A 57,671-nucleotide genomic window follows, 5' to 3' on the forward strand; every position below is an offset into this window, starting at 1 on the left:
CCCGAGGTCGACAGGCGCATGGCGTGCGGCACGTCCTTGATGTCGTACTCACCGCCGAAACCGACCGTGTCACCGTTCATGCGGGTCACCTTGAGCTTCTCGCTGATGACCATCTGGCCGTTGTACGTGGTCGTGGACGGGGCGCCCGCGGAGATCGGGATGTCCTTGATCTGCTTGCCGTCGCGGACCACCTTCATCCGGTGCGAGCTCGCGTCGACGGTGGAGACCTGGCTGCGGCCGATGGTGAACTTCACGGTCTTCGCCTGCTTGCCGTAGACCCCCGGCCGTCCCTCGACACCGTCGAGGTCGAGGCGCACGGTCACCTTCGTGCCCGCCGCCCAGTACTCCTCGGGGCGGAAGTCCAGCCGGTCGTTGCCGAACCAGTGGGGCTCGACCGGCACGGCCGGCTCCGCCGTCACCGTGATGGCCTTCTCCACGGCCTCCGGGGCGGTGATGCCCCGGGTGAAGTGGATCGACACGGGCATTCCGACGCCGACGGTCGAACCGTCCTCCGGCGTGTACTGCCCGATGAAGGTGTTCTGCGGGACGAGCGTCGTGAACGTGGTGTCCTTGGCCGACTGACGGCCCTTCGCGTCCTTGGCGACCGCGTGCACCGTGTACTTGGTCGCGGCGGCCAGGTGCCGGTCCGGCGCCCAGCTCAGGCCGTCCGCCGCGATCTTTCCCGTGACCTCGTTGCCCTTGGGGTCGGCGACCTTCACCGTGCTCAGCTTGCCCTGGGAGGCCGAGACCTTCAACGCCCCACTGGTCGCCACGTCGTCGGCGCCGTCCTTGGGTACGACGCTCACCACGGCCTGGGAGGCGCTGGTGTCATCGACCTTCGCGCCCGCGCCCTTGTCGCCCTCGCCGTCCTCGGCGGTGCCGCTCCCGCCGCACGCCGTCACCAGCAACAGCAGCGCACCCAGTACCAGTGCGAGAAGTCCGGGGGCTCCGCGCCCGCGCCGTTCCCTGCTCGCCCCGGCCGATGCCCCCGATATCGGCTGCCCGTTCAATGTGGTCGTCTCCCCTCGCACGGCCTGGCCCCGCCATGGCCCGCACCCCCGCGCGCTGTACACACGCTCGGCGCAAGATAATCACACCGCACGTGGGGAGAACTCCCCCGGATTGTCACTGTTCCGTTCCAAGTGGCCCACCGCCACCGCCCGCCGGTCCCGGAGACGCGGCCCCCGGGACCCGTGCAGGTCGGGCCTGGGGTCAGTGCAACGCGGAACCCGCCTTCCACGCGGCCCAGCCGAGGTTCCAGCCGCCGAGGCCGTTGTCGGGGGCGACGGTCTTGTCGGCGGAGTGGACGACCTCCACCACATCGCCCACGAGGGTCCGTTCGAAGAACCAGCCGGCAGGGGTGTCCGAACTGCCGCCCTTCACGTCACGCAGTCCGATGCAGCCGTGACTGGTGTTGTCCGTCCCGAAGATGTCCGGGGACTCCCAGTAGTTGCCGTGCAGGAAGGTGCCCGACCTGGTCAGGCGGATGGCGTGGGGGACGTCCGCGATGTCGTACTCGCCGCCGAAGCCGACGGTACGCCCGTCCATCCGCGTCACCTCGTGCCGCTCGGAGACCACCATCTTCCCGTTGTACGTGGTCGTGCTCTCGGCACCCGCCGAGATGGGCACCGTGGTGACGAGCTCACCGTCGCGGCGCACCTCCATGGTGTGCGCGCGGGCGTCGACGACGGACGTCTGGGACCGGCCCACCCGGAAGGTGATCCTCTTTCGCTGGCTGCCGTAGACCCCGGGGGCGCCCTCCACGTCACGCAGCCCCACGTCGACGGTGACCTGGGTGCCCGGTTCCCAGTACGCGGCCGGGCGGAAGTCGAGCCGGTCCTTGCCGAACCAGTGGCCCACCACCTCGACCTCGGGTTTCGCGGTGATCCTGATGGCCTTCTCCACCGCGGCCCGGTTCTTCACCGGCCTGTTGAAGTCGAAGGAGACGATCATGCCGGTGCCCACGGTGGACCGGTTCTCCGGCTTGAAGTAGCCGATGAAGCGGTCCTTGGGCACCACTGTGGTGAAGGTGGTGTTGCGGGCCTCGCGGTGGCCGTCGCCGTCGACGGCCACCGCCTCGACGCTGTACTTGCCGGCGAGCCCGAGCCGGTACCCCTTGTCCTCGGGGGCCCATGACCGGCCGTCTCCTGCGATACGGCCCGGCACCTCCTCGTCCTCCGCGTCCTCGGTCCGTGTCACCTTCACCCGTTCGAGCCGTCCCTCGGGGACGGTGACCTCGATCCGGCTGTCCGCGCCGACGTTCTCGGCACCGTCCTTGGGGACGATACGGATGACCTCCCCGGGTGCGCGGTCGTCCCCGAAGAACGACGCCGGCCCGGTGCAGCCCGTCAGTACGGCCAGCACGGTGAACAGTCCTGCCCATGTCAGCACGGCGGCCGAACCCGCCCGTGCTCTCTTCGCTACGTGGTTCACGCTCCCCCCAACGACAGGAGCCGCCCGGGGGAAACGTGAGTGCGGGCCCCGCCGTGGGCAGAACAGAGGGGAGGACCACGCCAGGAAGGCCGCGGCCGGGACGCCGCGCGCTCTTTCGCCGGGTGCCGGTCCGACGAGCCGCAGGAGGCCGAGAGGTGTCGAGCACAGCGGAGCAGGAGGAAGCGCCGAAGACGACCGGGAGGGTGGTGGCGAGGGGACCTGCCGTACGGGGCGAGCCGGAAGGACCACCCGTATGGCCGGGTGCGCCGACGCCGCTCGGGGCCCGATTCCGGGTCGGTCCCGACGGTGTGGCGGGCACGAACTTCGCCCTGTGGGCGGGTGGGGCGGAGGCGGTCGAGCTCTGCCTCTTCGACGGGCAGGGCCGGGAGACACGGCTCCCGCTGACCGAACTCACCCATGAGATCTGGCACGGCTTCGTCCCCGGCGTACGGGCGGGGCAGCGGTACGGCTACCGGGTGCACGGCCGCTGGGACCCCTGGACCGGAGCCCGCTGGAACGCGGCCAAACTGCTCCTGGACCCGTACGCCCGAGCGGTTGACGGCACGTTCACCCTTCCGCCCGAGGTGTACGGCCATGTGAGGGACTGGCCGCAGCAGCACGTCGCCGACACCGTGCGCGACGACCGCGATTCGGCGCCGTACGTCCCCAAGGGCGTCGTCGTCCATGACGACGACGACTGGGCGGACGACCGCAGGCCCAAGACCCCGTGGGCGGACTCGGTCATCTACGAACTGCACGTCCGCGGCTTCACCGCGCGCCACCCCGGCATCCCCCCGGAACTGCGGGGCACCTACGCCGGGCTCGCCCATCCCGCCGCCATCGGCCACCTCACGCGCCTCGGCGTGACGGCCGTGGAACTTCTCCCCGTGCACCAGTTCGCCCACGAGGACCACCTGCTCCGACGCGGACTGCACAACTACTGGGGCTACAACTCCATCGGCTACTTCGCCCCGCACGCCGACTACGCGGCGAGCGGCACGGCGGGAGGCCAGGTCGGCGAGTTCAAGCAGATGGTGCGCGCACTGCACGACGCGGGCATCGAGGTGATCCTCGACGTGGTCTACAACCACACTGCGGAGGCCGGCGAACTCGGCCCCATGCTCTCCCTGCGCGGCATCGACAACCGTGGCTACTACCGCCTCCAGCCGGACGCCCGCCGCTACGCGGACTACACCGGCTGCGGCAACACCCTGCACGTGGTGCAGCCGCAGGTCCTGCGGCTGATCACGGACTCGCTGCGCTACTGGGTGACCGAGATGGGGGTCGACGGCTTCCGCTTCGACCTCGCCGCCGCCCTGGCCCGCTCGATGCACGACGTCGACATGCTCTCCCCGTTCCTCGCGGTCATCGCCCAGGACCCGGTGCTGCGCCGGGTCAAACTGATCGCCGAGCCCTGGGACGTCGGCAGCGGCGGCTACCAGGTGGGCGCCTTCCCGCCCCTGTGGACCGAGTGGAACGACCACTACCGGGACACCGTCCGGGACTTCTGGCGCGGCGCCCTGCCCGACGTACGGGACATCGGCTACCGGCTCACCGGATCGAGCGATCTGTACGCCTGGGGCGGCAGGCGCCCGTACGCCTCCGTCAACTTCGTCACCGCACACGACGGCTTCACCCTGCGCGACCTCGTCAGCTACTCCCACAAACACAACGAGGCCAACGGCGAGGGCAACCGCGACGGCACCGACGACAACCGCTCCTGGAACTGCGGTGCCGAGGGCGAGACCGACGACCCGGACGTGGGCGCCCTGCGCCTGCGCCAGCTGCGCAACCTGCTCACCACGCTGCTCCTGTCCACCGGGGTGCCGATGCTCGTCGCGGGCGACGAGATGGGCCGTACGCAGGGCGGCAACAACAACGCCTACTGCCAGGACAACGAGGTCAGCTGGCTGGACTGGTCGCTCCTGGGACAACCCCGGTGGCGGGGGCTGACCGACCTGACCGCCCGCGTGCTGGCGCTGCGCCACAACCACCCGGTGCTGCGCCGACGGGCGTTCTTCGCGGGTACGCCGCAGGCTCCGGACGGGCTGCGGGACCTGGCGTGGTTCACCCCGCAGGGGTCGGAGATGACGGAGGACGACTGGTACGCCCCGGCCGCGACGCTCGCGCTCTACCTCTCCGGGCGGGACATCCCCGGGCGGGACGCCCGCGGCGAGCAGATCACCGACGACAGCTTCCTGGCGGTCCTGCACACGGCGCACACCCCGTGCGACTTCAGTCTGCCGGGCGCCCCGTGGGCCGGAACGTACGAGCTGGTCCTGGACACCTCGCGGGAGGACCAGTCGGCCGCGCCGGGCACGGTCCACCGGGGCGGAACGACGCTGAGCGTGCCGGGACGGTCGGTCCTGCTGTTCCGGGTCACCGGGTGACGGGGCCGGGGGCGGCGGTGCCTGGAGCCGGAACCTGGGGCGGGGCCGGTCACCCGAGGACGCCCCGCTCGTAGGCGACGGCGACGGCCGCGGCGCGGTCCCTGGCGCCCAACTTGGCGAAGACATGGGCGAGATGGGTCTTCACGGTCGCCTCGCTGATGAACAGCTCGGCGGCGATCTCCCGGTTCGAGGTGCCCCTGGCCACGAGTCCGAGCACCTCACGCTCGCGCGTGGAGAGCGACTCGTGACCGGGTGCCGCCGGGGCGCGCACCAGCGAGACGAGCCGGGAGGCTACGGCCGGTGACAGGACCGTGCGCCCGTCGGCGGCGGCACGGACGGCGGTGAACAGCTCGTCACGGGGCGCGTCCTTGAGCAGGTAACCGGTCGCGCCCGCCTCGATCGCGGGCAGCGTGTCGGAGTCGGTGTCGTACGTGGTGAGGACGAGCACCCGGGACCGGACGCCGAGCCGGGTCAGTTCGGTGATGGCCGCCACTCCCCACCGCCCGGCATCCGCAGGTCCATCAGCACGACGTCGGGGTCGAGACGGAGCGCAGGATGCCACGTTCGCGGTAGCCGGTGAGGACGGGCGGCATGGCCTGGAGACCGGCCATGATCATGGCCAGCAGCACGGCCACCGGTACGTAGAGGTCGATGACGGCGCGACCGCCGAGGGCGTCGTCGTCCTCCCGGAACGACGGGATAAGGCCGAGGACCGTCAGCAGGGCGGCCGGGAAGACGAGGATCCAGAACAGGCTGCCCGGTTCCCGCAGGAAGAGACGGGTCTCCGTCCTGAGGACGGCGGCGAGCGGGCCGGCGGCCCGCGCGGGCCGGGCCGTGTCGGGGGCTGGGATGGTCATCTCAGGCGTCCTGCTCCGTGAGGTCGAGGAACGCGTCGTCCAGGCTTGTCCCCAGGACGCGCAGGTGGCGGGCGGTGATGCGGTGGCGGGCCAGCAGGGAGATCACCGCGTCGGCGGTGTCGTCGCCACCGTGGACGACGACCCGGCCGTCGGACTCCCCGACCGAGACGGACACGGCCCCGGGGAGCCCGGTGAGTTCACCGGCGTCCGGCAGGGGCTTCGACGGAGTGAAGGAGATGACGGTGGAACCGGCCGCCCGGCCGGTCAGCCCCGCAGGGGTGTCGAGGGCGACGACCCGGCCCTTGTCGATCACCGCCACCCGGTCGCAGAGCCGCTGGGCCTCCTCCATGAAGTGGGTGTCCAGCAGGACCGTCACCCCGCTGTCGCGGATCTCCTCGATGAGCCCCCAGGTGTCCCGGCGGGCACGGGGGTCGAGGCCGGTGGTCAGCTCGTCGAGGACCACCACGCGGGGACTGCCGATGAGCGCGAGCGCGATGGACAGCCGTTGCTTCTGGCCGCCCGAGAGCTTGGCGAAGCGACGGGTGAGGTGGGTGTCCAGCCCGAGCCGTTCGGCGAGCGGCCGCCAGTCGGCGGGCCGCGGGTAGAAGGCGCTGTAGAGCTCCAGCGCCTCCCGCACCGTCAGCTTGGGCTGCAGTTCGCTCTCCTGCAGCTGGGCGCCGAGCAGGAGTGTCACCCGGTCACGGTCGGCGACGGGGTCGAGCCCGGCGACCCGGACCGTGCCCGCGTCGGGGATCCGCAGGCCTTCGACGCATTCGACGGTGGTGGTCTTGCCCGCGCCGTTGGGCCCGAGGATCCCGAAGATCTCCCCCTCCTGCACGCGGAAGCCGACTCCGTCGACGACCGTGCGCCCCCCGTAGGCCTTGCGTACCCCGTCCACTTCGATGATCGGCATGCCCGCAAGCATTCCGCCGGGCGACGGCTGGCGGCATCCGCCGATCCGCTCGAAACGGCATCGGCCGATCGGCTGATGCGGCCGTACGACCCGCACCCGGTGACCGGAAAACCACATGAGCGATGACAGTGGTGAACCTTAGGCTCGCTCCTGATGCCCGAAAAACCTGCAGAGCCCACGGACCGGTCCGCCGTGCGCTCCCTCCTGCGTCTGTGGCCCTATGTCCGACCCGTCAGGACGCGCTGGTTCTGCGCCGCGTTCGTGGCGGTCCTGGCGTCGTGTCTCGCCCTGGTGATCCCCCTCGTCCTGAAGTGGATGGTGGACGGCCCCGTCGCGGACCGTGATCCGGGCGGGGTGTGGCTCGGGGCGTTCTACCTGCTGCTCCTCGGGATCGCCGAGGCCGGGCTGTTCGGTCTCCGGCGCTGGCTGGTCGCACGGCCGCTGGCAGGGGTCGAGGCCGCGCTGCGCGCGGACCTCTACCGGCATCTGCAGCGGCTTCCCGTGGCGTTCCACGACCGCTGGCCCTCGGGGCAACTGCTTTCTCGCGGGACCACCGACCTGATGCTGCTGCGCATGTTCCTGGCCTTCCCGCTGACCTTCCTGCTGGTCAACGCCACGACCCTCCTGGTCGGTTTCGTCATCCTGTTCGCCCAGGAGTGGTCGCTCGGGCTGGTGCTGCTGGCACCGGCGGTTCCGTTGGTGATCCTCTGCTCCGTCTTCGAGACGAAGTACTCCCTGGTGGCGCGGAAGGCGCAGGACCAGGTCGGCGACCTGACGACCGTCGTCGAGGAGAGCGTGCTGGGCATCCGCATCGTCAAGGGGTTCGGCCGGCACCGCAGCCAGGCGCAGGCCTTCCGCGCGCTCGCACAGCGCCTGCGTGGCACGGAACTGGGCAAGGCCCGTCTCCTGGCGGGGATCTGGGCCCTCATCACCGCCATCCCCGAGCTGGCGATCGGCGCCGCACTGGTGCTCGGCACGATCGAGGTGGCCGACGGCGGTCTGTCGGCGGGGACGCTCGTCGCCTTCCTGTCGACGGCGCTGGCGCTGCGCTGGCCGGTCGAGTCGATCGGCTTCCTGCTGGCGATGAGCCAGGAGTCCGCGACGGCCGCCGACCGCTATTTCGAGGTCATGGACGTGGCGGAGGAGGCCGTGGAGAGCGCCGGCGTCACGGCCGGTAAGGCGGATCCCGGAATTGTCTTCGAAGGGGTGGAGTTCCGCTACCCGGACGCCGCACCCGGCTCCCGGCCCGTGCTCGCCGGGATCGATCTGCGGGTCCGCCCCGGGGAGACGATGGCCCTGGTGGGGGCCACGGGCTCGGGCAAGACGACGCTGACCGCGCTCGTCCCCCGGCTGCACGAGATCACCGGGGGCCGGATCCTGCTGGACGGCGAGGACATCGCGGGCATGGAGCGGTCCCGGCTGCGGGAGCTGGTGTCCGTGGCCTTCGAGGAGCCGACCCTCTTCTCGGCGACCGTCGGGGAGAACGTGCTGATGGGCGCGGAGGGCGCGGGTGAGGAGGCGCTGCGCCGCGCCCTGTCGGTCGCGCAGGCCGACTTCGTGTACGACCTTCCGCAGGGCGTCGACACCCAGGTGGGCGAGCAGGGACTGAGCCTGTCCGGCGGCCAGCGCCAGCGCCTGGCGCTGGCCCGGGCCGTCGTCGGCGAGCCCCGCTTCCTGGTGCTCGACGACCCGCTCTCCGCGCTGGACGTGCACACGGAGGCACTGGTCGAGGCGGCCCTGCGGCGCGTCCTGGAGCGGACGACGGCCGTGGTCGTCGCCCACCGGCCGTCCACCGTGATGCTGGCCGATCGGGTGGCACTGCTGTCCGGGGGCCGGATCAGCGCGGTCGGCACCCATCAGGAACTCCTGCGCGGCAACGCCGAATACGCCTGGCTGATGTCGGGCGCCGAGGGCACCGGGGACGCGGGGAGCCCGGTGGACGCCGGGGCCCGCGCCGGTGCACCCACTGCCGAGGAGGGCAGCATCCGATGACCGGTACCACCACCGAGGGGCGGGCCACCGCCGACGAGGACCTGCCGGGAGAGGCGTCCGGACCGCCGCCCGCGGGGGACGTGTTCGACCAGGACGCCCTGCCCGCACCCCGCGGTGCGACCTGGGCACTGCTGGCCTCGCTGCTGGGTCCGTTGCGGGCCCGGGTGGTCGTGGCCGCCGTCCTCCTCGTGATCCAGCAGGCCGCTGTGCAGGCGGGCCCGCTGCTCGTCGCGTACGCCATCGACAGCGGCGTCCCGGCGTTCCGGGACCACGACTACGGGCCGCTGATCGCCGTGGGCGCCGGGTACGCCGTGTGCTCGGTCGCCGCAGGGCTGATGCAGTACGCGTTCATCCGGGCCGCCGCGCGGATCAACCAGGACGTGCTGCTCGATCTGCGCGGCCGGATCTTCGGCCATGCGCAGGCGCTGAGCGTGGACTTCCACGAGCGCTACACCTCGGGCCGGCTCATCTCACGCTCGACCACGGACGTGGAGTCGTTGCGCGAGCTGCTGAGCGAGGGGCTGCAGGAGCTCATCGGCGTGGTGCTGTCGTTCGTGTCGATCTGCCTCATGCTGCTGTGGCTGGATCTCGGCATCGGCGCGATCGCCGTCGCGTCGTTCGCCCCTCTGTACCTGCTGGTGCGCGCCTACCGGCGCCGGGCGTCCAAGGCGTACTCGGCACGCTCCTCGGCGATCGCCGCGGTCATCGTGAAGTTCGCGGAGACGATGAACGGGATCCGTCCCGTGCAGGCCTTCCGGAGGGAGGGCGTCAACGACGCGGACTTCGCGGTGCTCAACCGCCGTCACGAGCGCAGGAACGGCGACGCGCTGCTGGAGATGGCGCGTTACGTGGTCGGCTCACGGCTCGTCGCCAACACCGCGGTGGCCGCGATGGTCCTGTGGGGCGCCTACCGGGTGGCGTCGGGGACGCTGGCGCTCGGGGTGCTGGCCGCGGCGGTGCTGTATCTGCGGCGGCTGTACGACCCGATCGACCGGCTCGCGATGTTTCTCAACTCCTACCAGTCCGCGGCCGCTTCGCTGGAGAAGATCGCGGGTCTGCTGGCGCAGGCACCGGCGGTTCCCGAGCCGGCCGCGCCGAAGGAACTGCCGGCCCGGGCAGGTGAACAGCCGGGCCGGCAGGTCGTCTTCGACGGGGTGCGGTTCGCGTACCGGACGGGGGGCGAGGTGCTGCCCCGCTTCGCCCTGACGATCCCGGCGGGCCAGACCGTCGCCCTGGTCGGCTCGACGGGCGCGGGGAAGTCGACGCTCGCCAAGCTGCTGGCGCGTTTCTACGACCCGACCGAGGGCCGGGTCCTGCTGGACGGCACGGATCTGCGCGACCTGGCGACGGCGGAGCTGCGCCGGGGCGTGGTGATGGTGACCCAGGAGGCGTTCCTGTTCTCCGGCACGATCGCCGAGAACATCGCGATCGGCCGCCCGGAGGCGACGCCCGAGGAGATCGAGCACGCGGCCAAGGCCATCGGCGCCCATGACTTCATCAGCGGCCTGCCCGACGGGTACGACACCGACGTCCGCAAGCGCGGCGGCCGGATCTCCGCGGGTCAGCGCCAACTGGTGGCCTTCGCCCGGGCGCTGCTCGCGGATCCGGCGGTACTGATCCTCGACGAGGCCACGAGCTCGCTGGACGTCCCGGGCGAGCGGGCGGTGCAGCGGGCGATGGACACCGTGCTGCACGGCCGGACGGCGGTGGTGATCGCACACCGGCTGTCCACCGTGGAGATCGCGGACCGCGTGCTGGTGATGGAGCAGGGCCGGATCATCGAGGACGGTTCCCCGGCCGAGCTCGTCGCCGGTACGGGCACGTTCGCCGGGCTGCACCGCGCCTGGCGGGAGAGCCTGGCCTGACGCGGTACCGGCGAGTAGAAAGCCGCGCGCCGGGCGACGGCGCGGAACCGGCCACTGTTCCGCGCCGTCTCACCAGGTGGCCATCGTCCACTTGTCGCCCGGCCGTTCGAACATCGCATATTCGAACGCAATCTCAACGCACCCTGCGCGTTCAGGCCGCACGTCACTCCGGAGTCTCCCTTACGCCACAGAGGTGACACAGGAGGAAACGTCCGCTTAACGAACATGACCATTCCGGCAACGGACGAATTTTGGCCAATGTGTTGACGCGGTCCTGACACGCGGCGCCTTCTGCTGACACTCTTCCCCCGTTCCGCGCACCGCCTGCTCTGCCCGGCCGGCTCACCCGGCGGGTCGGGACCCCCCTCGCAGAAGGAGTCCGCGTGAGATCCACGCCCAGCCGTCGTGCCACCGCGACCGGCGCTCTGATAGCCGCAGCAGCCCTCCTCACCGTCGGAGTCCAGAGCGGTGCCACCGCCGCCCCGGCCGACAACGCCAGTGCCGCCCCCGCCGCCGCCGTCAAGGGCGCCGACCCGGGCGCGCTCCCCGCGAAGCTCTCCCCCGCCCAGCGGGCCGAACTGCTCCGCGAGGCCAACTCCACCAAGGCGGCCACCGCCAAGGAGCTCGGCCTCGGTTCCACGGAGAAGCTCGTCGTCCGCGATGTCGTCAAGGACGTCGACGGCACCACGCACACACGCTACGAGCGCACCCTCGACGGCCTCCCGGTCCTCGGCGGCGACCTGGTCGTGGCCGAGTCGAAGGCCGGAGCGACCGAAGGCGTCACCAAGGCGTCCAAGGCGACCGGAGCGCAGCTGAAGGCGGTCGGCACCACCGCGGACGTCGCACCGGCCACCGCCGAGAAGCAGGCGCTCACCGCGGCCCGGGCCGACGGCTCGAAGAGCGCCGAGGCGAGCAAGGCCCCGCGCAAGGTCGTCTGGGCGGCGAACGGCACCCCGCAGCTGGCGTACGAGACCGTGGTCGGCGGGCTGCAGCACGACGGCACCCCGAACGAGCTGCACGTCATCACCGACGCCTCGTCCGGCGCCAAGCTGTACGAGTGGCAGGCCATCGAGACCGGCACCGGCAACACCCAGTACAGCGGCCAGGTCACGCTGGGCACCTCCGGGTCCTCGGGCTCGTACAACCTGACCGACGCCGCGCGCGGCAGCCACAAGACGTACAACCTGAACCGCGGCACCTCGGGCACCGGGACGCTGTTCTCCGGCGCGGACGACATCTGGGGCAACGGCAGCGCGTCGAACACCGAGACGGCCGCCGCCGACGCGCACTACGGGGCCGCGGAGACCTGGGACTTCTACAAGAACGTCATGGGCCGCACCGGCATCAAGGGCAACGGCGTCGGCGCGTACTCCCGCGTCCACTACGGCAACAGCTACGTCAACGCCTTCTGGTCCGACAGCTGCTTCTGCATGACCTACGGCGACGGCAGCGGCAACCTCGCGCCCCTGACCTCGCTGGACGTGGCGGCCCACGAGATGACGCACGGCGTCACCTCCAACACCGCCGGTCTCAACTACAGCGGCGAGTCCGGTGGCCTCAACGAGGCCACCTCGGACATCTTCGCGGCGGGCGTGGAGTTCTACTCCAACACCGCCACGGACCCGGGCGACTACCTCGTCGGCGAGAAGATCGACATCAACGGTGACGGCACGCCGCTGCGTTACATGGACAAGCCGAGCAAGGACGGCGCGTCCAAGGACTCCTGGTACTCGGGCCTCGGCTCGGTCGACGTCCACTACTCCTCGGGCCCGGCGAACCACTTCTTCTACCTGCTCTCCGAGGGCAGCGGTGCCAAGACCGTCAACGGGGTGTCCTACAACTCCCCGACGTCGGACGGCCTTCCGGTGACCGGCATCGGCCGGGACAAGGCGCTGCAGATCTGGTTCAAGGCGCTCACCACGAAGTTCACCTCCACCACGAACTACGCCGCGGCCCGCACCGGCACGCTGGCCGTTGCCGGTGAGCTGTACGGCACCACGAGCGCCGAGTACACCGCGGTCGCCAACGCCTGGGCCGGCATCGCCGTGGGCTCACGCCCCGGTGGCGGCACCGACCCGGGTGGCACGGTCTTCCAGAACACGACCGTCAAGGCACTCGCCGACCTGAGCACCACCAACATCCCGGTCGTCGTCAGCGGCGTCACCGGCAACGCGCCCAGCAACCTCTCGGTGGCGGTCAACATCACGCACACCTACCGCGGTGACCTCGTCCTCGACCTGGTCGCCCCGGACGGGACGGCGTACCGCCTGAAGAACTCCTCGTCGAGCGACTCCGCGGACAACGTGGTGGCGACCTACACGGTCAACGCCTCCTCCGAGGTGGCCAACGGCACCTGGAACCTCAGGGTCCAGGACGCCTACTCCGGCGACACCGGCACCTTCAACAGCGTGAAGCTGACCTTCTGATCGCCTGCCCCGCAGGCTGAGCAGGCGGTGCGCAGGAACACCGGCTGCCCCGCAGGACCGAACGGCCCGGGAGAGGCACACCCCTCCCGGGCCGTTCCCCCATGGCAAGGAGGACCGGTCGATCTCCGGCCTAGGACGGGATGTTCTGCTCGGCCCAGACGACCTTGCCGGTCGCCGTGCGGCACGAACCCCACCGGCGGCACAGCAGGTTGATGAGCTGCAGCCCCCGGCCGCCCTCGTCGCTCACGTCGGCGTGCTGGATCTGCGGCAGGTCGGGCCCGGTGTCCGCGACCTCGACCAGCAGCCGCTCGTCACGCAGCAGCCGTAGCCGGCCGGGGCCGCCGCCGTACCGCATGGCGTTGCCGACCAGCTCGCTGACGACCAGTTCGGTGACGTCGGCGATATCGGCCAGGCCCCACCGGGTGAGCTGCTCGGTGACCAGCCTGCGGGCGGTGGAGGCCGGGTTGCCCTCCTCCGGCAGGTCCCACACCCGCAGGCCGGCCTCGGCCGGCAGCTCGCTCCCCCCGGCCACCACCAGCACCGCCTCGTCGAAGCGGCCTTCGGCCTGCCGCAGCAGGGTGAGGAGCCCTCCGTCGTCGAGGTCCGCCGGCACCATCGCGGCCACGGCCGCGCGCAGCCCTTCCAGCTGGACGTCCACGTCGTCGACGCGCGTCTTGACCAGGCCGTCGGTGTAGAGCACCAGCCGGCTGCCCGCCCGGGCGCGCAACCGCAGCGGGTCGTAGGGGATGACTCCCGCTCCCAGCGGCGCGCCGACCGGGACGTCGAGGAACCGGGTGGTGCCGTCGTCCTCCACCAGCAGCGGCGGCGGATGGCCCGCGCTCGCGATCGTGTAGCCGCCGTCCGCCGGGTCGTAGACCGCGCAGAGACAGGTGGCGACCTGGTCGTCCTCCAGGTCGCGGGTGGCCAGGTCCAGCCGGGCGAGCACCCGGTCCGGCGCGATGTCCAGCGTCATGAGGGTACGGGCCACGGTGCGCAGCCGTCCCATCGTCGCGGCGGCCGCCACCCCGTGGCCGGTGACGTCGCCGACGACCAGCGCCGTACGCCCGCCGGGCAGCGCCACCACGTCGTACCAGTCGCCGCCCACCCCGTGCGCGTCGGCGGCCGGCGCGTAGTGCGCGCGCACCCGCAGGCCGGGGGTGCGGGGGGTGGCGCGCGGGAGCAGGCTGCGCTGGAGGGAGAGGACGTGCTGGCGCTCGCGCCCGTAGAGGCGGGCGTTGTCCATGAAGACGGCTGCCATGGCGCCGAGCTGGACGGCCACGTCGGCGTCGGCCCGGTTGAAGGGCGGGCTGTCCCCGGCGCGTACGAAGTCGGCCGAGCCCAGCAGGACACCACGGGCGATCAGCGGTACGGCGAGGTAGCTGTGGACGCCCTGGCGCCGCATGGCCGCCGCGGCGCTGTCCGTCGGGGCGACGCGCCGGTAGTCCTCCTCGGTCATCCTGCTGACCAGTACGGACTCGCCGCGGCGCAGGCAGTGCGTGGTCAGCAGGGTCTCCCGGCGCTCCCGCCGGTCGACGACCTCGCCGACCGGGGAGGGTTCCAGTCCGGAGAGCGCCTCGACGGCCCGCACCGCCATGGCCCGGGTGGCGGGTACGGCGCTCCCGGTGACGCGCTCGCCCTCCTCGCCGCGCAGCACGGATTCCAGCAGGTCGACGGCGGCGCCGTCCGCCAGCCTGGGCACGCTGTAGGCAGCCAGCTCCTGGGCCGTACGCTCCAGGTCCAGCGTCGTACCGATCCGGGTGCTCGCCGCGTGGAGCCAGCGCATCCGGGCGGCTGTGGTGAAGCGGTCGGCCCGCAGGGCGCCGGTGTTCTCCGGGCGGCGGATGTGCAGCAGCCGGGACGTGCCGCCCTGGGCGGCCAGCCGACGGGTCAGGCGTCTCGCTCGGCCTCCGCCGCCGTTCACCGTGCTGACCTCCACTCGCGCCCGGGGACGCATCGCTGTCGCGCCGGTGGCCTACGAGCCACTGAGGCACCGGCAGTCATGGTAGCGAGATCACCGGCTAATCACCCCTGCCGTATCCGCCGTGATTGCGGGTGGGGCGGAAGCGGGGACGGTTGTGGGCCCGTCGCCGCGGCCGGCGACGGGCCCACGCGCGGACGTCAGCGCAGGAGCACCCCGCCGTCCTCACCCGCCGAAGCGGTCGGCACGGCGACCAGGCCCAGCTCCGCACCGGAGGCGAGCAGCGGATGGGAGGGCAGGACCCGCACCGTGTAGCCGTACGGTCCCGTGCGGTCGAGCGCGAGCGGGCCCTCGTACAGCCAGCGGTCCTCCAGGTCGTGACCGCCCGCCGGCTTCAGCGGGAAGGCCTGGGCCTCGGCGATCGCGTCACCGGAGTCGACCCGGCCGGCGACCACCTGCACCTCGACGTCGTCCGGATCCAGGCCGCCCAGCGCGATCCGCACCCGGAGCGCGAGGGTGGAGCCCAGCTCGGCCGACCCGCCCACCACGGTGTCGGCCGAGGCCTCCACGTGGTCGACGGCCACCTGGGGCCACGCCGCGCGGACCCTGGCCTTCCAGGCCGCCAGCTCCTGTGCCACTGCCGGCTGCAGGGCCCGGCGGGCCGCCGCCGCAGGGGCGTAGAGCCGCTCGACGTACTCGCGCACCATGCGGCCCGCCAGAACCTTGGGTCCCAGGGTGACCAGGGTGCGGCGGACCATCTCGATCCACCGCTCCGGCAGGTCCTCGGCGTTCCGGTCGTAGAAGCGGGGGGCGACCCGCTCCTCGATCAGCGAGTAGAGGGCGCCCGCCTCCAGCTCGTCGCGCCGCTCCTCGTCGGTGGCGGAACCGTCGGCGGTGGGGATCGCCCAGCCGAAGTCCGGTTCGTACCACTCGTCCCACCAGCCGTCGCGCACCGACAGGTTGAGGCAGCCGTTGAGCGCGGCCTTCATCCCGCTGGTGCCACAGGCCTCCAGCGGGCGCAGCGGGTTGTTGAGCCAGACGTCGCAGCCCGGGTAGAGCTTCTGCGCCATCCCCATGCCGTAGTCCGGCAGGAAGACGATGCGGTGGCGCACCCTGGGGTCGTCCGCGAACTTCACCAGCTCCTGGACGAGGCGCTTCCCCCCGTCGTCGGCGGGGTGGGCCTTGCCGGCGACGACGATCTGGATGGGGTGCGTCGGGTGGAGCAGGAGCGCCCGCAGCCGGTCGCGGTCGTGCAGCATGAGCGTCAGGCGCTTGTAGGAGGGGACGCGGCGGGCGAATCCGATGGTCAGGACGTCGGGATCGAGCACGTCGTCGATCCAGCCCAGCTCGGCGGTGCCGGCGCCGCGCCTGCGCCAGGAGGCGTAGAGCCGCTTGCGGACCTCGGTGACGAGCTGCTCGCGCAGCCCGCGGCGGAGGTCCCAGATCTCCCGGTCCGGGACGGCTGTCACGGCGTTCCAGCGTCTGGGGGTGCCGGCCTGCTCGCTCCCGGCACTGTCGTCCTGGCTGACCTCGGCGCCCGCGAGGGCGTTCTCCGCACGGTCGGTGCCGAACTTCCTGGCGCCGAGGCGGAGTACCTCGGGGGCGACCCACGTCGGCGCGTGCACCCCGTTGGTCACGGAGGTGATCGGCACCTCCGTGGGGTCGAAGCCCGGCCACAGGCCGGAGAACATCTCCCGGCTGACGGCTCCGTGCAGCGTGGAGACGCCGTTGGCGCGCTGCGCGAGCCGCAGGCCCATCACCGCCATGTTGAAGAGGTTCGGCTCCCCACCGGGATACGTTTCCATGCCGAGGCGCAGGATCCGGTCCACGGGCACGCCCCGCAGTTCGCCGTCGTCACCGAAGTGGCGGGCGACCAGCTGGCGCTCGAACCGGTCTATGCCGGCGGGGACCGGGGTGTGGGTGGTGAACACCGCCCCGGCCCGCACCGTCTCCAGGGCCGCGTCGAAGTCCAGGCCGGTCTCGGAGAGTTCCCGGATGCGCTCCAGGCCGAGGAATCCGGCGTGTCCCTCGTTGGTGTGGAACACCTCGGGGTCCGCGTGCCCGGTCAGCCGGCAGTAGGTCCGCACCGCCCGGACCCCGCCGATGCCGAGCAGCATCTCCTGCAGCAGGCGGTGGTCGCTGCCGCCGCCGTAGAGCCGGTCGGTGACGTCGCGCTCGCCGGGTGCGTTCTCCTCGACGTCGGAGTCGAGCAGCAGCAGCGGGACGCGGCCCACGTGGGCCTGCCAGATCGAGGCGTACAGCGAACGCCCGCCGGGCAGGGCGAGCACCACCCGGCTGGGGGTGCCGTCCGCCTCGCGTACGAGGGTGAGCGGCAACTCGTTGGGATCCAGGACCGGATAGTGCTCCTGCTGCCAGCCGTCACGGGACAGGCTCTGGCGGAAGTAGCCGTGCCGGTAGAGCAGGCCGACCCCGATGAGGGGCACGCCCAGGTCGCTGGCGGCCTTCAGGTGGTCCCCGGCCAGGATGCCGAGTCCGCCGGAGTACTGGGGCAGGGCCGCGGTGACCCCGAATTCGGGTGAGAAGTAGGCGATGGCGGCGGGGAGCTCCGCACCCTGGCCGAGCTGGTCCTGGTACCACCTCGGTCCTTCGAGGTACTCCCGGAGGTTCTCGGACACCTCGGTGAGCCGGCGCAGGAAGTGCTGGTCCCCGGCCAGTTCGGTCAGGCGGCCGGCGGAGACCGCGCCGAGCAGGCGCACGGGGTCGGCGTCCGCGGGGCGCCAGCCCTCCGGGTCGGCCGCCTGGAAGAGCTGTTGGGTCTCGGTGTGCCAGGACCAGCGCAGGTTGCGGGCGAGGTCGCTGAGCGGTTGCAGGGGTTCGGGGAGGACGGGACGCACGGTGAATCGACGAATGGCCTTCACGTATCCCACCTTTACAGGGGACGTACGGATCCGAGGGGACGCACGACGGTGTGCGTCCTCTCCGTCACCCTCGACGGTAGCGGCGTGCCGCCGTACGCGGCCACGGCGCGCGACCGGCTCAGTGGGTCCGGCGGCGCCCGGCCCGCCCGCCCCCGGCCCGGTCGTCGCACCGTGCGCGCCCTCCCACGCCCCTCCCGTTGCGCCCCCGTCCCGCGTGTCCCGTACACACCATCGGCCCCCATGACCCCATGGGCCAGATGCGCACACATGCGTCACGGGCGATATGGCCGATTTCCCCTCCTCACGCGACCTTGTAACGCGTCGCACCACAGGGAAGGCTGCGGTTTGTGCGTAACGCGCCGGCCGGGGGAACGGCACGCCGCGTACACAGCGCGTGCGCCGAGTGCACCCAGGAGTTAACACGCCGTCGGGTTGGCCGCCCGGAAGCGGTGGGAAGGCTCCCCGGTACCCACCCGCGCAGCGCAGCCCAGGTGCCCCGATCCGAGCTCGGAACCCTCGCGCACCTGCCATTCGAGTGCCATTCGAGTGAACGCGGACAGGAGCGGCCATGCCCACAGCCCGCCAGCCGACGACTGAGCGGCTACAAAGGACGCAACCCCACCATCGCGGCGCGCGCGGTCAGCCCCTCACACCCACTCCGCGCTCCGTGCATGCCGAGCTCCAGCCCTCAGGTGATTCCATGATCGGTCGCATTCCCGTCCTGGACGTCCGTCCGCTCGTCGACTGCGGCAGACGGCCGGCCAAAGCCGTCGCAGGTGAGACCTTCCAGGTCAGCGCCACCGTCTTCCGTGAAGGCCATGACGCGGTGGCCGCCAATGTCGTCCTGTGCGATCCGAGCGGACGGCCCGGCCCCTGGACGCCGATGCGCGAACTCGCTCCGGGTACGGACCGCTGGGGCTGCGACGTCACCCCTACGGCGGAGGGGCACTGGACCTACACCGTCGAGGCGTGGAGCGATCCGGTCGCCACCTGGCGCAACCACGCACAGATCAAGATCCCCGCCGGAATCGACACCGCGCTGGTCCTCGCGGAGGGCGCCGAACTGTACGAACGGGCCGCCACCGGCGTGCCGAAGCGCGACGGGCGCGAGGCGGTTCTCGCCGCCGTCGACGCACTGCGCGACACCGGCCGCACGGCGGCCGCCCGGCTGGACGCCGCGCTCGCGCCCGAGGTGGGCGAGGCTCTCGGCCGGCACCCCCTGCGCGAACTGGTCACGGCGTCCCGCCCGATGCCCCTGGTCGTCGAGCGCCCACGCGCCCTCTACGGTTCCTGGTACGAGCTGTTCCCGCGCTCCGAGGGAGCACGCCCGGAGCCGGTCGCGCCCGTGAAGCCGGCCCGGAAACCGCGCGCCACCAAGGCGACGAAGGCCGCGACGGGCGCGCAGAGGGGCCCTGAGGCCGGGGCGCGGCTTCCCGCCCCGTCCACCAGGATCGTCAGCGGCACCTTCCGTACCGCCGCCGAGCGGCTTCCGGCCGTCGCAGCGATGGGGTTCGACGTCGTCTACCTGCCACCCATCCACCCCATCGGCACCACGCACCGCAAGGGTCCCAACAACAGCCTCTCTCCCGCCCCCGACGACCCGGGGGTGCCCTGGGCGATCGGTTCGGCCGAGGGCGGCCACGACGCCGTCCACCCCGATCTCGGCACGCTCGAGGACTTCGACCACTTCGTCGGCACGGCCCGCACGCTGCGGATGGAGGTCGCGCTGGACTTCGCGCTCCAGTGCTCGCCGGACCACCCGTGGGTGACCGAACACCCCGAGTGGTTCCACCACCGGCCCGACGGGTCCATCGCCTACGCGGAGAACCCGCCGAAGAAGTACCAGGACATCTACCCGATCGCCTTCGACAAGGACATGCCCGGGATCGTCGCCGAGACCGTTCGCCTCCTGCGGTTCTGGATGGACCGCGGCGTACGCATCTTCCGTGTCGACAATCCGCACACCAAGCCGGTGGTCTTCTGGGAGAAGGTGATCGCCGACATCAACCGCACCGACCCGGACGTGATCTTCCTGGCCGAGGCGTTCACCCGGCCCGCGATGATGCGCACGCTGGCAGCGGTCGGCTTCCAGCAGTCCTACACGTACTTCACCTGGCGTAACACGAAGCAGGAACTCACCGAGTACGCCCTGGAGCTCTCGGGCGAGTCCGCCTCGTACATGAGGCCCAACTTCTTCGTGAACACGCCCGACATCCTTCCCGGTTACCTCCAGGACGGCGGCCGTCCGGCCTTCGAGGCGCGGGCCGTGCTCGCCGCCACCCTGTCCCCCTCCTGGGGCGTGTACGCGGGCTTCGAGCTGTGCGAGAACACCCCGGTGCATCCCGGGAGCGAGGAGTACCAGGACTCGGAGAAGTACCAACTCAGGCCCAGGGACTGGGAGGCGGCGGAACGTGAGGGCCGCTCGCTGGCACCCCTGATCACCTCGCTCAACCGGATCCGGCGTCGCCACCCCGCGCTCCAGCAACTGCGCGACGTCCACTTCCACTCCGTCGACAACGAGGCGCTGATCGCCTACAGCAAGCGCTCCGGTTCGAACATCGTTCTGGTGGTCGTCAACCTCGACCCTCACCACACCCAGGAGGCCACGGTCTCGTTGGACATGCCGCGCCTCGGCCTCGACCGGCACGAGAGCGTGCCGGTGCGCGACGAGCTCACCGGCGACACCTATCACTGGGGCAGGACTTTCTATGTGCGTCTGGAGCCGGGTGTGACACCCGCGCACGTCGTCGTCCTGCGACCGTCCCCGCCGACCGGAGGGTCACCCACACCATGATCGTCAATGAGCCCGTTCACGACCTGTTCGAGGACACGCCCGCCAAGGACCGTGATCCCGACTGGTTCAAGCGTGCCGTCTTCTACGAGGTACTCGTCCGGTCCTTCCAGGACTCCAACGGCGACGGCGTCGGCGACCTCAAGGGCCTCACCGCCAAGCTCGACTACCTGCAATGGCTCGGTGTCGACTGCCTCTGGCTGCCGCCCTTCTTCAAGTCGCCGCTGCGTGACGGCGGTTACGACGTCTCCGACTACACCGCCGTGCTGCCCGAGTTCGGCGACCTGGCCGATTTCGTGGAGTTCGTCGACGCCGCCCATCAGCGCGGCATGCGGGTGATCATCGACTTCGTCATGAATCACACGAGCGACCAGCACGACTGGTTCCAGCAGTCCCGCACCGACCCGCACGGGCCGTACGGCGACTACTACGTCTGGGCCGACGACGACAAGCAGTTCCCGGACGCGCGGATCATCTTCGTCGACACGGAGACGTCCAACTGGACGTTCGACCCGGTGCGCAAGCAGTACTACTGGCACCGGTTCTTCTCGCACCAGCCCGATCTCAACTACGAGAACCCGGCCGTGCAGGAGGAGATCATCTCCGCCCTGCGCTTCTGGCTGGACCTCGGCATCGACGGTTTCCGGGTCGACGCCGTGCCGTACCTCTACCAGCGCGAGGGCACCAACTGCGAGAACCTCCCCGAGACCCACAACTTCCTCAAGCGGGTCCGCAAGGAGATCGACGCCAACTATCCCGACACCGTGCTGCTGGCCGAGGCCAACCAGTGGCCGGAGGACGTCGTCGACTACTTCGGCGACTTCCCGGCCGGCGGCGACGAGTGCCACATGGCGTTCCACTTCCCGGTCATGCCGCGCATCTTCATGGCCGTACGCCGGGAGAGCCGCTACCCGGTCTCGGAAATCCTGGCGAAGACCCCGGAGATCCCCTCCGGCTGCCAGTGGGGCATCTTCCTCCGCAACCACGACGAGCTCACCCTCGAAATGGTCACGGACGAAGAGCGCGACTACATGTACGCGGAGTACGCCAAGGACCCGCGGATGCGTGCCAACATCGGCATCCGCCGCCGCCTCGCACCCCTCCTGGACAACGACCGCAACCAGATCGAGCTGTTCACCGCGCTGCTGCTCTCCCTGCCCGGGTCACCGATCCTCTACTACGGGGACGAGATCGGGATGGGCGACAACATCTGGCTCGGCGACCGCGACGCCGTGCGCACCCCCATGCAGTGGACCCCGGACCGCAACGCGGGCTTCTCCTCCAGCGATCCGGGGCGGCTCTACCTCCCCACGATCATGGACCCGGTCTACGGCTACCAGGTCACCAACGTCGAGGCGTCCATGGCCTCGCCGTCGTCGCTGCTCCACTGGACGCGGCGGATGATCGAGATCCGCAAGCAGAATCCGGCGTTCGGCCTCGGCTCGTACAGCGAACTGCCGTCGTCGAACCCCGCGGTGATCGCGTTCACCCGCGAGTACAAGGACGACCTCGTGCTGTGCGTCCACAACTTCTCGCGTTTCGCGCAACCGACGGAGCTCGATCTGCGCGCCTTCAACGGGCGTCATCCGGTGGAGCTGATCGGCGGGGTGCGCTTCCCCGCCGTCGGTCAGTGGCCCTACCTGCTGACACTGGCGGGGCACGGTTTCTACTGGTTCCGGCTGCGGAAGGATGCTCCGGTCAGCTGACCGCCGGTGACGGTCAGCTGACGGCGCCTCACCTCAGGGGCGCCACTCGCGGGGCGGTTTCCGCCGCCCCGCACGGGGCACTCTCCCCCATATCGAGCTCTTCCGGGCTCCATCGGGCGCTTCACGGCCTCTCGATCGAGTCCGTACGGACTTTCCTCACCCGACACGTCCCGCACAGCCGGACAGCCATTGCCGCAATCCGGGACACTCTTCGCATCCTGTGGTGTGCCCGGGGAAAGGACGCGATGCCATGTCGGAGGCTGCATCCACTCGAGTCGCCCTGGCGAAGAACACAACAACGAGAAAGACGGCGAGACGGAGTCCCGGGAGCAGCGCGGGCACGACGGCACTGCTGACGTCGCTCACCCCTCTGCTCCACGAGTGGCTCCCCCGGCAGCGGTGGTTCGCGGGCAAGGGGCAGCCGGTCACCGGCTTCTCCCTCGTCGCGGCCACCGAGATACTGCCGCTGGACGCCTCCACGACAGGCCCCGGCCTGTTGCACCTGCTCGTCCGCGCCCATCAGCCGAGCCGCACCCCCCAATCACACGACGACTGCTACCAGCTCCTGCTCGGGGTGCGCACCACGCTGCCGCCCCGCCTGGCCGGTGCCCTGATCGGCCAGGTGGCGGACGGCCCGCTGGCCGGCCGCACCCTGTACGAGGGACTGCACGACCCCCGCGTCGCCGACCTGTTGCTGGAACGATTCCGTAACCCGGGATCGCTCGGCCACCTCCGCTTCGAGCGGGCAGCCCCGATCCCTCCGGGACTGGCCCCACGCGTCCTGGACACCGAGCAGTCCAATTCCTCGCTCGTCTACGGCGACGCCTACATCCTGAAGATCTTCCGCCGGGTCTTCCCCGGTATCAACCCCGATCTGGAACTGCCGCTCGCGCTCGCCCGGGAGGGCTGCGGGCGGGTGCCCGCCCCGGTCGCCTGGTTCGAGGCGGAGACTCCGGAGCCGCTCACCCTCGGAGTCCTGCAGCCGTTCCTGCGCGGCGCCCAGGACGGCTGGCGGCTCGCGCTGGCAGCACTCGCGAAGGGAGACGACTTCGTCCCCGAGGCGCACGCCCTGGGCCGGGCCACGGCCGAGGTCCACACGGCGCTCGCCACGGCCCTGCCGACGCCCACCCTTGCCCGGGAGCGGACCGGCCACCTGGTGGCCGGGATGATCGAGCGGCTGGAGTGTGCCGCGCAGGCGGTCCCGGCCCTGGTCCCGTACGTACCGGGGCTGCGTGCCGCCTTCGACGCCGTCGCCGCGCTGGGCCGTACCGGCAAGGGCTGGGCCGCGCAGCGGGTCCACGGCGACCTGCACCTGGGCCAGACCCTGCGCGGGGAGGACGGCTTCTGGTCGCTGATCGACTTCGAGGGCGAACCGGCCCGGCCCCTGCCCGAGCGCCGCAGCCCGCAGCCGACGGTGCGCGACGTCGCGGGGATGCTCAGGTCCTTCGACTACGCGGCCCGCTCGCATCAGCCGTGGAACCCCGAGTGGGCGGCACGCTGCCGTGCCGCGTACTGCGAGGGCTACGCCCGGGCTGCGGGCACCGACCCGCGCGGCGAACCGGAGCTGCTGCGCGCCCACGAGACCGACAAAGCGGTGTACGAGGTGCTGTACGAGGCCCGGCACCGCCCCGACTGGCTGCCCGTGCCGATGGCCGCCATCCACCGTCTGGCCAGCACGACCGCGTGACCCGCCCCTCCCATCCCTCACCCTCCGAGGAGGCAGTCCCTGTGACCGCCCGCAAGCCGTCCCGCAAGTCACCCGAGCCCGCTCCCGAGCCCCTCGAGGTCCCGCCCGCGGCGCAGCCTGTGACCACCGAGGTCACCGCGTCGGCCTCCGAACCCCCGCCGCCCGCCAAGCGCAGGACGAAGCGGGCCACCACCGCCAAGACCCCGACAGGAACCAGGACCACGACCGCCAGGACGACCGGGGCCAAGGCCGCGGGTACGAGGGCCGCCGGTGCCGAGGCCGCGGATACGGGGCCCACCGGCGCCGAGGCCCCGTTGGCGGAGTCCGTCCCCGCCGGCGCCCCGGTCACGGAACCCGTCGCCGCCGGCGCCCCGGCCGGCAGTGCCACGCCGGCGACGGAGCCGGCCGCCGCCCCCACCACCGGCGCACCACCCCGCCCCCGGCGCGGCGGCGGGAGCAAGGACGCACTGCCGGCCACGGCACTGTCCGAAGCCGACCGGGGACGACTGCTCGCCGGTGAGCACCACGCTCCCCATGACGTCCTGGGCGCGCACGCGACCCGGGGCGGGGTGGTCGTCCGGGTCCTGCGCCCCTTCGCCCGCACGGTGACCGTGCTGGCGGAGGGGGTGCGGGCCGAGCTGCAGAGTGACGGCGACGGCTTCTTCTCCGCCGTCCTGCCGATGCCGTCCGTGCCCGGGTACCGCCTGCTGATCGCCTACGACGACAACGAGATCGAGGTGGAGGATCCCTACCGGTTCCTGCCCGCGCTCGGCGAGCTCGATCTGCACCTGATCGGAGAGGGCCGGCACGAGGAGCTGTGGCGGGCGCTCGGCGCCCAGCCGATGGAGCACCAGGGCGTGGCGGGCACCCGCTTCACGGTCTGGGCCCCGAACGCACGCGGGGTCCGCGTCACGGGTGACTTCAACTACTGGGACGGCACCGCCTTCCCCATGCGCTCGCTGGGCTCCACGGGCGTGTGGGAACTGTTCCTCCCCGGCGTCGGCGAGGGAGCCGTCTACAAGTACGACATCTGCCGGCCCGACGGTTCGCACACCCAGCGTGCCGACCCGATGGCACGCCACACGGAGGTGCCTCCCGCGACCGCCTCGGTGGTGACGGCCTCGCACCACGTGTGGCAGGACGCCGACTGGATGGCGCACCGGGGCGACCGGCCGGTGCACGAGGCCCCCTTCTCGGTCTACGAGGTGCACCTCCCCTCCTGGCGGCCCGGCCTCACCTATCGCGAGCTGGCCGCCCAGCTTCCCGCCTACGTACGGGAGCTCGGCTTCACCCACGTCGAGCTGATGCCCGTCTCGGAGCACCCCTTCGGCGGCTCCTGGGGATACCAGGTCACCGGCTTCTACGCGCCGACGTCCCGCATGGGCACGCCGGACGACTTCCGTTTCCTGGTCGACGCCCTGCACGCGGTGGGCATCGGCGTCCTCATGGACTGGGTGCCGGCGCACTTCCCGCGCGACGACTGGGCACTGGCCGAGTTCGACGGCCGCCCGCTGTACGAGCACTCCGACCCCTCCCGGGCCGCACACCCGGACTGGGGCACCCTGGAGTTCGACTACGGCCGCACGGAGGTCCGCAACTTCCTGGTCGCCAACGCCACGTACTGGTGCGAGGAGTTCCACATCGACGGCCTGCGGGTCGACGCGGTGGCCTCGATGCTCTACCTCGACTACTCGCGCGAGGACGGCCAGTGGTCGCCGAACGAGCACGGCGGCCGGGAGAACCTGGACGCGGTCGCCTTCCTGCAGGAGATGAACGCGACGGTCTACCGGCGCAACCCGGGTGTCGTCACGATCGCGGAGGAGTCCACCGCCTGGAACGGCGTCACCCGCGCCACGCACCACGTCGGACCGGACGGCTTCGGCGGCCTGGGCTTCGGGCTGAAGTGGAACATGGGGTGGATGCACGACTCGCTGGTGTACATGTCCAAGGAGCCGGTGCACCGCAAGTACCACCACGACGAGATGACGTTCTCGATGGTGTACGCGTACAGCGAGAACTACGTGCTGCCGATCTCGCACGACGAGGTGGTGCACGGCAAGCAGGCACTGGTCACCAAGATGCCCGGCGACTGGTGGCAGCGGCGCGCCAACCACCGCGCCTACCTCGGATACATGTGGGCGCACCCCGGCAAGCAACTCCTCTTCATGGGGCAGGAGTTTGCCCAGGGGGCCGAGTGGTCCGAGGGCCACGGCCCCGACTGGTGGCTGCTGGACGAGACGTACGAGGCCTCCGGTGACCACCGGGGCGTACGCACACTGGTCACCGACCTGAACGCGGTGTACGGGGCGCTGCCCGCGCTCTGGCAGCGGGACACGGACCCGGGAGGCTTCTCCTGGATCGACGGCGGCGCGGCGGAGGACAACGCGCTCTCGTTCGTCCGCTACGACGCGGACGGCTCACCGCTGATCGCGGTCTGCCACTTCTCCCCGGTGGTACGGAACGACTACCGCATCGGCGTGCCGGACGGCCCGGAGGCCTGGGTGGAGATCATCAACACGGACGCGGCGCGGTACGGCGGCAGCGACGTGCGCAACGAGGGACCGCTGAAGCCCGAGGCGGTACCGGCCCACGGCAGGGAGACGAGCCTGACCCTGACGCTGCCGCCTCTGGCGACGGTCTGGTTGCGGCCGGCCTGACGGACGGCGAACGACACCAGGGGCCCCTTGCCACTCCCCACAGGCGAGGGGCCCCTGGCCCTGTGAGCGCACCGCCGCCTCCCCCGTGGTCAGCAGCGGGCCGGCTCCTTCGGCGCGGCGGCGGGCCCGGTCGTCACGCTTCGGTGCTCCCGCGCAAGGACGACAGGACCAGCCGACCGTAACGGGTCGCGAGTGCCCCCGCCGTCGCCGCGACGGACAGCCCGAGGGCTATGAGGAGGTGGGAGAGGGACTCGTCACCCAGGACCTGGAGCACGCCGAGTGCCGTGCCGAGCGGCAGCCCCAGTATCGTGAGGGTTCCCAGTGCGCCGCTGACCTGTTGGCTCTCCTGCGTCTGCACCAGCCGGCTGTAGTCCGCGGCCTCCGCCAGGATCTCGCCGAAGCGTTCGGACAGCCGGTGCTGGTTCTGGAATGCCAGCAGCAGTTCGTTGGCCGGGCCGTGGGCGGTCAGGTGCTGACGCCAGTAGGTACTGCGGAAGACCGCGATGTTCCGCTCCAGGGCGGCGACCCGCCGGGCGAGTTGCGTGGTGTCGAACACGTCCGAGAGTTCTTCGGTCAGCTCGTCGATGTGATCGCGCTGCAGCGATCCGAGCAGCAGTGCGTCCAGGTAGACGGTCCGTGACTGCAGGGCACCGAACGCGTAGAAGTCGCCGTCCCCCGTGTCCGCACGGTGGCCGAGGAAGGCGGCGCCCTGCCGGAGGACCAGGGCGCTCCAGTCGGCCGAGATGCGCACGGCTCTGCCGAGCTCCGTGACGGCGATCTCCGGGGCGAGCGGGAAGTCGGCCGTGTGGGAGCGCGACGCGAGTTGCCAGAGCCAACGGTCGGCCGTGGCCGGCAGAGGCCCCTCGGGGCCCGCGCGCAGCGCGGGGGTGTGGTCGGCCTCCGGCGTCAGGAAGGCGACCGTGTAAGGGCGGGCGAGGGCGAACGTCCCGGTCCCACTGATGACTTCGGCCACACCGGCGAGGAGCTCCCTGGGGTCCAGGGGTCCCGTGAGCGGCGCCGCGTCGGCCGGCAGCCGTCCCCCCATTGCGCGCAGCACGGGCAGCAACGGCCTGTGCACGGTGAAGTGGAGCACCGCGAGTGCGTGCTCGGGATCCCGGACGGTGGCGGTCCGCAGGAGTTCCATGCCGACGAGGTGCAGTCCGTCGTGGACGACCGATGCCGGCCGGTGCCAGCGTCGCGGCCGTCCGGGCGCGCCGTACAGCACTCGCGCAGAGGCCGGAGCGAAATAGGTCGCCCGGGTCGCGGTGTCGGTCCGGCGGCCACCCAGCTCGAACGGAAAAGGCCCGTCGTGCCAGTCGGGTAATCCTGACAGACGCACCGGCACGACGACCGTCAGCTCCTGTCGCGCGCCCGTGACGGTGTCGAGCGAGGGCGACGCGGCGGTCATGCCGACTCCTTGTGCGGATACGGCCGGCGACTGCGGGCGCGGACCTCGTACCGTGGCTTCCCCTGAGGCGGGCAGCGACAGGCTACCCCGCACCCCGGTGCGCCGGCACGCGCCAACTGGTTCGGGGAGGAACGGCATCGGCTACGCCGCGCCCCCGCACGCGCACTCCGGCCGTAGCCGTCCGCCGGCGCGGCGCGCCTGCCGTCCCACACCTCCGGGCGCCTCGCCGTCCCACACCTCCGGGCGCCTCACTCCCACCTCGATCCGCCCACGGCCGCGTGGACGTCAGGCGGTCGTGAAACACCTCCTCCAGCTCCTGCAGCAGCCTGCGCTTCGGGCGGGCGCCCACCATGGACTTCACCGGTTCGCCGCCCTGGAACACCATCAGCGTCGGCATCGAGAGGACCGCGTAGCGGCTCGGAATCTCCGGGTTGGCGTCCACGTCGATCTGGACGACCTTGAGACGGCCGGCCTCCTCGGCGGCGATCGCGCTGAGCACGGGGGCGAGCTGGCGGCACGGGCCGCACCAGTCCGCGGTGAACTCGACCAGCACGGGGAGCCCGCCCTCCAGGACCTCCGCGTCGAACGTCGTGTCGGTCACCTCGGCGACACCTTCTGCGTGGATCATCTGCCGTCCTTCCAGTTCAGTTCACATCTGGGTTCGGGGCCGCCCGGCACCTCGGCCGACGCCTCCAGCTCGGCGCGGGCCAGCTGCGCACCGACCTCCGTACGGACCGTCCGCAGTTGGTCGATGAGTGCGTCCAGCTCGCCCAGCTTGCGCCGGTAGACCGCCAGCGAGGCGGGGCAGGCGTCGCCGGCCGGGTGACCGGCGCGCAGGCAGTCGACGAAGGGGCGGGTCTCCTCCAGGTCGAACCCGAAGTCCTGCAGGGTTCGGATCTGCTGGATCAGCCGCAGATCGCTCTCGTCGTACGTGCGGTAGCCGTTGCCCGCCCGGCGGGCGTGCAGCAGGCCGCGTGATTCGTAGTACCGCAGCGTCCGTGTCGTCGTCCCGGCGCGTTCGGCCAGCTCCCCGATTCGCATACCGCGACGGTAAGCCTTGACGCCCACGTCAAGGCAACACGTCCCGTGTGTGCGGAAAGTTGGGCCGTCACGGCCATTGACGGCGGTCGGGCCCCCGGTTAAAAGTCTCTGAGAGCGCTCTCAGTCACTCTGTTCGGCACCGCCCACCGGAGGTGTTTTTTGAGTACGAGCCGCACCGCCCCCCACAGACGCACCACCGTCCTCGCGTCCCTGACCGCCCTGGCCCTCGCCTTCGCCGGGCTCGTCACCGTCGCCGGTTCCGGGTCCGCCCGGGGCGACGTACCGCCCGCCGCCGGCTGGAACCTGCAGTGGAGCGACGACTTCAACGGCGCGAACCGCACCCTGCCGTCCTCCGCGAACTGGCAGATCGACACGGGCCACGGCTATCCGGGAGGCCCCGGCAACTGGGGCACCGGCGAGATCCAGAACTACACGGCGAGCCCCGACAACGTCAGCCTCGACGGCAACGGCAACCTCCGCATCACCCCGCTCCGGGACGGCGCGGGCACCTGGACCTCGGGCCGGATCGAGACCAGACGGGCCGACTTCAAGGCCCCGGCCGGAGGCACCCTGCGCATCGAGGGCCGGGTCCAGATGCCGAACGTCACGGGCAACGCGGCCCTCGGCTACTGGCCCGCGTTCTGGGCGCTCGGCTCGCCGTACCGGGGCAACTACTGGAACTGGCCCGGCATCGGCGAGTTCGACATCATGGAGAACGTCAACGGGATCAACTCCGTCTGGGGCGTGCTCCACTGCGGGGTCAACCCCGGCGGCCCCTGCAACGAGACCACCGGCCTCGGCAACAGCCGTACCTGCCCGGGTGCGAGCTGCCAGTCCGCGTTCCATACGTACCGCTTCGAGTGGGACCGCTCGGCCAGCCCCAACGCACTGCGCTGGTACGTGGACGACCAGCTCTTCCACAGCGTCACCCAGAACCAGCTGGACGCCGCGACGTGGGCGAACATGACCGACCACGCGGGGTACTTCCTCCTCCTCAACCTCGCGATCGGCGGTGCTTTCCCGAACGCGCTCGGCGGTTCCACGCCTACCACCGAGACGGTGCCGGGCCGGCCCATGCTGGTCGACTACGTGGGCGTCTGGACGCGGGGCGGCGGCGGAACCACCGACCCGCCGACCGACCCGCCCACGGACCCGCCCTCCGGCTCCTCCACCCTGGCCCTGCGCAGCGCCGGCGGTCTCGGCGCCGCCCAGTCCTCCGCCTCGTCGGTGACGGTCGCGTCGGCGGGTGGCGGTAACTACGACGGGACCCCTCACAGCCCGCAGACCTTCACGGCGACCGGCATCACCCGGGCGTACGACGGCGGCTCCACCCAGTTCGACGTCTTCTCCGACTCGGGAACCGTCGTAGCCAACGGGCAGCAGGTGAGGGTGAGTTACGACCGCACGGGCGACGGGAGCTGGGACCGTACGGAAACGTACAACTACTTCGCGACCGATCCCGTCAACGGGTACGAGCACTACACCCAGGCCAAGGGGCTGAAGTCGTCCACCGGCAGCCACGGCAACCTGGTGAACGGCCGGGTGAAGGTGGAGATCTGGAACGCCATCGGCAACGGCCCCGGCACGGTGGGGGTGGGCAACCAGTCGGTCGTCCACATCCCGTACGACTGACCGGCGGTCAGGAGACCGGGAGGTAGCAGGCGTAGGAGCCGATCCAGTACGGAATGATCACACTTTCCGTAGGTCACGGCAGTCGACTGCGGCACGGCCGCCCGTGGATGCAGGGGGCGGTCACGCCGGTACGGACGCGTACGGCCGGTACGGGGTGTCCGTACCGGCCGTACCTCCCGGTTCGCTACACCTTCGCCAGCGACGGCTTCTCCTCGCCGCCCTCCCTGGACTCGGGGACGCGCGGCTCCGCGGGGCCCTCGTCGGCGATCATCTTCTCGTCGAAGGGGAGTGCGCCGGAGAGGACCTGGTCCACCCGGGCCCGGTCGATCTCCTTGGTCCAGGTGCCGACGAGCACGGTGGCGACCGCGTTGCCCGCGAAGTTCGTCAGGGCGCGGGCCTCGCTCATGAAGCGGTCGATGCCGACGATCAGGCCGACACCGTCGACCAGTTCGGGGCGGTGCGACTGGAGGCCGCCCGCGAGGGTGGCCAGGCCGGCGCCCGTGACGCCCGCCGCGCCCTTGGAGGCGATCACCATGAAGACCAGCAGGGAGATCTGCTCACCGATGCTCAGCGGGTCACCCGTCGCGTTGGCGATGAAGAGCGAGGCCATCGTGAGGTAGATCGCGGTGCCGTCGAGGTTGAAGGAGTAGCCGGTCGGCACGGTGATGCCGACGACCGGCTTGCTGACTCCCATGTGCTCCATCTTCGCGATCAGCCGCGGCAGGGCCGACTCGGAGGAGGAGGTGGAGAGGATCAGCAGGAACTCACGGCCCAGGTACTTCAGCAGGGACAGGATGTTGACGCCCGCCACCAGCCGCAGGATCGCGCCCAGGACCACGAAGACGAAGAGCGCGCAGGTGACGTAGAAGCCGATCATGATGATCGCCAGGGACTTCAGCGCGTCCACGCCGGTCTCGCCGACCACAGCGGCCATCGCGCCGAACGCGCCGACCGGGGCCGCCCACATGATCATGGCGAGGATGCGGAAGACGAGGCGCTGGATGTGGCCGATCCCGCGCAGGACGGGTTCCCCGGCCGAGCCCATGGCCTGAAGGGCGAAGCCCGCCAGCAGGGCGATGAGGAGGGTCTGCAGGACCTCGCCCTCGGTGAAGGCCGAGACCATGGTGGTGGGGATGATGCCGAGCAGGAAGTCCACGGTGGACTCGCTGGCGCCCGACGCCTGCTTCTCCCCGGCGGCGCGCGCGGCCTCGGTGAGGTGGAGGCTGGAGCCCGGTTCCAGGATGTTGCCGACGACCAGGCCGATGGCCAGGGCGACCGTCGACATCACCAGGAAGTAGCCGAGGGCCAGGCCGCCGACGGCGCCGACCTTGGCGGCCTTGCGCACGGAGCCGACGCCCAGCACGATCGTGCAGAAGATGATCGGCGAGATCATCATCTTGATGAGGCTGACGAAGCCGGTCCCGATGGGCTTGAGCTCCACGGCCAGGTCGGGGGCGGCCAGGCCCACCGTGATGCCCAGCACCACGGCGCCGATCACGGCCAGGTAGAGATAGTGCGTACGGTCCCGTCGTGCGGCTGTCTCTGCCACGGGGGCCCTCCTCGGCTGTCTGCGGTCCCTCCCCCGTCCCTGGGGGCCCCGGTGACTATTCACCTCCCTGTGACGGTCGTCACCCTTGCGTTCATATCGTTCACGGACGCTTTCGAGCCACCTTGGGCCGGTGCGTGCCGCCAGGCAGACTGGGAGCCATGCGCCTCCCCCGTACCCGCCCCCGCAGCCTGGCCGGCCAGCTCTTCGCGATGCAGGCCCTGCTGGTGGCCCTGGTCGTGGCCGGGTGCGCCTTCTTCGCGTACGCCTCGGGCCGGGCGCAGGCGGAGGAGACCGCGGCCCGCCAGGTGCGGGGTGTCGCGCTCGCGATGGCCGGATCGCCGTCCGTACGGGAGGCGATCCGTACCCCCCACCCGTCCGCCGCACTCCAGCCGTACGCGGAGCGGGTCCGGGCGGACACCGGGATCGCCTTCGTCACGATCATGGACCCGGACGGCGTCCGCTGGACGCACCCGGACCCCTCCCAGATCGGCAGGCCCTTCATCGGGCACACCGAGCAGGCCCTGCGCGGCCGGACCTTCACGGAGACGTACACCGGCACGCTGGGACCCTCGATACGGGTCGTGACGCCGATCCTCGACGGCAGCGCGGTCGTGGGACTCGTCAGTGCGGGCATCACCGTCGAGCGGGTCTCCACCCAGGTGCGGGAGCAGCTCGGCGCGCTGGCCGCGGCGGCGGGCGGTGCGCTGGCCCTCGGAGGCCTCGGCACGTACGTCATCAACGCGCGACTGCGGCGGCACACGCACGGGATGAACGCCCAGGAGCTGAGCCGGATGCACGACTACCACGAGGCCACGCTGCACGCGGTGCGTGAGGGGCTGCTGATGCTGGACGGACAGCGCCGGATCGCGCTGGTCAACGACGCCGGCCGGGAGCTGCTCGGCCTCGGACCGGAAGCGGTCGGGCGGACGGTCGACCGGCTCGAGCTGCCCGCACCGCTGACCGGGGCGCTGCTCGCGTCCGAGCCGCGCGTCGACGAGGTCCACCTGACGGCGGACCGGGTGATCGTCGTGAACACCAGTCCCGTCGTCGGCGGCGAGCAGCGCGGCACGGTGGTGACCCTGCGGGACCACACGGAGCTGCAGGCGCTGTCGGGCGAGCTCGACTCCGAGCGCGGTTTCACGCAGGCACTGCGCTCCCAGGCGCACGAGGCCGCGAACCGGCTGCACACCGTGGTGTCGCTGATCGAGCTGGGCCGGGTCGAGGAGGCGGTGGAGTTCGCGACGGCGGAGCTGGAGCTGGCCCAGGTCCTCACCGACCGGGTCGTCGGCGCGGTCGGTGAGCCGGTGCTGGCCGCGCTGCTCCTCGGCAAGGCGGCGCAGGCGAACGAGCGCGGTGTGGAGCTGGTGCTCGGGGAGGACAGCCTGATCGACGACGGGGCGCTGCCGCATTCGCTCCCGCCGCGCGACCTGGTGACGATCCTCGGCAACCTGATCGACAACGCGGTGGACGCCGCGTCGGAGGCGTCGACGGGGGGCTCGGCGGCGGGCGGGGGCGCGGCCGTACCGGCCCAGCGCTCCACGACGCGCGCCCTCGTCACCGTGACGGCGCTGACCGACGCGGGCGGCCTGCTGCTGCGGGTGGCGGACACGGGCGCGGGCATCGGCCCGGACGACGCGGACGAGGTGTTCCGGCGCGGCTGGACGACGCACGGTGCGGGCCGCGGCCTGGGGCTGGCGCTCGTCCGGCAGGCGGCCCACCGCAACGGGGGGACGGTCACCTTGGGGCGGTCGGCGGACGGCGGAGCCGAGTTCACGGTGCGGCTGCCCCTCACCGGCCGGCCGGCGCAGGCGGTCACCGCATGATCCGGGTGCTGATCGTGGAGGACGACCCGGTCGCCGCGGACGCCCATGAGCTGTACGTGGGCCGGGTGCCGGGCTTCGAGGTGGCCGCCGTCGCCCACACCCGGGCGGCGGCCGTACGGGCGCTGGAGCGGATGCCGGTGGACCTGCTGCTGCTGGACCTGTACCTGCCCGACGGGCACGGCCTGCAGCTGCTGCGCTCGCTGCGGGCCGCCGGGCACGGCGCCGATGTGATCGCGGTGACGTCGGCGCGTGACCTGGCGGTGGTGCGGGAGGGCGTGTCGCTCGGTGTCGTGCAGTACGTGCTGAAGCCCTTCACCTATCCCACCCTGAGGGACCGGCTCGTGCGGTACGCCGAGTTCCGGGCGGCTGCCGGTGAGGCGAGCGGTCAGGAGGAGGTGGACCGGGCGCTGGGCGCGCTACGGGTCACCCAGCCGGCCACGTTGCCCAAGGGGCTGAGCGGGCCGACCCTGGAGGCGGTGACGACGGCGCTGCGGGCGTCCGCGGAGGGCCTGACCGCGTCGGCGGCCGGGGAGGAGCTGGGGATCTCCCGGATCACCGCGCGCCGCTATCTGGAGCACCTGGTGACGGCGGGCCGCGCCGAGCGGCGGCCCAGTTACGGCCAGGTGGGCCGACCCGAGTTGCATTATCGGTGGGTGGCCGAAACTCGCTGATGCTCCCGAGGGCTTCATGGCCGTGCCATTAGGAGGATCGCACGAAGGGTGAACTGATAGGAACAGCCTGTAGCCAGGCGGTTCTCTTCCTTCTACGGTGGGGCCGTGCACCCCACCCCGCCCTTCAATGCCCCCGCCGCGCGCCGACTCCGCGAGGCACTGGGAATGGCTCCCGGCCATGTTGCGTACGGGCTCGGCGCCCAGTACGGACTCCAGATCACCGCCGAGACGGTGATGGCCTGGGAACGCGGTGTCGCGCTGCCCGGCGAACGCGAGCTGACGGCTCTGGCAGGCGTGCTCTGGTGCGCCCCCGGTGAACTGCTGGCCGCCGCGAGCACCTTGCGCGAACACCGCATGGCCCGGGACGTCGCGGTGGACGGCCTCGCGCGGACCCTCGGGATGACGGCCGCCGCGTACCTGCGCATCGAGGAGACGGGCCGCTGGCGCGGCAACGAACGCCAGGCGCTGGCCCTCTGCGAGGCGCTGGACCTGTCGGCGGCACAGTTCCTCACGGCGACCGGCCGGAACGAGGAGCTGTCGGAACTGCTGACCAGGGCGGTGACCACGCGCTGGCAGGCCTACGTCCGGCCGGTGGCCAAGCTCGTGCCCCTGGACCGGGTCCTGGTGCAGGACGTGCTGGAGCAGCTGCACACCGACTACCAGGGTCTGATGGTGTCGACACTCAGCTGGAACACGACCGGCCGGGACCGTTCGGCGACGACGGGCGAGGCCGGCCGGGAGTTCCTGGACCGGGTGGTCGAGCAGTTCTGGCGCACGGCGGGCATCTGACCCCGTCCCGCCGCCCCGGCCCACCGGCCCGCGGCCGGACGGACCTGTCCCCCGGCCGGGCGGCCCTGCCCCTCCGCGGGGAGGACGGGTCCGCGGGGAGGGACGGGCCGCCGGGCCTCACCCGGGGCGGGGGCCGGTCAGAAGACCGACTCGGCCTCGTACATCCGGTCGCTCGGCACGGTCTTCAGCCGGGTCACGGCGTCCGCGAGGGGGGCCATCACGATGTCGGTACCGCGCAGAGCCGTCATGCGGCCGAAGTCACCGCGGTGCACGGCCTCCACCGCGTTCCAGCCGAAGCGGGTCGCGAGCACCCGGTCGTACGCGGTCGGCGTGCCACCGCGCTGCACGTGGCCGAGGATGACCGGTCGCGCCTCCTTGCCGAGGCGCAGTTCCAGCTCGACGGCGAGACGGTTGCCGATGCCCTGGAAGCGCTCGTGCCCGAACTGGTCGATCGCGCCCTTGGCGTACGGCATGGAGCCCTCGGCCGGGTGCGCGCCCTCGGCGACACAGATGACGGCGAACTTCTTGCCGCGCGCGAAGCGTTCCTCGACCATCTTGACCAGGTCGTCGACCTGGAAGTGCCGCTCCGGCAGGCAGATGCCGTGGGCACCGCCGGCCATGCCGGACTCCAGCGCGATCCAGCCCGCGTGCCGGCCCATGACCTCGACGACCATGACCCGCTGGTGCGACTCGGCTGTGGTCTTGAGGCGGTCTATGGCCTCGGTGGCGACGCCCACGGCCGTGTCGAACCCGAAGGTCCGGTCGGTCGCGGAGATGTCGTTGTCGATGGTCTTCGGGACGCCGACGACGGGCATTCCGGCGTCCGACAGCATCCGTGCCGCCGTGAGCGTGCCCTCGCCGCCGATGGGGATGAGGGCGTCGATGCCGTAACGGCGGGAGAGTTCCTCGCAGTTCTCCGCGGCCTCGCGGAGACGGTCGCGCTCCAGCCTGGCCGAGCCGAGGATCGTGCCGCCGCGGGCCAGGATGCCGCTGACCGCATTGAGGTCCAGGGGGCGGAAGTGACCGTCGAGCAGGCCCTTGAACCCGTCCTCGAAGCCGATCACCTCGTCGCCGTGGCCCACCACGGCGCGGTGCACGACCGATCGGATCACGGCGTTCAGGCCTGGACAGTCGCCGCCTGCGGTGAGAATTCCGATGCGCATCCTGCTCTGTCTCCTGCTCGTTAGTGCCATGCCTTCCGGGGACCCCTCGAAGAGACCCCCGTACCGTGAGCCACCACGATTGTCCCACGCCGTCTCCGGCACCCGCGCTTTCGGCTCCTGGGGGACCGGGCGGGGGCGGGGGCCCGGGCGGCCCGCCCCCGCCCGCTGCGGGCCCTTCCCGGCGGGCGACGGACCTGCCCCCGTAGGTATCGTCAAGGGGGCAATGTCAGCCAAACAGGACGGGAGAGCACGCGTGGCGCGCAGCGTGTACGTGACCGGGATCGACCGGGGAGACGGCCGTCAGGTCGTCGATCTGGGAGTCATGGAGCTACTGACGCGTCAGGTGGACCGGGTCGGTGTCTTCCGGCCGCTGGTCCACGACGGGCCCGATCGGCTCTTCGAGCTGCTGCGCGCCCGCTACCGGCTCTCGCAGAGCCCGGAGACCGTCTACGGCCTGGACTACCACGAGGCCTCCGCGATCCAGGCCGAGAAGGGGACCGACGAGCTCGTCTCCCGGCTCGTCGAGCGCTTCCACCGGGTGGCCCGCGACTACGAGGTGGTGCTGGTCCTCGGCAGCGACTTCGCCGCCACCCAGCTCCCGGACGAGCTGGCCCTCAACGCGCGGTTCGCCAACGAGTTCGGCGCCTCGGTGATCGCGGTCGTCGGCGGCCAGGGCCAGGACGCGGAGTCCGTACGGGCCGAGACGCGCAACGCCTACCGGGCCTACACCGGGCTCGGCTGCGACGTCCTGGCGATGATCGTGAACCGGGTGGCGTCCGGCGACCGCGCGGACATGGCGGAGCGGCTGGCGGCCACCCTCCCCGTCCCCTGCTCGGTCCTCCCCGACGATCCGGCGCTCTCCGCGCCCACCGTCGCCCAGATCACCGCCGCACTGGGCGGGACGGTGCTCCTCGGCGACGACTCGGGGCTCGCCCGCGACGCGCTGGACTTCGTCTTCGGCGGCGCGATGCTGCCCAACCTCCTCAAGGCGCTCACCCCGGGCTGCCTCGTCGTCACCCCCGGCGACCGGGCCGACCTGGTCGTCGGCTCCCTCGCGGCGCACAGTGCCGGCACACCGCCCATCGCGGGCCTCCTGCTGACCCTGGACGAGCGACCCGGCGAGGAGATACTCAGGCTGGCCGCCCGCCTGGCCCCGGGCACCCCGGTCGTCGCGGTCGCCGGGGGCTCGTTCCCCACCGCGGGCGAGCTCTTCGCCCTGGAGGGCAAGCTGAACGCGGCCACGCCCCGCAAGGCGGAGACGGCGCTCGGCCTCTTCGAGCGCCATGTGGACACCGGGGCCCTGCTGGAGCGGATCTCGGTGGCCCGCAGCGGCCGGGTCACCCCGATGATGTTCGAGCACGAACTCCTCGAACAGGCCCGCTCGGACCGCCGCCGGGTCGTCCTCCCCGAGGGCACGGAGGAGCGCGTCCTGCGCGCCGCCGAGGTGCTGCTGCGGCGCGACGTCTGCGACCTGACGCTCCTCGGCGACGTGGACGTCATCCGCAAGAAGGCCGCCGACCTCGGTGTCGATCTGGCCGGGACCCAGCTGATCGACCCCCGGACCTCCGAGCTCCGCCAGGGCTTCGCCGAGCAGTACGCCCTGCTGCGCGCGCACCGCGGAGTGACGGTCGAGCTCGCGTACGACGTCGTCTCGGACGTCAATTACTTCGGCACGCTGATGGTCCAGGAGGGCCTCGCCGACGGCATGGTCTCCGGCTCGGTGCACTCCACCGCGGCGACGATCCGCCCGGCCTTCGAGATCATCAAGACCAAGCCGGACGCATCGATCGTGTCCTCGGTCTTCTTCATGTGCCTCGCCGACAGGGTCCTGGTGTACGGCGACTGCGCGGTCAACCCGGATCCCGACGCGGAACAGCTCGCGGACATCGCGGTGCAGTCCGCGGTCACCGCGGCGCGCTTCGGCGTGGAACCCCGGATCGCGATGCTGTCGTACTCGACGGGCACCTCGGGCACCGGCGTCGACGTCGACAAGGTGCGCCAGGCCACGGAGCGGGTACGCGCGTCGCGACCGGACCTGCGGATCGAGGGCCCGATCCAGTACGACGCCGCGGTCGAGCCCACGGTCGCGGCGACGAAGCTGCCGGCGTCGGAGGTCGCGGGCCGCGCGACCGTGCTGGTCTTCCCGGACCTCAACACCGGCAACAACACCTACAAGGCGGTGCAGCGTTCGGCGGGCGCCGTCGCGGTGGGCCCGGTGCTGCAGGGACTGCGCAAGCCGGTCAACGACCTGTCGCGCGGGGCGCTGGTGCAGGACATCGTCAACACGGTGGCCATCACGGCGATCCAGGCGCAGGGCGAGAAGTGACACCGATGACCACCGATCCGACCAGTGAAGGTTCGCGCCCCATGAATGACGCCCACCGCGTACTCGTCCTCAACTCCGGCTCCTCGTCGGTGAAGTACCAGCTCCTGGACATGCGCGACCGGTCGCGGCTGGCGACCGGCCTGGTCGAGCGGATCGGCGAGGCGGCCTCCCGGCTGGTGCACACGCCGGCGGCGGGCGGGACCCGTGAGCGGACCGGCCGGATCGCCGACCACGAGCAGGCCCTGAAGGCCGCCGCCGAAGAGCTCGCGGCCGACGGGATCGGCCTGGACTCCCCCGAGCTGGCGGCGATCGGCCACCGGGTCGTGCACGGCGGGCTGAAGTTCACGGAACCCACCGTCGTCACCGACGAGGTGCTGACGGAGATCGAGCGCCTGGTCCCGGTGGCCCCCCTGCACAACCCGGCGAACATCACCGGCATCCGCACCGCCCAGGCGCTGCGCCCGGACCTGCCGCAGGTCGCCGTCTTCGACACGGCGTTCCACACGACGATGCCGGAGCACGCCGCGCGGTACGCGATCGACGTGGAGACCGCGGACGCGCACCGCATCCGCCGCTACGGTTTCCACGGCACCTCGCACGCGTACGTCTCGCGCCGGGCGGCCGAGCTGCTGGGCCGGCCGGTGGCGGACGTGAACGTGATCGTGCTGCACCTGGGCAACGGCGCGTCGGCCTCAGCGGTGGCGGGCGGCCGGTGCGTGGAGACGTCCATGGGACTGACCCCCTTGGAAGGGCTGGTCATGGGTACGCGGTCGGGAGACATCGATCCGGCGGTCACCTTCCACCTCAAGCGGGTGGCGGGGATGTCGGCCGACGAGATCGACGTACTGCTGAACAAGAAGAGCGGGCTGGTGGGTCTGTGCGGTGACAACGACATGCGGGAGATCCGCCGGCGCGTGGACGAGGGCGACGAGCGCGCGGCGCTCGCGTTCGCCATCTACGTCCACCGGCTGAAGAAGTACATCGGCGCCTATTCGGCGGTCCTCGGCCGGGTGGACGCCGTCGTCTTCACGGCCGGCGTCGGGGAGAACTCGGCTCCGGTGCGGGAGGCTGCGATCGCGGGACTGGAAGGGTTCGGCCTCGCGGTGGACGCGGACCGGAACGCCGAACGGTCCGGCGAGCCGCGGCTGATCTCCCCCGACGGCGCCCGGGTGGCCGTGGCCGTGGTGCCCACGGACGAGGAGCTGGAGATCGCCGGCCAGGCCTTCGCCCTGGTCCACAACTGAGCGGGCCCGCGCCCCTTTGTATCTTCCACCAGACGGAATATTCCGCAGCGAAACAAACCGATAGGATCCGCCTCATGCGCCGTTCCAAAATCGTCTGCACCCTCGGTCCCGCCGTCGACTCCCATGAGCAGCTCGTCGCTCTGATCGAGGCCGGCATGAGCGTGGCCCGTTTCAACTTCAGTCACGGTACCCACGAGGAGCACCAAGGCCGTTACGACCGGGTCCGCAAGGCCGCCGCCGAGACCGGCCGCGCGGTCGGCGTGCTCGCCGACCTCCAGGGCCCGAAGATCCGCCTCGCGAAGTTCGCCGAGGGTCCCGTCGAGCTGGTCCGCGGGGACGAGTTCGTCATCACCTCCGAGGACGTCCCCGGCGACAAGTCGATCTGCGGCACGACCTACAAGGGTCTGCCCGGCGACGTCACCAAGGGCGACCCGATCCTGATCAACGACGGCAACGTCGAGCTCAAGGTCGTCTCGGTGGACGGCCCCCGGGTCACCACCATCGTCATCGAGGGCGGTGTCATCTCCGACCACAAGGGGATCAACCTCCCGGGTGCGGCGGTCAACGTCCCCGCGCTGTCCGAGAAGGACGTCGAGGACCTGCGGTTCGCCCTGCGGATGGGATGCGACATGGTCGCCCTGTCCTTCGTCCGGGACGCCGAGGACGTCAAGGACGTCCACAAGGTGATGGACGAGGAGGGCCACCGCGTCCCCGTCATCGCCAAGGTGGAGAAGCCGCAGGCCGTCGAGCACATGGAGGGCGTCGTCGCCGCCTTCGACGGTGTCATGGTCGCCCGCGGTGACCTGGCCGTCGAGTATCCGCTCGAGAAGGTCCCGATGGTGCAGAAGCGCCTCATCGAGCTGTGCCGCCGCAATGCCAAGCCGGTGATCGTGGCGACCCAGATGATGGAGTCGATGATCACCAACTCGCGGCCCACGCGCGCCGAGGCGTCCGACGTCGCCAACGCGATCCTGGACGGTGCGGACGCGGTCATGCTGTCGGCGGAGTCCTCCGTCGGCGCGTACCCGATCGAGACGGTCAAGACGATGTCGAAGATCGTGGTCGCCGCCGAGGAGGAGCTGCTGTCCAAGGGCCTCCAGCCGCTGGTGCCGGGCAAGAAGCCGCGTACGCAGGGCGGTTCGGTCGCCCGCGCCGCCGCCGAGATCGCGGACTTCCTGGACGGCAAGGCACTGGTCGCGTTCACCAAGTCCGGTGACACGGCCCGCCGCCTCTCCCGTTACCGCGCCGCGCAGCCGATCCTCGCCTTCACCACCGAGGAGGCCACCCGCAACCAGCTCGCGCTGAGCTGGGGCGTGGAGTCCTACGTCGTCCCGCACGTGGACAACACGGACGCGATGGTCGACCTCGTCGACGCGGAGCTGCTCAAGCTGAACCGCTACAACGACGGCGACACCATGGTCATCACGGCCGGTTCGCCCCCCGGCGTCCCCGGCACCACCAACATGGTCCGGGTGCACCACCTGAGCGGCGAACGCGCCTGAGAGCCCCGTACGGCGTGACTGTGGGCCGTACCCCCGCGAGGGGTACGGCCCACAGCTCTGTGCGGCTCCCGGACCGTGTCCTGGGTACCGGTGGCTAGCTGTTGCCGCCGGTGAAGTAGTTCTGCAGCCCGGGGATCCTGAGCGAGCCGCCGAACTGGCCTGCCTGCGTCACCTTCACGTCGGTGAAGAAGGCGAAGGGTACGTTCAGCGGCGGCGGGGTCTGCGGGCTGAACGTGATCGGGATGATGCCGAAGAGGTTGCCCTTCAGCTCCTCCGTGTACATCGTCACCGTGCCGTTGCGGATGGTGGACGTCGAGCCCTCACGTGCCTTGACGTGGCCGGTGGTGCCGGCCGGGCCCGTGGTCAGCTGGTGCAGGTCCTGGATGTCCACGGAGCTCGCGGTGAACTTCAGCACCTTCTTGGTGCTGCCGTCACCCTTGCGCACCTCGACGATGCCCGCGTAGTCGAGCCCGCTGAGCGTGAGCCGCGACGACTCGAGGATCCACGGGTCGTTCGGGAGCAGCGGGATGCCCTGCTCCAGATCGGCCGCGGCGAGTGCCTCCGGGTCGGCGGTCGGGCACGGGAACGGCTCCTTGGCGCCGTCCGGGATGTCCTCGTCCTTCACGGCGTCGAGGCCCTTGACGTCGTCCTCGAGCTCCTCGACGTCCTTGCCCGCCTTCTCGGCGGCGTCCCGGATGGCGTCGGCGGTCTTGTCGGCCTCCGCCTCGGCCTTCTCGGTGGCCTTCTGCGCGGACTGCTCCTCGGTGGATTCCCCGGCCGGCCTCGTGGTGGCCGTGTCCGCCGGTTCCGGGGACTTCGTGGTGGGCGAGGGGGACGGGCTCGCCGTCTCCTCGTCCGGCCCGTCGAGGAGGTCCTTGAGCGCGTCTCCGACACCCAGCGGGTCGAGGGGATTCGTCGACTTGGCGGGGGTGGGCGTGACCTCGGGCGTCGCCGCGGCCTTCTTGCCGGCCGTGCCGTCCGCCTCGGGCGTGCCCGGGCTCGTGGAGGCGGTGGGCTTCGGAGCCGCGGCCCCGTCCTCGCCGGACTCCCCGTCACCTTCGGCCGTCTCGTCCCCTGCGGGCTTCTCGTCCCCTGCGGGCTTCTCGCCCGTGTCGGACTCGCCCGAGGGCGTGGCACTCGGGGTGGGCGTCGCGTCCGGCTCCGGCGACTCACTCGGCTCGTCGGATCGGGTCACGCAGGGCCCGGGGGCGAAGGGGATGTCGGTGCTGTCCTCGGCCATCGCGAGCCTGGGGGTGAGTCCCATGCCCACGAAGACGGCCGTCGGCATCGCGGCCAGCGCGAACGCCTTCTTGCCCGTCGGCATGTGCAGCTTCGTCAGCAGCGACTTCTTGGGAGCGGCGTGGCGTGGTCCCCTGCGCCCACTCAGGCCGTCGTCCGAGTACGAGTTCACCGGCTGTACGTCGTCACCCCGCACGATGCCTTCCTCCTTCGGCCTCTGACGCCTTGTCGAACCCGACGGTCTGCTGCTGGGGAACGGCCGCCCCCGGGAACGCGTCCACGGAGTGCCCGCCCTGCGGCTGCGGGGGCACGGGGGACATGCCGGCGGGGATCTGCCCGCCGAGCGCGGCCTCGTTCCGCGCGGGCTCACCGGGAACCCAGGAGACGGACAGAGCTCCGCCGAGGAGGGCGAAGACGAAGCCGATGAGGAAGCCGCCGATGTTGGCCACCGGTATCGAGATCAGGGCCAGCAGGATCGCGGCGACACCGGCGAACACCCGCACGATGTGGTGGAACCACATCGTGAGACCGAGCGTGATGAGCAGTATTCCGATGATCAGCGACCCGGCACCGGCGGTGGTGGACATCGCGATCGTCATGTTGCCGAGGTGCATGTTCGCGTACGGGAAGTACGCGATGGGTACACCACCCATGATGGTGAACAGGCCCGCCCAGAACGGCCGGTTACCCCGCCAGGTGCGGAATCCCCGCCGGAAGACGGTGAGGTAATGCTCGTTCTGCCCTGTGGACTCGGGGCTCATGGAAAACAGCTCCCTGGAACCGGTACTGCTGTGAGAAGAGAAGGGGTGGGCGGCCGAAGGCTCTCAGCGAGCACTCCGGCCACCCCGGCGAGTGCTTAGAAGCACTCCTTGACGCCCTTGTGCAGCCTCAGGCTCAGGTTGCTCAGCTTGAAGGTACCGGCGGTGGTCGCCCACGCCGTCTGCTTCACGTCGGACAGCGTCGCCACCTTGGCGCGCTGGGAGAAGCCGTACGGGTTGACGGCCTTCTCCGTGCCGGACTGGATGCCGGGCTTGCCGACCGAACCGGCCGCGACGCCGATGTCGATGTTCTCGAAGTACGCGTCCGTGTCGAGCTGGGCGACGTCGAGGTACAGGTTGGTCGCCTCGACCGGCTTCTTCGGGTCGGTGCCGGCCTTCAGCTGAAGGCTGACACTGCCGAGACCGAAGGGCAGGTCGGGGGTGACCACCGACTGGCACATGTTGGTGATCGTGGCCTTGCTGAAGCCCGACACGGCCACCGGGTGCGCCGCGTCGTTGCCCTTGAGGTCCTTGCCGACAGCGACGCTGCCGTACTGGACGAAGTCCTCACCGACGAGCTTGTCGGTGGAGACCTTGAAGCTCTGGCCGGAGACGCTGAACGACGCGGCGAGCGCACCCTGCGCCAGCCCGACACCGACAGCGGCGGTCGCGACGACGCTCGGCACCATGACCAGAGCGAAACGCTTCCATCTCGTCCCACCGCGAACCTGGGAACTCATTAATTTCCTCCTTCTCGGACGTACATCTCCGGTACGGGCTCGGTGCCCGCCCTGGGATGGGAGAAGTGCTACGTCCTCGGGAAGGAGAGCGCCCGGACCGGAGGCGTGTACCGCATCCGGATCACCGGCGATCACCCCCGAGCGACAACCACTGGCCGCGCGTCTGCGCAGCCGGTTCGGACAGGCCCTGCCCAGGGGCAGGAACCCCCCTGTCCGCGATCGGCGCCATCGGCGCCGACCACCCGGTGGGGAACCAACAGGCCGCCTGCACCGACTGGTGGCCGGACTGGCGGGTATTGGACCGAGCGTGGCCGATCGTGGTGCATTCCCGGCCGCGACACAAGGGGGGTCGTTACCCGCTAGTAACGACCCGATAACCGGCGTGCGACAGCGCGATACCGCCCGGCCACACAGGGTGGCATCAAAGGGACGTCCGAATGGGAGGATTGAGGCGCTTAACCGGACAGATCCTGACGACCGCTTTACTGCCAGTAACAGCGCGTACTTTTGTCAAGATTTGGTAAAGCGCTGGCATTCGTTGTCGTTCGCCCGCGAAAACGGCCGCAGTGCCCGGTAGGCACCACGGCCGTGTTGTCACATCAGAACAAGACACGCGCCAGGGCGGTCCGCGCGGCGGCGACCCTGGGGTCCTCGGGGCCGATGACCTCGAAAAGCTCCAGGAGCCTCACCCGCACCGCGTCACGGTCGTCACCGAAGGTGCGCCGGACCGTCTCGACCAGCCGGCCGAAGGCGTCCTCGACGTGACCGCCCACGAGGTCCAGGTCGGCGGCGGCCATCTGGGCGGCCGGATCGGCCGCATTCTCCGCGGCCTCCTTGCGGACCTGCTGCGGGTCCGTGCCCGCGACCCGGCCGAGGAGCTCGGCCTGCGCGAGACCCAGCTTGGCCTCGATGTTGGCCGGGTCGTCGGAGAGCACGTTCTTGTACGCCTGGACGGCGCCGCCGAAGTCGTTGGCGTCCAGCGCCTGCGCGGCGGCCTCCAGCAGCGCGTCGTACGGCCCCGCGGGCACCTCGGCCGGGACGCCGTCCTCGGCTGCGGCCGCGGCGTCCTGGTCGACGACGATCCCGGTGAGGCCGAAGCGCTCCTCGCCGACCTGGATCAGCTGGTCCAGCGTCTGCCGGATCTGGCTCTCGGGCGCAGCCCCCTGGAAGAGGGGGAGGGCCTGTCCGGCCACCACGGCGAAGACCGCCGGGATGCCCTGGATCCCGAACTGCTGCATCAGCATCTGGTTGGCGTCGACGTCGACCTTGGCCAGCACGAAGCGGCCGTTGTACTCGGCGGCGAGGCGCTCCAGGAGCGGGCCGAGCTGCTTGCACGGTTCGCACCACTCGGCCCAGAAGTCGATGACGACGGGCACTTCGGTGGAGCGCTGGAGGACGTCGGTCTCGAAGCCGGCTTCGTCGACGTCGAACACCAGGGAGGCGGGGGGCACGGCACCGCCACCACCCTGCCGGGCAGACTCCGCGCGGGCCTGCTCCGCCTTCGCCTTGGCCTCGCCGGCCGCCTTCACAGCGGCGAGGTCGACGACGCCGCTCATGGACATGTTCCTAGGCTGCATACGTACATCCTCCCCCCTGGGCGCACTGTTGCGAAAAGCGATCCGCGAACCGTGTCCGTCCGCAGCCACGCCGGTGTGCGGGGCCCGCGGACGGATACGGCTCCGAGGCCCTGAAAACCCCGTACTTCTACGCCGGGTCCCCACCCGGCACTGTGGTCGTCGATCGGTGTGGCGCCACGGCGGGCGAGCCGCCGTTCTTACGCTACGACCCGTAGCGTAACTGCCTCCACCCCCTCCCGGGCAAGAGTGCCCGGTGATCTGTCTCACGGGCACCGGGGCCGGTCAGTGGTACTTACCGGCCGGTATGGTCGCCGCATGCTCAGCGACAGCCCCCCAGAACCCGCCCGATCCGGACGTCCGCGCAGCGCCGCGGCCGATACCGCGATCCTCGAGGCGACCCGTGCGTCGCTGGTCGACCTCGGCTGGTCCAAGCTGACGATGAGTGATGTGGCGACGCGGGCCGGGGTCGCCAAGACGACCCTCTACCGCCGCTGGGCCGGCAAGAACGAGCTGGTCGTGGACGCGGTCGCGGTTCTCTTCGACGAGCTGGAGCTGCCCGACCTGGGCAGCCTGGCGGCCGATGTCGAGGCCGTCGTACTGCAGTTCGCGGCATTGCTGGAGCGGCCCGAGACGAAGACGGCGCTGATGGCGGTCGTCGCGGAGTCGACCCGGGACGAAGCGCTGCGGGACAGGATCAGGAACTCGATCGTGGCGCGGCAGAAGCGGCTGGTCCTCCAGGGCCGCGAACGCGCCCAGGAGCGTGGCGAACTGCCCGCCGAGCCGGATCCCGCCGTGGCGGCCCGCACCGCCGACCTGATCTTCGATGTGATCGCCGGCGCCGTGGTGCACCGGGCGCTGGTGAGCGCCGAGCCCGTCGACTGTGCCTGGGCCCGGCGCTTCACACTGCTGCTGCTCTCGGGACTGGGAGCGGCTTCCGCGTAGGTACTCCGGACGCGGAACCGGGCGTCGGAAGCGGCGTCAGAAGCCCGGCGGTTCGGTGTAGACGCCCCACTCGTCGCGCAGGACTCCGCAGATCTCGCCGAGGGTCGCCTCCGCGCGCACGGCCTGGAGCATCGGGCCGATCATGTTCGAGCCGTCGCGCGCGGCGGCCAGCATCGCGTCGAGCGCGCCGCGGACCTTCGCGTCGTCGCGGGCCTCCTTGCGCCCGCCGAGCGCGCGGACCTGCTCGCGCTCCACCTCGTGGCTGACCCGCAGGATCTCGAGGTCGCCGGTGACGGATCCGTGGTGGACGTTGACGCCGACGACCCGCTTCTCGCCCTTCTCGAGCGACTGCTGGTAGCGGAAGGCGGATTCGGCGATCTCGCCGGTGAACCAGCCGTCCTCGATACCGCGCAGGATGCCGGAGGTCATGGGCCCGATGGGGTGCCTGCCGTCGGCGTGCGCCCGGGTGCCACGCTCCCTGATCTGCTCGAAGATCTTCTCGGCGTCGGCCTCGATGCGGTCGGTGAGCTGTTCGACGTACCAGGAACCGCCCAGCGGGTCGGCGACGTTGGCGACGCCGGTCTCCTCCATGAGCACCTGCTGGGTGCGCAGGGCGATCTCGGCAGCCTGCTCGGAGGGGAGTGCGAGCGTCTCGTCCAATGCGTTGGTGTGCAGCGAGTTGGTGCCGCCGAGGACGGCGGAGAGCGCCTCGACCGCGGTCCGTACGACGTTGTTGTACGGCTGCTGGGCCGTGAGCGAGACTCCGGCGGTCTGGGTGTGGAACCGCAGCCACTGCGCCTTGTCGGTCCTGGCGCCGTACGTCTCCTTCATCCAGCGGGCCCAGATCCTGCGCGCGGCGCGGAACTTGGCGATCTCCTCGAAGAAGTCGAGGTGCGCGTCGAAGAAGAAGGAGAGGCCGGGGGCGAAGGTGTCGACGTCGAGGCCGCGGGAGAGACCCAGCTCCACGTAACCGAAGCCGTCGGCGAGGGTGTAGGCGAGCTCCTGCGCGGCCGTCGCCCCGGCCTCGCGGATGTGGTACCCGGAGACCGAGAGCGGCTTGTAGGCCGGGATGTCGCGGGCGCAGTGCTCCATCAGGTCGCCGATGAGGCGCAGGTGCGGCTCGGGCTGGAAGAGCCACTCCTTCTGGGCGATGTACTCCTTGAAGATGTCGGTCTGCAGGGTGCCGTTGAGCACGGCGGGGTCGACGCCCTGGCGTTCGGCGGCGACGAGGTACATGCAGAAGACGGGGACGGCGGGCCCGCTGATCGTCATCGAGGTGGTGACGTCGCCGAGCGGGATGTCCTGGAACAGGACCTCCATGTCGGCGGCGGAGTCGATGGCGACGCCGCAGTGGCCGACCTCACCGAGCGAGCGGGGGTCGTCGGAGTCGCGTCCCATCAGGGTCGGCATGTCGAAGGCGACACTGAGGCCGCCGCCGCCGTTGGCCAGGATGGTCTTGTAGCGCTCGTTGGTCTGCTCGGCGTTGCCGAAGCCGGCGAACTGGCGGATGGTCCAGGTGCGGCCTCGGTAGCCGGTCGGGTACAGCCCCCGGGTGAAGGGGTACTCGCCGGGCCAGCCGATCCTCTCGAAGCCCTCGTACGAGTCCGAGGGGCGGGGCCCGTACACGGGCTCCACCGGGTCCCCGGAGAGTGTGGTGAAGTCCGCCTCACGCTTGCGGGCCTTGTCGTAACGGGCCTGCCAGCGGAGGCGGCCTTCCTCGATCGCGTCAGCGTCCATGCGTACAAATTTACTAGGACGTCCTAGTAAATGTCGATGGCAAACCGCCCGGCGCTTCGCGCGGGGCGGTTCGGGGTGACGGCCGTCAGACCTGTACGGGCCGCGCCGAGCCGTCCGTGACGAGCGGCTCGACCTCGCGGACGACCTTGCGCTCGACGAAGAACGCGGCCGTCGGGATCGTGCCGGAGATCAGCACCCACAACAGCTTGCCGACCGGCCACTTCGCCTTGGAACCGAGGTCGAAGGCGAAGACCAGGTAGATGATGTAGAGGACACCGTGGATCTGGGAGACGACGAGCGTCAGCCCCTCACCGGTGTCGAAGCCGTACTTGAAGACCATGCAGGTGCACAGCACCAGCAACATGACGGCGGTGACATAGGCCATCACCCGGTAGCGGGTGAGCACACTGCGTTTCATGGCATCGAGCGTAACCGGACAGCCCGGGCGATCTTGCGGCGCCCTGCCCCTTCGGCTACTTGTCCTCGAAGTCCCGGGCCGCCACCCGCAGCGGGCGCAGCATCGCGAAGATCTCGGCGCACTCCTCGGCGTCGTACACTCCGAGCCCGAAGTCCATCGCCATCAGGTCCTCGGTCGCCGCCTCGACGACCTCACGGCCCTTGTCGGTGATGGAGGCGAGGGTGCCGCGCCCGTCGTTGGGGTTGGGCCGCTTGGCCACCAGACCGGAGCGCACCAGCCGGTCGACGGTGTTGGTCACGGACGTCGGGTGGACCATGAGGCGCTCGCCGATCTTGGACATCGGCAGCTCACCCGCCTGGGAGAAGGTGAGCAGGACCAGCGCCTCGTACCGGGCGAAGGTCAGCCCGTACGGTTTGACCACCGCGTCCACCTCGGCCAGCAGGATCTGCTGCGCACGCATGATCGAGGTGATCGCGCCCATGGAGGGCACCGGTCCCCAGCGCCGCTGCCAGAGGTCCTCGGCGCGGGCGATGGGATCGAAGGGCAGGCTGAGCGGCTTCGGCACGGCACGACCTTACCCACTGGTCACATGGCGGTCAGCTCCGTCTCGCACTTCGGTACCGGACGCCTGTTCTACGGACCTCCAGCACCAGCACCAGCACCAGCGTGCACACCGTCCCGATGGCGCCCGAGGCCGCGATCACCTGGTGCACGGGTCGCGGCAACACAGCGCTCGCCGACAAGCCGGGCGCCCTGCACTCCGCGGCCGGGCAGCGGATGCCGGCCGACCCGGCCCGGTCGGTCCGGCAGTTGGCGGACCTGCTCGGACAGGCCTGGCAGGTGCTGGTCGAGCGCGGAATCGGCGGTCTGTGGACGGAGGCCGCCGACCGGACCCCCGGCCCGCTCGCCCGGTTGCTCGGCCGGGCCCGCGCCGATGTGCTGTGCGCCCTGGACCAACCGGCCGGAGCGAGCGCGCTGGCCCACCGGCTCTCGCTCGCCGCCTCCTCGGTCTCGGCGCACCTGCCGGTGCTGCGCGCCGCGGGGCTGCTCACCTCGCGGCGGTACGGTCACCAGGTGCTGTACGAACGCACGCCGCTCGGGATGGCACTGGTGGGCGCGGACGGCCCGCCGGGGGCCGCCCGCCCCTAAAAAGGGGGCGCTCACCCCGTCGGCGCCTCCAGATAGCGCAGCACCGCGAGCACCCGCCGGTGCCCGGCCTCCGACGGCGGAAGGCCGAGCTTGGCAAAGATGTTCGACACGTGCTTCTCCACGGCCCTCTCCGACACGACGAAGGACTCGGCGATCGAACGGTTGGCGCGTCCCTGGGCCATCAGCCCCAGCACCTCCCGCTCGCGGGGGGTCAGCGCGTCGAGCGCCGAAGCGCGGCGAGCGGCACCGAAGAGCTGGGCGACGACCTCCGGATCCAGCGCGGTGCCGCCCTCGGCGACCCGGTGCAGGGCGTCCACGAACTCGCCGATGTCCACGACGCGTTCCTTGAGGAGGTAGCCCACACCTCCCGCGCCCGGACCGCCACCGCCGCCGAGCAGCTGGGCCGCGTACCTCGTCTCCACGTACTGGGAGAAGATCAGCACGCCCACCGAGGGCCACCCGCCCCGGATGGTGACCGCTGCGCGCAGTCCCTCGTCCGTGTGGCCGGGCGGCAGCCGGATGTCGATCACGGCGGCGTCCGGGCGGTGTTCGTCGACGGCGGCCAGAAGCGCCTCCGCGTCCTCGACCGCGGCCACCACCTCCACCCCGCGCAGGGTGAGCAGTTGCACCAGGCCGTCGCGCAGGATCGCGGAGTCCTCGGCGATGACGACGCGCATGCAAGGTCCTTGTCTCTCGTTCAACGCTGCGGCGCTCGGCGGTAGGGCAGTACGACGGTCACCACCGTAGGACCCCCGGCCGGACTTTCGCAGGTCAATGTGCCGTCGACGGTCCGGGCCCGGCCCCTCAGACCGGTCAGGCCGCTGCCCGCCCCGACCGTCGCCCCGCCCTGCCCGTCGTCCCGTACGGACAGGCGCAGCACCCCGTCCGCCGCACGCACCGCCACCCGGACCTCGGACGCGGCACTGTGCTTGACGGCGTTGGTGAGCAGTTCGGCGGCGCAGAAGTAGGCGATCGACTCCAGCGCCGGGGCGGGGCGTTCGGCGATGTCCGTGGTGACGGTCACCGGCAGGACGCTGTCCGCGGCGAGCGTGGCCAGCGCGGTGTCCAGGCCCTGGTCCAGTACGGGCGGGTGGATGCCCTTGACCAGGACGCGCAGGTCGGCCACCGCCTGTTTGGCGTTGGACCGTGCGGTCTCGACGACTGCGAGGACCCGGTCGCGGTCGGCGTCGGCCGCGACCAGTTCGGCGATCAGCGTCAGGTGCATGCCGAGGCCCACCAGCCGCGCCTGGGTGCCGTCGTGCAGATCGCGTTCGATCCGGCGCAGTGTGGCGGCGGCGTCGTCGACGGCCTGGGCACGGGTCTCCTCCAGGGTGCGGATCCGCTGCCCCGCCGCGTCCGGACCGAGCAGGCTCCGCAGCAGCCACCGGTGCGGGACGAGGGCCCGGCGCACCAGCCAGGGCGTCACCGCGAGCAGCGTGATCCCGGCCGGCACGACGACCAGCCACATGGGCCAGGAGTCGAACTGGACGCCGCCGATCTCCAGCGACACCCTTCGCGTCGAACCGCCGGCTTCCCGGACCGTCCGGTAGTTCCACCTTCGCAGCAGCGGGTGCAGGGTGAGCAGCGCCCCGTACGCACAGCCGGCCGCCGCGACGGCCGAGGGCAGTACGGCCGTCAGTGGCGCGGCCAGTGCGCAGCCCACGGCCCGCCAGGCGGCCCGGTCCCCGAGCACCGCCCGCCGCCAGCCGAACGCCCCGGGCTCCGCCCTGCGCGGTGGTGGATCGATACGGGTGTCCAGCAGCGTCGAACTCAGGAACCGTTGCAGACCGCCTAGGGCGAGCGCCCCGCGGGCCGTCAGCGCGATGATCCAGGGTCCGGCCGGGGTGACCGACAGTGCGCCGCCGGCCACGAGGCCGCACACCACCGCCGCCCACCCCAGCAGGGCGAGGGGCAGCGCTATGAGGGCGTGGAGCAGGGTGCGCGCGAGCGGCCGCACTTCCATGGGATCCGCCTAGAGCTGGTGGATGAGGGGGATCGAGACCAGCGAGCACAGTACGGCGACCCCCAGGGCGAGCGCGATCGTGCGCGGGAGCCCCGAGCGGTCCGCCCCCAGGAAGCCGGCGACCAGCCGGGCCTGGAGCGCCGTGAACCCCTTGACGACCCACGGGGTGAGGAGGAGGAACACCACTCCGCCGCCGGCGGCGTGCACCGCCCAGGCGCCTGCCATGGTGGGTCCGCCCCAGGACGAGGAGGGGTCGATGCCGGGCCGCAGGGGGAAGCCCCAGTTGATCGCCGCGACGAACCAGAAGTAGGCCGTGAAGGCGGCGGCGGCCAGGTCGAGCGGAATGGTCACCACCGCGTGCACGAGGGCCAGGGGCCCGGTGCGGGGCACCTCGTCGACATCGATGCGCAGCAGCCGGCGGGCGAGACCCCGCTGGATCCGGCCGGCCGGACCGCCCAGGAGTGCGACCGGGACGCAGACGAGGGCGACGGGGAGGGCGAGCAGGATGTACGCCGTGCGCCGCCAGGTCTCGGCGCGGAACGGCTCGCGCAGGATCGTGCGGACGCGGTCGGCCGGGCCGGCCGTCCGGGTGCGGCCGTGGGGGCGGCTCAGGGGGCCGGAGAACTGCTGCGTGGTGGTGTCCATGAGGCAAGACTCCCGGCCGCGCCGCGTCCGATCGATCGTGCCCGCACGGAGACCGGGGGTTCGGTTTACCCCACCCCCGCCGGGCTCCCCGCATTGCCACCCCTCCCGCGCCGCCGGGCGCCGGTGGGTGGGGCGGGGCGTCAGTCCGCCAGGTGGCGTTCGACCGTTTCGACCTTGGACGTCAGGCCGTCGGTGACGCCCGGCCTGATGTCGGCCTTCAGGACCAGGGACACGCGGCCGGCGCGGGCCTCGACGGCGGCGACGGCCCGCTTGACGACGTCCATGACCTCGTCCCACTCGCCCTCGATCGAGGTGAACATGGCGTCCGTGCGATTGGGCAGCCCGGACGCGCGGACGACCCGTACGGCGTCGGCGACGTACTCACCGACGTCCTCGCCGACGCCCAGCGGGCTGACGGAGAAGGCGACGATCATGCGCTGACCACGCCTTCACGGCGGGCGCGGGCGGCGATGACGCCGTCGGCCTCGTACTTCTTGAGCAGCTTCTCGCCGTAGAGGCCGCCGAAGGGCAGCACGGCGAGGAGGAAGAACAGGGCGACACGCTTGAACGGCCACTTGGCCTTGACCCACACGTCCAGCAGGAACACCAGGTAGATCGTGAAGAGGATGCCGTGCAGCATGCCGAGCGGCATCATCAGGAAGTCGATGTCCGAGACCCGGCTGAGCACCGAGCCGAACAGGATCAGCGCCGGGAAGGACAGCGCCTCGGGAAGCGAGATGAGGCGCAGCCGGTGCAGGGCGGAAGCGGTCTTGATGTCCACGAGGGCACCTTCGGTGGGAGGGGGCGTGTCGGCCGGTGAACGCGGGCACAGGCTTGTGAACGCGGGCACAAGCACATTCATTGTGGCATCGCCCCCGGCCCACCCCGGTGGCGGGGGCCGGTAGCGCCCCGGGCGGTCCCCGCGTGCACGTACCGGCGCATATCAGGGTGATGTCGGGGGCCGGATCGTCCCTGGGGGCCTGTCCGCGGGGCGTCCGTGCGACTACCGTCGCAGCGTGGCAATGTTCCGGCTCCAAGGCAGCAAGACGCTCGCCGTCGACCTGACAGGCGACGCCGTCAAGGCGAAGAACGGCTCGATGGTCGCGTACGACGGCCAGATGGCGTTCAAGAAGATGTCCGGCGGCGGTGAGGGGATCCGAGGCATGGTGACCCGACGGCTGACCGGCGAGCAGATGACGATGATGGAGGTGAAGGGGCAGGGCACCTGCTACTTCGCCGACCGTGCGAGCGAGATCAACCTGGTCTCGCTGCACGGCGACAAGTTGTACGTCGAGGCGAGCAACCTCCTGGCGACCGACGCCGGACTGCGCACCGGCACCACGTTCACGGGACTGAGGGGCGGGGCGAGCGGCAACGGCCTGTTCACCACGACCGTCGAGGGCAGTGGCCAGGCGGCGATCATGTCGGACGGTTCGGCCGTGGTGCTGCGGGTCACGCCCCAGTACCCGCTCAGCGTCGACCCGGGCGCCTACATCGCGCACCAGGGCAACCTGCAGCAGCACTTCCAGTCGGGCGTGAGTTTCCGCACGTTCATGGGTGAGGGTTCCGGCGAGTCGTTCCAGATCCGCTTCGAGGGCGACGGCCTCGTCTACGTGCAGCCGAGCGAGCGGAACACCGTCGGGGGCGATGTCTGATGCCGTTCCGAGAGATCAACGCGAAGATGGTCGAGGCGAGGGTCATGCCCGGCCAGAAGATGTACAGCCAGCGCGGGGCGATGCTCGCCTACCGGGGAGACGTGTCGTTCACCCCGAACATCCAGGGCGGACAGGGCGGCCTGGCTTCCATGATCGGCCGGCGGGTGGCGAACGAGGCGACCCCGCTGATGACGGTGGAGGGCGACGGCACGGTGATGTTCGGCCACGGCGGTCATCACATCCAGGTGATCGGACTGACCGGTGACACCCTCTACGTGGAGGCCGACCGGCTGCTCGCCTTCGACGGGACGCTCCAGCAGGGCACGATGTTCATGGGCTCGCAGGGCGGCGTGATGGGCATGGTGCGTGGCCAGGTGACCGGTCAGGGCCTGTTCACGACCACGCTCAAGGGCCACGGGGCCGTCGCGGTGATGGCGCACGGCGGGGTGATCGAACTGCCCATCGTCCCGGGCCGCCCGGTGCACGTGGACCCGCAGGCGTACGTCGCCCATCACGGCGAGGTGACCAACAAGCTGTCCACGGCCCTCGGCTGGCGCGACATGGTGGGGCGCGGCTCCGGCGAGGCGTTCCAGCTGGAACTCAGCGGCAGTGGTGCGGTGTACGTCCAGGCGTCGGAGGAGAAGCTGTGAGCGCCCCTGTGGTCTTCGACCCGACGACACTGCCGTCGGACGACAACGTCAACGCGTACACCTTCTGCGTGGAGCTCAAGGGGAGCCAGTGGTTCCTGCAGAAGGGCAAGATGATCGCCTACTACGGGCGGATCGACTTCAACGGCATCGGGCACGGCCGTTTCGAGCGGCTGATCCGCACGAGCTTCCACTCCCCCCTCCACGCGAGCGACTGGGTGGTGGCCGAGGGCAGCGGCAGGATGCTGCTCGCGGACCGGGCCTTCGACGTCAACTCGTTCGACCTGGAGGACGGGAATCTGACGATCCGGTCCGGCAATCTGCTGGCGTACCAGCCCTCACTGGCGCTCAAGCAGTCGATCGTGCCGGGCTTCCTGACCCTGATCGGTACGGGGAAGTTCGTGGCCGCGTCCAACGGCCCGGTGGTCTTCATGGAGCCGCCGATCCGGGTCGACCCGCAGGCCCTGGTGGGCTGGGCGGACTGCCCCTCGCCGTGCCACCACTACGACCACGGGTACATGACGGGTGTCATGGGGGGACTGCGTTCCCTGACCGGAATCGGCGGTACGTCGGGCGAGGAGCACCAGTTCGAGTTCGTCGGCGCGGGTACGGTGCTGCTCCAGTCGACGGAGATGCTCATGGCCGAGCAGGCGACGGGGCTGACCCCGCACGAGCCGGGGGTCCCGGGCGGCGGGCAGCACTCTCCAGGGGCGGGTCAACACGGGTCCACCCCGCGCATGCCCGGTCAGCTGGGGGACCTCCAGCGTCGCTTCGGACTGTGAACGGTACTCTGCGGAGTGTGACGCCGGGCCGCGCGTGCCCGGCATCACACCCCTCAACTTCGTCCGGCTTTCAACTTCTTAGGTAGAATTCATACATGGAAACCGAGACGGCCACCCGCTGGCTGACCGATGCGGAGCAGTGCGCCTGGCGCACCCACCTGGACGTCAGCAGGCTGCTGACGCACCAGTTGGAGAAAGACCTCCAGCCGTTCGGGCTGACCATGAACGACTACGAGATCCTGGTCAACCTCTCCGAGTCGGACGACCAGCGCATGCGGATGAGCGATCTCGCCGCCGCCACCCTGCAGTCCAAGAGCAGGCTCTCGCACCAGATCACCCGCATGGAGACCGCGGGTCTGGTGCGGCGCGAGCACTGCGAGTCGGACCGGCGCGGCCTGTTCGCGGTCCTCACCGACCTCGGCGCCGAGACGATGCGCAAGGTCGCGCCGCACCATGTCGAGTCGGTGCGCAGGCACTTCATGGACCTGCTGTCGCCCGAGGCGCTCGCCGAACTGCACGCGGCCCTGACCCCGATCGCGGACCATCTGCGCGGCCGTCGCGGTAAACCCTGACACCACGCGCCCCGGGCGCCCCGCAGCCCGGGCCCGGCGGCCGGGCAGCCCCAGGGTGAAGGCCGTCCCCGCCCCGCGGTGACGGCCCATGCCTGGCCACCGGCGGTCACCGCGCCTCAGGGAGCGAACCCGGACAGGACCCTGGCGGCGTCGTCCCGGAGCCCGAGGAAGACCTCCCCCATGCCTCCCGCGCCGAGCCTGGCCAGCACGGCGTACGGCCCGATCCGTCGCGGCGAGTCCTCGTGTAACGGCCGCCGGTGAGGCGGTTCCCGGGCGGCCCGCACGCCGCCCGGTGGCCGTCAGTCCCGCGCCGGGTGCCCGGTGAGCCCCGCCACCAGTTCGTCCGCCGCCGCGTACGGGTCGAGGTCTCCGGCCGTGATCCGTTCCGCGAGTGCGTCCAGCCGGCGGTCGCCGTGCAGGTCGGCGATCTTCTCGCGCAGCGCCGTGACGGCGATCGTCTCGACCTCACGGGCCGCACGCGCGGTGCGCCGCTCGGCCAGGACGCCGTGCTCCTCCATCCAGGCCCGGTGCTTCTCGAGCGCCTCGACGACCTCGTCGACGCCCTCGCCCCGGGCGGCGACCGTCTTGACGATCGGCGGCCGCCAGTCGCCCGGCCCGCGGGACTCCCCCAGGCCGAGCATGTGGTTGAGCTCGCGGGCGGTGGCGTCCGCGCCGTCCCGGTCGGCCTTGTTCACGACGTACACGTCGCCGATCTCCAGGATTCCGGCCTTCGCCGCCTGGATGCCGTCACCCATGCCCGGGGCGAGCAGCACGACGGAGGTGTCGGCCTGGGAGGCGATCTCCACCTCCGACTGGCCCACCCCCACCGTCTCCACGAGGATCACGTCGCAGCCCGCCGCGTCCAGCACCCTGATCGCCTGCGGCGCCGACCAGGCGAGGCCGCCCAGATGACCGCGGGTCGCCATCGAGCGGATGTAGACGCCCGGGTCGGAGGCGTGCTCCGACATCCGGACCCGGTCACCGAGGAGCGCGCCCCCGGAGAACGGCGACGACGGATCGACCGCCAGCACCCCGACCCGCTTGCCGGCCTTGCGGTAGGCGGAGACCAGGGCCGAGGTGGAGGTGGACTTGCCGACACCGGGGGAACCGGTCAGACCGACGACGTACGCGTGGCCGGCCAGCGGCGCGAGCGCCGCCATCACCTCGCGCAGCTGGGGCGACGCC

42 protein-coding genes and 4 pseudogenes (2 of these 46 running past the window's edge) are annotated in these 57,671 nt (G+C 71.2%); 21 read left to right on the forward strand and 25 right to left on the reverse strand.

What is annotated here, in order from left to right; genetic code table 11:
• Together QFZ58_RS11820 and QFZ58_RS11825 are read right to left on the reverse strand one after the other, a co-directional pair.
• Positions 1–1,010, reverse strand: the 5' portion of a protein-coding gene (locus QFZ58_RS11820) for an Ig-like domain-containing protein (protein WP_307124882.1). The gene continues 244 nt to the left of window position 1, outside the view; the window shows 1,010 of its 1,254 coding nt (coding positions 1–1,010); its start codon is at positions 1,008–1,010; its stop codon lies beyond the left edge, outside the window.
• Positions 1,011–1,212: 202 nt separating this feature from the next.
• Positions 1,213–2,433, reverse strand: coding sequence for an Ig-like domain-containing protein (locus QFZ58_RS11825; protein ID WP_307124883.1), 1,221 nt, complete (start codon positions 2,431–2,433; stop codon positions 1,213–1,215).
• 155 nt (positions 2,434–2,588) lie between these two features.
• Here QFZ58_RS11825 and glgX point away from each other — a divergent pair, with 155 nt between their 5' ends.
• Positions 2,589–4,823: a glycogen debranching protein GlgX gene (gene glgX, locus QFZ58_RS11830; protein WP_373428542.1), complete on the forward strand. Its 2,235-nt coding sequence runs from the start codon at positions 2,589–2,591 to the stop codon at positions 4,821–4,823.
• 49 nt (positions 4,824–4,872) lie between these two features.
• On the opposite strand, the pseudogene QFZ58_RS11835 reads toward glgX, so the two are convergent.
• From QFZ58_RS11835 to QFZ58_RS11845, 3 genes and pseudogenes are all read right to left on the reverse strand, one after another.
• Positions 4,873–5,375: pseudogene (locus QFZ58_RS11835) on the reverse strand (LuxR C-terminal-related transcriptional regulator); the annotation flags it as partial.
• Positions 5,363–5,680, reverse strand: a pseudogene (locus QFZ58_RS11840) (ABC transporter permease); the annotation flags it as partial. The pseudogenes QFZ58_RS11835 and QFZ58_RS11840, both read right to left, overlap by 13 nt.
• A gap of 1 nt (position 5,681) precedes the next feature.
• Positions 5,682–6,593, reverse strand: a complete 912-nt coding sequence (locus QFZ58_RS11845; RefSeq protein ID WP_307124884.1) for an ABC transporter ATP-binding protein — start codon at positions 6,591–6,593, stop codon at positions 5,682–5,684.
• Positions 6,594–6,746: 153 nt separating this feature from the next.
• On the opposite strand from QFZ58_RS11845, the gene QFZ58_RS11850 reads away from it, so the two are divergent.
• The 3 genes from QFZ58_RS11850 (at position 6,747) to QFZ58_RS11860 (ending at position 12,876) form a co-directional block, all read left to right on the forward strand.
• The gene (locus tag QFZ58_RS11850; RefSeq protein WP_307124885.1) at positions 6,747–8,585 is read left to right on the forward strand and encodes an ABC transporter ATP-binding protein; all 1,839 of its coding nucleotides are present in this window, start codon (positions 6,747–6,749) and stop codon (positions 8,583–8,585) included.
• A complete protein-coding gene (locus QFZ58_RS11855; protein ID WP_307124886.1) occupies positions 8,582–10,450 on the forward strand; it encodes an ABC transporter ATP-binding protein in 1,869 nt (622 codons plus the stop codon). The genes QFZ58_RS11850 and QFZ58_RS11855 overlap by 4 nt, the downstream gene beginning before the upstream one ends.
• Positions 10,451–10,833: 383 nt before the next feature.
• On the forward strand, positions 10,834–12,876 hold the full coding sequence (locus QFZ58_RS11860) for a M4 family metallopeptidase (protein ID WP_307124887.1): 2,043 nt from the start codon (positions 10,834–10,836) through the stop codon (positions 12,874–12,876).
• 130 nt (positions 12,877–13,006) lie between these two features.
• Here QFZ58_RS11860 and QFZ58_RS11865 read toward each other — a convergent pair whose 3' ends face one another.
• Both QFZ58_RS11865 and glgP read right to left on the reverse strand, forming a co-directional pair.
• Positions 13,007–14,797: a SpoIIE family protein phosphatase gene (locus QFZ58_RS11865; protein ID WP_307124888.1), complete on the reverse strand. Its 1,791-nt coding sequence runs from the start codon at positions 14,795–14,797 to the stop codon at positions 13,007–13,009.
• Between the two features lie 197 nt (positions 14,798–14,994).
• Positions 14,995–17,673 (reverse strand): alpha-glucan family phosphorylase, encoded by a 2,679-nt coding sequence (gene glgP, locus QFZ58_RS11870; RefSeq protein ID WP_307124889.1) that lies wholly within the window; start codon positions 17,671–17,673, stop codon positions 14,995–14,997.
• Between the two features lie 700 nt (positions 17,674–18,373).
• Between glgP and QFZ58_RS11875 the strand changes: the two genes are divergently transcribed.
• From QFZ58_RS11875 to glgB, 4 genes are all read left to right on the forward strand, one after another.
• Positions 18,374–20,467, forward strand: coding sequence for an alpha-1,4-glucan--maltose-1-phosphate maltosyltransferase (locus QFZ58_RS11875; RefSeq protein WP_307124890.1), 2,094 nt, complete (start codon positions 18,374–18,376; stop codon positions 20,465–20,467).
• Entirely contained in the window at positions 20,464–22,170 is a 1,707-nt protein-coding gene (treS, locus tag QFZ58_RS11880; RefSeq protein WP_307124891.1) for a maltose alpha-D-glucosyltransferase, read from the forward strand. The genes QFZ58_RS11875 and treS overlap by 4 nt, the downstream gene beginning before the upstream one ends.
• A 250-nt stretch (positions 22,171–22,420) precedes the next feature.
• Complete coding sequence (locus QFZ58_RS11885; protein ID WP_307124892.1) at positions 22,421–23,857, forward strand: maltokinase; 1,437 nt, start codon at positions 22,421–22,423, stop codon at positions 23,855–23,857.
• A gap of 41 nt (positions 23,858–23,898) precedes the next feature.
• Positions 23,899–26,514, forward strand: a complete 2,616-nt coding sequence (glgB, locus tag QFZ58_RS11890; RefSeq protein WP_307124893.1) for a 1,4-alpha-glucan branching enzyme — start codon at positions 23,899–23,901, stop codon at positions 26,512–26,514.
• A 133-nt stretch (positions 26,515–26,647) separates the two neighbouring features.
• Here glgB and QFZ58_RS11895 read toward each other — a convergent pair whose 3' ends face one another.
• The 3 genes and pseudogenes from QFZ58_RS11895 to QFZ58_RS11905 all read right to left on the reverse strand — a co-directional run bounded on the left by QFZ58_RS11895 (position 26,648) and on the right by QFZ58_RS11905 (position 28,963).
• A complete protein-coding gene (locus QFZ58_RS11895; protein ID WP_307124894.1) occupies positions 26,648–27,922 on the reverse strand; it encodes a hypothetical protein in 1,275 nt (424 codons plus the stop codon).
• A gap of 301 nt (positions 27,923–28,223) precedes the next feature.
• Positions 28,224–28,550 (reverse strand): annotated as a pseudogene (gene trxA / locus QFZ58_RS11900) (thioredoxin); the annotation flags it as partial.
• Positions 28,547–28,963, reverse strand: a complete 417-nt coding sequence (locus QFZ58_RS11905; RefSeq protein ID WP_307124895.1) for a MerR family transcriptional regulator — start codon at positions 28,961–28,963, stop codon at positions 28,547–28,549. The pseudogene trxA and the gene QFZ58_RS11905, both read right to left, overlap by 4 nt.
• 159 nt (positions 28,964–29,122) lie before the next feature.
• Between QFZ58_RS11905 and QFZ58_RS11910 the strand changes: the two genes are divergently transcribed.
• Positions 29,123–30,595: a glycoside hydrolase family 16 protein gene (locus QFZ58_RS11910; RefSeq protein WP_307124896.1), complete on the forward strand. Its 1,473-nt coding sequence runs from the start codon at positions 29,123–29,125 to the stop codon at positions 30,593–30,595.
• A gap of 184 nt (positions 30,596–30,779) precedes the next feature.
• Here the strand turns inward: QFZ58_RS11910 and QFZ58_RS11915 are convergent, their stop codons facing one another.
• Positions 30,780–32,144 (reverse strand): cation:dicarboxylate symporter family transporter, encoded by a 1,365-nt coding sequence (locus tag QFZ58_RS11915; RefSeq protein ID WP_307124897.1) that lies wholly within the window; start codon positions 32,142–32,144, stop codon positions 30,780–30,782.
• Between the two features lie 158 nt (positions 32,145–32,302).
• Here QFZ58_RS11915 and QFZ58_RS11920 point away from each other — a divergent pair, with 158 nt between their 5' ends.
• The 3 genes from QFZ58_RS11920 (at position 32,303) to QFZ58_RS11930 (ending at position 35,427) form a co-directional block, all read left to right on the forward strand.
• Entirely contained in the window at positions 32,303–33,967 is a 1,665-nt protein-coding gene (locus QFZ58_RS11920) for a sensor histidine kinase (protein ID WP_307124898.1), read from the forward strand.
• Entirely contained in the window at positions 33,964–34,638 is a 675-nt protein-coding gene (locus tag QFZ58_RS11925; RefSeq protein WP_307124899.1) for a response regulator, read from the forward strand. Before QFZ58_RS11920 ends, QFZ58_RS11925 begins: the two co-directional genes overlap by 4 nt.
• 165 nt (positions 34,639–34,803) lie before the next feature.
• Positions 34,804–35,427 carry a helix-turn-helix transcriptional regulator gene (locus QFZ58_RS11930; RefSeq protein ID WP_307128833.1) on the forward strand — a complete coding sequence of 208 codons (624 nt, stop codon included), beginning with the start codon at positions 34,804–34,806 and terminating at the stop codon, positions 35,425–35,427.
• A gap of 137 nt (positions 35,428–35,564) precedes the next feature.
• On the opposite strand, the gene QFZ58_RS11935 is transcribed toward QFZ58_RS11930, so the two are convergent.
• Positions 35,565–36,590 carry an ATP-dependent 6-phosphofructokinase gene (locus tag QFZ58_RS11935; RefSeq protein ID WP_307124900.1) on the reverse strand — a complete coding sequence of 342 codons (1,026 nt, stop codon included), beginning with the start codon at positions 36,588–36,590 and terminating at the stop codon, positions 35,565–35,567.
• 253 nt (positions 36,591–36,843) lie between these two features.
• Between QFZ58_RS11935 and pta the strand changes: the two genes are divergently transcribed.
• The 3 genes from pta to pyk all read left to right on the forward strand — a co-directional run bounded on the left by pta (position 36,844) and on the right by pyk (position 41,662).
• Entirely contained in the window at positions 36,844–38,916 is a 2,073-nt protein-coding gene (gene pta, locus QFZ58_RS11940) for a phosphate acetyltransferase (protein WP_307124901.1), read from the forward strand.
• Between the two features lie 41 nt (positions 38,917–38,957).
• Positions 38,958–40,160 carry an acetate kinase gene (locus QFZ58_RS11945; protein WP_307124902.1) on the forward strand — a complete coding sequence of 401 codons (1,203 nt, stop codon included), beginning with the start codon at positions 38,958–38,960 and terminating at the stop codon, positions 40,158–40,160.
• 74 nt (positions 40,161–40,234) lie between these two features.
• The gene (pyk, locus tag QFZ58_RS11950; protein ID WP_307124903.1) at positions 40,235–41,662 is read left to right on the forward strand and encodes a pyruvate kinase; all 1,428 of its coding nucleotides are present in this window, start codon (positions 40,235–40,237) and stop codon (positions 41,660–41,662) included.
• Positions 41,663–41,756: 94 nt separating this feature from the next.
• Here pyk and QFZ58_RS11955 read toward each other — a convergent pair whose 3' ends face one another.
• The 4 genes from QFZ58_RS11955 to QFZ58_RS11970 form a co-directional block, all read right to left on the reverse strand.
• The gene (locus QFZ58_RS11955) at positions 41,757–43,097 is read right to left on the reverse strand and encodes a hypothetical protein (RefSeq protein WP_307124904.1); all 1,341 of its coding nucleotides are present in this window, start codon (positions 43,095–43,097) and stop codon (positions 41,757–41,759) included.
• Positions 43,087–43,662, reverse strand: coding sequence for a DUF6114 domain-containing protein (locus tag QFZ58_RS11960; RefSeq protein ID WP_307124905.1), 576 nt, complete (start codon positions 43,660–43,662; stop codon positions 43,087–43,089). Before QFZ58_RS11960 ends, QFZ58_RS11955 begins: the two co-directional genes overlap by 11 nt.
• Before the next feature lie 95 nt (positions 43,663–43,757).
• A complete protein-coding gene (locus QFZ58_RS11965; protein ID WP_307124906.1) occupies positions 43,758–44,399 on the reverse strand; it encodes a DUF6230 family protein in 642 nt (213 codons plus the stop codon).
• Between the two features lie 599 nt (positions 44,400–44,998).
• Entirely contained in the window at positions 44,999–45,961 is a 963-nt protein-coding gene (locus QFZ58_RS11970) for a tetratricopeptide repeat protein (protein ID WP_307128834.1), read from the reverse strand.
• 330 nt (positions 45,962–46,291) lie between these two features.
• Between QFZ58_RS11970 and QFZ58_RS11975 the strand changes: the two genes are divergently transcribed.
• A complete protein-coding gene (locus QFZ58_RS11975) occupies positions 46,292–46,918 on the forward strand; it encodes a TetR/AcrR family transcriptional regulator (RefSeq protein ID WP_307124907.1) in 627 nt (208 codons plus the stop codon).
• 36 nt (positions 46,919–46,954) lie between these two features.
• Here QFZ58_RS11975 and QFZ58_RS11980 read toward each other — a convergent pair whose 3' ends face one another.
• The 3 genes from QFZ58_RS11980 to QFZ58_RS11990 form a co-directional block, all read right to left on the reverse strand.
• Positions 46,955–48,655 carry a methylmalonyl-CoA mutase gene (locus QFZ58_RS11980; protein ID WP_307124908.1) on the reverse strand — a complete coding sequence of 567 codons (1,701 nt, stop codon included), beginning with the start codon at positions 48,653–48,655 and terminating at the stop codon, positions 46,955–46,957.
• Positions 48,656–48,740: 85 nt separating this feature from the next.
• Positions 48,741–49,073: a DUF3817 domain-containing protein gene (locus QFZ58_RS11985; protein ID WP_307124909.1), complete on the reverse strand. Its 333-nt coding sequence runs from the start codon at positions 49,071–49,073 to the stop codon at positions 48,741–48,743.
• A gap of 55 nt (positions 49,074–49,128) precedes the next feature.
• The gene (locus tag QFZ58_RS11990; RefSeq protein ID WP_307124910.1) at positions 49,129–49,638 is read right to left on the reverse strand and encodes a MarR family winged helix-turn-helix transcriptional regulator; all 510 of its coding nucleotides are present in this window, start codon (positions 49,636–49,638) and stop codon (positions 49,129–49,131) included.
• Between the two features lie 164 nt (positions 49,639–49,802).
• Here QFZ58_RS11990 and QFZ58_RS11995 point away from each other — a divergent pair.
• A pseudogene (locus QFZ58_RS11995) lies at positions 49,803–50,222 on the forward strand (ArsR/SmtB family transcription factor); the annotation flags it as partial.
• Between the two features lie 11 nt (positions 50,223–50,233).
• Here the strand turns inward: QFZ58_RS11995 and QFZ58_RS12000 are convergent.
• From QFZ58_RS12000 to QFZ58_RS12020, 5 genes are all read right to left on the reverse strand, one after another.
• Positions 50,234–50,899 carry a response regulator transcription factor gene (locus QFZ58_RS12000; protein ID WP_307124911.1) on the reverse strand — a complete coding sequence of 222 codons (666 nt, stop codon included), beginning with the start codon at positions 50,897–50,899 and terminating at the stop codon, positions 50,234–50,236.
• 20 nt (positions 50,900–50,919) lie between these two features.
• Positions 50,920–52,185 (reverse strand): sensor histidine kinase, encoded by a 1,266-nt coding sequence (locus tag QFZ58_RS12005; RefSeq protein WP_307124912.1) that lies wholly within the window; start codon positions 52,183–52,185, stop codon positions 50,920–50,922.
• A 9-nt stretch (positions 52,186–52,194) separates the two neighbouring features.
• A complete protein-coding gene (locus tag QFZ58_RS12010) occupies positions 52,195–52,830 on the reverse strand; it encodes a hypothetical protein (protein WP_307124913.1) in 636 nt (211 codons plus the stop codon).
• Positions 52,831–52,970: 140 nt separating this feature from the next.
• Positions 52,971–53,264, reverse strand: coding sequence for an MTH1187 family thiamine-binding protein (locus tag QFZ58_RS12015; protein ID WP_307124914.1), 294 nt, complete (start codon positions 53,262–53,264; stop codon positions 52,971–52,973).
• The gene (locus QFZ58_RS12020) at positions 53,261–53,611 is read right to left on the reverse strand and encodes a DUF3817 domain-containing protein (RefSeq protein WP_307124915.1); all 351 of its coding nucleotides are present in this window, start codon (positions 53,609–53,611) and stop codon (positions 53,261–53,263) included. Before QFZ58_RS12020 ends, QFZ58_RS12015 begins: the two co-directional genes overlap by 4 nt.
• 241 nt (positions 53,612–53,852) lie before the next feature.
• Between QFZ58_RS12020 and QFZ58_RS12025 the strand changes: the two genes are divergently transcribed.
• From QFZ58_RS12025 to QFZ58_RS12040, 4 genes are all read left to right on the forward strand, one after another.
• Positions 53,853–54,485 (forward strand): AIM24 family protein, encoded by a 633-nt coding sequence (locus tag QFZ58_RS12025; protein WP_307128835.1) that lies wholly within the window; start codon positions 53,853–53,855, stop codon positions 54,483–54,485.
• Positions 54,485–55,135: an AIM24 family protein gene (locus QFZ58_RS12030; protein WP_307124916.1), complete on the forward strand. Its 651-nt coding sequence runs from the start codon at positions 54,485–54,487 to the stop codon at positions 55,133–55,135. Before QFZ58_RS12025 ends, QFZ58_RS12030 begins: the two co-directional genes overlap by 1 nt.
• A complete protein-coding gene (locus QFZ58_RS12035) occupies positions 55,132–55,914 on the forward strand; it encodes an AIM24 family protein (protein WP_307124917.1) in 783 nt (260 codons plus the stop codon). Before QFZ58_RS12030 ends, QFZ58_RS12035 begins: the two co-directional genes overlap by 4 nt.
• 95 nt (positions 55,915–56,009) lie before the next feature.
• Complete coding sequence (locus QFZ58_RS12040; protein WP_307124918.1) at positions 56,010–56,486, forward strand: MarR family winged helix-turn-helix transcriptional regulator; 477 nt, start codon at positions 56,010–56,012, stop codon at positions 56,484–56,486.
• 299 nt (positions 56,487–56,785) lie between these two features.
• On the opposite strand, the gene meaB is transcribed toward QFZ58_RS12040, so the two are convergent.
• Positions 56,786–57,671 carry the 3' portion of a methylmalonyl Co-A mutase-associated GTPase MeaB gene (gene meaB, locus QFZ58_RS12045; protein WP_307124919.1) on the reverse strand. Its footprint extends 86 nt past the window's final position, so 886 of the gene's 972 nt are visible here — the last part of the coding sequence; its start codon lies beyond the right edge, outside the window; the stop codon is at positions 56,786–56,788.

Origin of the sequence: Streptomyces sp. B1I3 (assembly GCF_030816615.1) — a bacterium.
Lineage (GTDB): Bacteria > Actinomycetota > Actinomycetes > Streptomycetales > Streptomycetaceae > Streptomyces.

Excerpts from the sequence above, each read along its gene's own strand:
- QFZ58_RS11960 (WP_307124905.1), bottom strand. The coding sequence starts at position 43,662 with ATGAGCCCCGAGTCCACAGGGCAGAACGAGCATTACCTCACCGTCTTC.
- QFZ58_RS11905 (WP_307124895.1), bottom strand. The coding sequence starts at position 28,963 with ATGCGAATCGGGGAGCTGGCCGAACGCGCCGGGACGACGACACGGACG.
- QFZ58_RS12010 (WP_307124913.1), bottom strand. The coding sequence starts at position 52,830 with ATGGACACCACCACGCAGCAGTTCTCCGGCCCCCTGAGCCGCCCCCAC.
- QFZ58_RS11935 (WP_307124900.1), bottom strand. The coding sequence starts at position 36,590 with ATGCGCATCGGAATTCTCACCGCAGGCGGCGACTGTCCAGGCCTGAAC.
- QFZ58_RS11925 (WP_307124899.1), top strand. The coding sequence starts at position 33,964 with ATGATCCGGGTGCTGATCGTGGAGGACGACCCGGTCGCCGCGGACGCC.
- QFZ58_RS11930 (WP_307128833.1), top strand. The coding sequence starts at position 34,804 with ATGGCTCCCGGCCATGTTGCGTACGGGCTCGGCGCCCAGTACGGACTC.
- QFZ58_RS11845 (WP_307124884.1), bottom strand. The coding sequence starts at position 6,593 with ATGCCGATCATCGAAGTGGACGGGGTACGCAAGGCCTACGGGGGGCGC.
- QFZ58_RS11920 (WP_307124898.1), top strand. The coding sequence starts at position 32,303 with ATGCGCCTCCCCCGTACCCGCCCCCGCAGCCTGGCCGGCCAGCTCTTC.
- QFZ58_RS11985 (WP_307124909.1), bottom strand. The coding sequence starts at position 49,073 with ATGAAACGCAGTGTGCTCACCCGCTACCGGGTGATGGCCTATGTCACC.
- QFZ58_RS12040 (WP_307124918.1), top strand. The coding sequence starts at position 56,010 with ATGGAAACCGAGACGGCCACCCGCTGGCTGACCGATGCGGAGCAGTGC.
- QFZ58_RS11965 (WP_307124906.1), bottom strand. The coding sequence starts at position 44,399 with ATGAGTTCCCAGGTTCGCGGTGGGACGAGATGGAAGCGTTTCGCTCTG.
- QFZ58_RS11980 (WP_307124908.1), bottom strand. The coding sequence starts at position 48,655 with ATGGACGCTGACGCGATCGAGGAAGGCCGCCTCCGCTGGCAGGCCCGT.
- pyk (WP_307124903.1), top strand. The coding sequence starts at position 40,235 with ATGCGCCGTTCCAAAATCGTCTGCACCCTCGGTCCCGCCGTCGACTCC.
- QFZ58_RS12005 (WP_307124912.1), bottom strand. The coding sequence starts at position 52,185 with ATGGAAGTGCGGCCGCTCGCGCGCACCCTGCTCCACGCCCTCATAGCG.
- QFZ58_RS11885 (WP_307124892.1), top strand. The coding sequence starts at position 22,421 with ATGTCGGAGGCTGCATCCACTCGAGTCGCCCTGGCGAAGAACACAACA.
- QFZ58_RS11945 (WP_307124902.1), top strand. The coding sequence starts at position 38,958 with ATGAATGACGCCCACCGCGTACTCGTCCTCAACTCCGGCTCCTCGTCG.
- QFZ58_RS11970 (WP_307128834.1), bottom strand. The coding sequence starts at position 45,961 with ATGTCCATGAGCGGCGTCGTCGACCTCGCCGCTGTGAAGGCGGCCGGC.
- QFZ58_RS12025 (WP_307128835.1), top strand. The coding sequence starts at position 53,853 with ATGTTCCGGCTCCAAGGCAGCAAGACGCTCGCCGTCGACCTGACAGGC.
- QFZ58_RS12015 (WP_307124914.1), bottom strand. The coding sequence starts at position 53,264 with ATGATCGTCGCCTTCTCCGTCAGCCCGCTGGGCGTCGGCGAGGACGTC.
- QFZ58_RS11855 (WP_307124886.1), top strand. The coding sequence starts at position 8,582 with ATGACCGGTACCACCACCGAGGGGCGGGCCACCGCCGACGAGGACCTG.
- QFZ58_RS12030 (WP_307124916.1), top strand. The coding sequence starts at position 54,485 with ATGCCGTTCCGAGAGATCAACGCGAAGATGGTCGAGGCGAGGGTCATG.
- QFZ58_RS11850 (WP_307124885.1), top strand. The coding sequence starts at position 6,747 with ATGCCCGAAAAACCTGCAGAGCCCACGGACCGGTCCGCCGTGCGCTCC.
- QFZ58_RS11875 (WP_307124890.1), top strand. The coding sequence starts at position 18,374 with ATGATCGGTCGCATTCCCGTCCTGGACGTCCGTCCGCTCGTCGACTGC.
- treS (WP_307124891.1), top strand. The coding sequence starts at position 20,464 with ATGATCGTCAATGAGCCCGTTCACGACCTGTTCGAGGACACGCCCGCC.
- QFZ58_RS11895 (WP_307124894.1), bottom strand. The coding sequence starts at position 27,922 with ATGACCGCCGCGTCGCCCTCGCTCGACACCGTCACGGGCGCGCGACAG.
- QFZ58_RS11975 (WP_307124907.1), top strand. The coding sequence starts at position 46,292 with ATGCTCAGCGACAGCCCCCCAGAACCCGCCCGATCCGGACGTCCGCGC.
- QFZ58_RS12000 (WP_307124911.1), bottom strand. The coding sequence starts at position 50,899 with ATGCGCGTCGTCATCGCCGAGGACTCCGCGATCCTGCGCGACGGCCTG.